At 65.8% G+C, this 57,288-nt stretch carries 54 protein-coding genes and 2 pseudogenes (1 of these 56 running past the window's edge); 22 read left to right on the forward strand and 34 right to left on the reverse strand.

Translation table 11 applies throughout. From position 1 onward, the window contains the following. Positions 1–101: 101 nt before the first annotated feature. From lnt to H0P51_RS16330, 3 genes and pseudogenes are all read right to left on the reverse strand, one after another. A pseudogene (lnt, locus tag H0P51_RS29265) lies at positions 102–1,725 on the reverse strand (apolipoprotein N-acyltransferase); the annotation flags it as partial. A 277-nt stretch (positions 1,726–2,002) separates the two neighbouring features. Then, positions 2,003–3,538 (reverse strand): amidohydrolase, encoded by a 1,536-nt coding sequence (locus H0P51_RS16325; protein ID WP_425489060.1) that lies wholly within the window; start codon positions 3,536–3,538, stop codon positions 2,003–2,005. An 81-nt stretch (positions 3,539–3,619) separates the two neighbouring features. Beyond that, positions 3,620–4,132, reverse strand: a complete 513-nt coding sequence (locus H0P51_RS16330) for an FxsA family protein (RefSeq protein ID WP_180913841.1) — start codon at positions 4,130–4,132, stop codon at positions 3,620–3,622. Positions 4,133–4,205: 73 nt separating this feature from the next. Here H0P51_RS16330 and H0P51_RS16335 point away from each other — a divergent pair, with 73 nt between their 5' ends. Beyond that, a complete protein-coding gene (locus tag H0P51_RS16335) occupies positions 4,206–4,898 on the forward strand; it encodes a dienelactone hydrolase family protein (protein WP_180913842.1) in 693 nt (230 codons plus the stop codon). Positions 4,899–4,905: 7 nt separating this feature from the next. Here the strand turns inward: H0P51_RS16335 and H0P51_RS16340 are convergent, their stop codons facing one another. Further along, on the reverse strand, positions 4,906–5,286 hold the full coding sequence (locus tag H0P51_RS16340; protein ID WP_180913843.1) for a PPOX class F420-dependent oxidoreductase: 381 nt from the start codon (positions 5,284–5,286) through the stop codon (positions 4,906–4,908). Positions 5,287–5,412: 126 nt separating this feature from the next. Here H0P51_RS16340 and H0P51_RS16345 point away from each other — a divergent pair, with 126 nt between their 5' ends. The 4 genes from H0P51_RS16345 to H0P51_RS16360 are packed head-to-tail and all read left to right on the forward strand — an operon-like array spanning position 5,413 to position 9,216. After that, entirely contained in the window at positions 5,413–6,615 is a 1,203-nt protein-coding gene (locus H0P51_RS16345) for a DUF1214 domain-containing protein (protein ID WP_180919014.1), read from the forward strand. Further along, a complete protein-coding gene (locus H0P51_RS16350; protein ID WP_180913844.1) occupies positions 6,612–7,757 on the forward strand; it encodes a sulfotransferase family protein in 1,146 nt (381 codons plus the stop codon). The genes H0P51_RS16345 and H0P51_RS16350 overlap by 4 nt, the downstream gene beginning before the upstream one ends. Next, positions 7,741–8,397 (forward strand): TetR/AcrR family transcriptional regulator, encoded by a 657-nt coding sequence (locus tag H0P51_RS16355; RefSeq protein WP_180913845.1) that lies wholly within the window; start codon positions 7,741–7,743, stop codon positions 8,395–8,397. Before H0P51_RS16350 ends, H0P51_RS16355 begins: the two co-directional genes overlap by 17 nt. A gap of 15 nt (positions 8,398–8,412) precedes the next feature. Continuing rightward, the gene (locus H0P51_RS16360) at positions 8,413–9,216 is read left to right on the forward strand and encodes an SDR family NAD(P)-dependent oxidoreductase (RefSeq protein ID WP_180913846.1); all 804 of its coding nucleotides are present in this window, start codon (positions 8,413–8,415) and stop codon (positions 9,214–9,216) included. Positions 9,217–9,224: 8 nt separating this feature from the next. Here H0P51_RS16360 and cobN read toward each other — a convergent pair whose 3' ends face one another. Then, positions 9,225–12,800: a cobaltochelatase subunit CobN gene (gene cobN / locus H0P51_RS16365; protein ID WP_180913847.1), complete on the reverse strand. Its 3,576-nt coding sequence runs from the start codon at positions 12,798–12,800 to the stop codon at positions 9,225–9,227. A gap of 40 nt (positions 12,801–12,840) precedes the next feature. On the opposite strand from cobN, the gene H0P51_RS16370 reads away from it, so the two are divergent. Both H0P51_RS16370 and H0P51_RS16375 read left to right on the forward strand, forming a co-directional pair. After that, the gene (locus tag H0P51_RS16370) at positions 12,841–13,662 is read left to right on the forward strand and encodes an SDR family oxidoreductase (protein WP_246398012.1); all 822 of its coding nucleotides are present in this window, start codon (positions 12,841–12,843) and stop codon (positions 13,660–13,662) included. Between the two features lie 53 nt (positions 13,663–13,715). Then, positions 13,716–14,546 carry an oxygenase MpaB family protein gene (locus H0P51_RS16375; RefSeq protein WP_246398833.1) on the forward strand — a complete coding sequence of 277 codons (831 nt, stop codon included), beginning with the start codon at positions 13,716–13,718 and terminating at the stop codon, positions 14,544–14,546. Between the two features lie 58 nt (positions 14,547–14,604). On the opposite strand, the gene H0P51_RS16380 is transcribed toward H0P51_RS16375, so the two are convergent. The 5 genes from H0P51_RS16380 to H0P51_RS16400 all read right to left on the reverse strand — a co-directional run bounded on the left by H0P51_RS16380 (position 14,605) and on the right by H0P51_RS16400 (position 19,079). Beyond that, the gene (locus tag H0P51_RS16380) at positions 14,605–15,699 is read right to left on the reverse strand and encodes an LLM class flavin-dependent oxidoreductase (protein WP_180913850.1); all 1,095 of its coding nucleotides are present in this window, start codon (positions 15,697–15,699) and stop codon (positions 14,605–14,607) included. A 15-nt stretch (positions 15,700–15,714) separates the two neighbouring features. Then, entirely contained in the window at positions 15,715–16,734 is a 1,020-nt protein-coding gene (locus H0P51_RS16385; RefSeq protein ID WP_180913851.1) for an ABC transporter substrate-binding protein, read from the reverse strand. Positions 16,735–16,736: 2 nt separating this feature from the next. Then, positions 16,737–17,486 carry an ABC transporter ATP-binding protein gene (locus H0P51_RS16390; protein ID WP_180913852.1) on the reverse strand — a complete coding sequence of 250 codons (750 nt, stop codon included), beginning with the start codon at positions 17,484–17,486 and terminating at the stop codon, positions 16,737–16,739. A gap of 10 nt (positions 17,487–17,496) precedes the next feature. Next, entirely contained in the window at positions 17,497–18,324 is an 828-nt protein-coding gene (locus tag H0P51_RS16395) for an ABC transporter permease (RefSeq protein WP_425488867.1), read from the reverse strand. Positions 18,325–18,392: 68 nt separating this feature from the next. After that, positions 18,393–19,079: an alpha/beta hydrolase gene (locus H0P51_RS16400; RefSeq protein WP_180919016.1), complete on the reverse strand. Its 687-nt coding sequence runs from the start codon at positions 19,077–19,079 to the stop codon at positions 18,393–18,395. Between the two features lie 57 nt (positions 19,080–19,136). On the opposite strand from H0P51_RS16400, the gene cobG reads away from it, so the two are divergent. Genes cobG through H0P51_RS16415 form a run of 3 tightly spaced genes read left to right on the forward strand, consistent with a single transcriptional unit; the run spans position 19,137 to position 22,324 of the window. Next, entirely contained in the window at positions 19,137–20,225 is a 1,089-nt protein-coding gene (cobG, locus tag H0P51_RS16405; RefSeq protein ID WP_180913853.1) for a precorrin-3B synthase, read from the forward strand. A 9-nt stretch (positions 20,226–20,234) separates the two neighbouring features. Further along, complete coding sequence (locus H0P51_RS16410) at positions 20,235–20,861, forward strand: precorrin-8X methylmutase (protein ID WP_180913854.1); 627 nt, start codon at positions 20,235–20,237, stop codon at positions 20,859–20,861. Next, complete coding sequence (locus H0P51_RS16415; protein ID WP_180913855.1) at positions 20,858–22,324, forward strand: precorrin-2 C(20)-methyltransferase; 1,467 nt, start codon at positions 20,858–20,860, stop codon at positions 22,322–22,324. The genes H0P51_RS16410 and H0P51_RS16415 overlap by 4 nt, the downstream gene beginning before the upstream one ends. Here H0P51_RS16415 and bla read toward each other — a convergent pair. Genes bla through H0P51_RS16440 form a run of 5 tightly spaced genes read right to left on the reverse strand, consistent with a single transcriptional unit; the run spans position 22,321 to position 26,588 of the window. Continuing rightward, positions 22,321–23,220: a class A beta-lactamase gene (bla, locus tag H0P51_RS16420; RefSeq protein WP_180913856.1), complete on the reverse strand. Its 900-nt coding sequence runs from the start codon at positions 23,218–23,220 to the stop codon at positions 22,321–22,323. The genes H0P51_RS16415 and bla overlap by 4 nt on opposite strands. Then, the gene (locus H0P51_RS16425) at positions 23,199–23,924 is read right to left on the reverse strand and encodes a cobalt-precorrin-6A reductase (RefSeq protein ID WP_180913857.1); all 726 of its coding nucleotides are present in this window, start codon (positions 23,922–23,924) and stop codon (positions 23,199–23,201) included. Before H0P51_RS16425 ends, bla begins: the two co-directional genes overlap by 22 nt. Beyond that, entirely contained in the window at positions 23,924–24,673 is a 750-nt protein-coding gene (gene cobM / locus H0P51_RS16430) for a precorrin-4 C(11)-methyltransferase (protein ID WP_180913858.1), read from the reverse strand. Before cobM ends, H0P51_RS16425 begins: the two co-directional genes overlap by 1 nt. Then, on the reverse strand, positions 24,670–25,842 hold the full coding sequence (gene cbiE, locus H0P51_RS16435; RefSeq protein ID WP_180913859.1) for a precorrin-6y C5,15-methyltransferase (decarboxylating) subunit CbiE: 1,173 nt from the start codon (positions 25,840–25,842) through the stop codon (positions 24,670–24,672). The genes cobM and cbiE overlap by 4 nt, the downstream gene beginning before the upstream one ends. Then, positions 25,839–26,588, reverse strand: coding sequence for an SDR family NAD(P)-dependent oxidoreductase (locus tag H0P51_RS16440; RefSeq protein WP_180913860.1), 750 nt, complete (start codon positions 26,586–26,588; stop codon positions 25,839–25,841). Before H0P51_RS16440 ends, cbiE begins: the two co-directional genes overlap by 4 nt. A 35-nt stretch (positions 26,589–26,623) precedes the next feature. Between H0P51_RS16440 and H0P51_RS16445 the strand changes: the two genes are divergently transcribed. The 4 genes from H0P51_RS16445 (at position 26,624) to H0P51_RS16460 (ending at position 31,003) form a co-directional block, all read left to right on the forward strand. After that, positions 26,624–27,034, forward strand: a complete 411-nt coding sequence (locus tag H0P51_RS16445; RefSeq protein WP_180913861.1) for a F420-dependent biliverdin reductase — start codon at positions 26,624–26,626, stop codon at positions 27,032–27,034. Between the two features lie 147 nt (positions 27,035–27,181). Beyond that, a complete protein-coding gene (locus H0P51_RS16450; protein WP_180913862.1) occupies positions 27,182–27,496 on the forward strand; it encodes a DUF2563 family protein in 315 nt (104 codons plus the stop codon). Next, positions 27,478–29,859, forward strand: coding sequence for a putative alpha/beta hydrolase (locus tag H0P51_RS16455; protein WP_180913863.1), 2,382 nt, complete (start codon positions 27,478–27,480; stop codon positions 29,857–29,859). Before H0P51_RS16450 ends, H0P51_RS16455 begins: the two co-directional genes overlap by 19 nt. A 187-nt stretch (positions 29,860–30,046) precedes the next feature. Next, positions 30,047–31,003, forward strand: coding sequence for a hypothetical protein (locus H0P51_RS16460; protein WP_246398015.1), 957 nt, complete (start codon positions 30,047–30,049; stop codon positions 31,001–31,003). Positions 31,004–32,867: 1,864 nt separating this feature from the next. Here H0P51_RS16460 and H0P51_RS16465 read toward each other — a convergent pair. Further along, positions 32,868–33,266, reverse strand: a complete 399-nt coding sequence (locus H0P51_RS16465; RefSeq protein ID WP_180913864.1) for a hypothetical protein — start codon at positions 33,264–33,266, stop codon at positions 32,868–32,870. Between H0P51_RS16465 and H0P51_RS29270 the strand changes: the two are divergent. Both H0P51_RS29270 and H0P51_RS29275 read left to right on the forward strand, forming a co-directional pair. Then, positions 33,259–33,414 (forward strand): annotated as a pseudogene (locus H0P51_RS29270) (DUF5632 domain-containing protein); the annotation flags it as partial. The gene H0P51_RS16465 and the pseudogene H0P51_RS29270 overlap by 8 nt on opposite strands. 186 nt (positions 33,415–33,600) lie before the next feature. Continuing rightward, positions 33,601–33,855, forward strand: coding sequence for a DUF5631 domain-containing protein (locus tag H0P51_RS29275; RefSeq protein WP_246398017.1), 255 nt, complete (start codon positions 33,601–33,603; stop codon positions 33,853–33,855). Between the two features lie 103 nt (positions 33,856–33,958). Here H0P51_RS29275 and H0P51_RS16475 read toward each other — a convergent pair whose 3' ends face one another. Continuing rightward, the gene (locus H0P51_RS16475) at positions 33,959–35,086 is read right to left on the reverse strand and encodes a M24 family metallopeptidase (RefSeq protein WP_180913866.1); all 1,128 of its coding nucleotides are present in this window, start codon (positions 35,084–35,086) and stop codon (positions 33,959–33,961) included. A 40-nt stretch (positions 35,087–35,126) separates the two neighbouring features. On the opposite strand from H0P51_RS16475, the gene H0P51_RS16480 reads away from it, so the two are divergent. Further along, positions 35,127–36,077 (forward strand): 5'-3' exonuclease, encoded by a 951-nt coding sequence (locus tag H0P51_RS16480; RefSeq protein WP_180913867.1) that lies wholly within the window; start codon positions 35,127–35,129, stop codon positions 36,075–36,077. Between the two features lie 2 nt (positions 36,078–36,079). Here the strand turns inward: H0P51_RS16480 and H0P51_RS16485 are convergent, their stop codons facing one another. The 11 genes from H0P51_RS16485 to dop all read right to left on the reverse strand — a co-directional run bounded on the left by H0P51_RS16485 (position 36,080) and on the right by dop (position 48,213). Then, positions 36,080–36,802, reverse strand: a complete 723-nt coding sequence (locus H0P51_RS16485) for a DUF4333 domain-containing protein (protein ID WP_180913868.1) — start codon at positions 36,800–36,802, stop codon at positions 36,080–36,082. Between the two features lie 87 nt (positions 36,803–36,889). After that, positions 36,890–39,619 (reverse strand): DEAD/DEAH box helicase, encoded by a 2,730-nt coding sequence (locus H0P51_RS16490; RefSeq protein ID WP_180913869.1) that lies wholly within the window; start codon positions 39,617–39,619, stop codon positions 36,890–36,892. 213 nt (positions 39,620–39,832) lie between these two features. Then, positions 39,833–40,693 carry a twin-arginine translocase subunit TatC gene (gene tatC, locus H0P51_RS16495; protein WP_425488869.1) on the reverse strand — a complete coding sequence of 287 codons (861 nt, stop codon included), beginning with the start codon at positions 40,691–40,693 and terminating at the stop codon, positions 39,833–39,835. A gap of 118 nt (positions 40,694–40,811) precedes the next feature. Continuing rightward, positions 40,812–41,063: a Sec-independent protein translocase subunit TatA gene (tatA, locus tag H0P51_RS16500; RefSeq protein ID WP_180913871.1), complete on the reverse strand. Its 252-nt coding sequence runs from the start codon at positions 41,061–41,063 to the stop codon at positions 40,812–40,814. A gap of 102 nt (positions 41,064–41,165) precedes the next feature. Next, on the reverse strand, positions 41,166–42,140 hold the full coding sequence (locus H0P51_RS16505) for a helix-turn-helix transcriptional regulator (RefSeq protein ID WP_180913872.1): 975 nt from the start codon (positions 42,138–42,140) through the stop codon (positions 41,166–41,168). Next, a complete protein-coding gene (locus H0P51_RS16510; RefSeq protein ID WP_180913873.1) occupies positions 42,137–43,150 on the reverse strand; it encodes a helix-turn-helix transcriptional regulator in 1,014 nt (337 codons plus the stop codon). Before H0P51_RS16510 ends, H0P51_RS16505 begins: the two co-directional genes overlap by 4 nt. Positions 43,151–43,220: 70 nt before the next feature. Beyond that, positions 43,221–44,579, reverse strand: coding sequence for a Pup--protein ligase (pafA, locus tag H0P51_RS16515; protein WP_180913874.1), 1,359 nt, complete (start codon positions 44,577–44,579; stop codon positions 43,221–43,223). A 201-nt stretch (positions 44,580–44,780) separates the two neighbouring features. After that, positions 44,781–45,548: a proteasome subunit alpha gene (gene prcA, locus H0P51_RS16520; protein ID WP_180913875.1), complete on the reverse strand. Its 768-nt coding sequence runs from the start codon at positions 45,546–45,548 to the stop codon at positions 44,781–44,783. After that, positions 45,545–46,411 (reverse strand): proteasome subunit beta, encoded by an 867-nt coding sequence (gene prcB / locus H0P51_RS16525; RefSeq protein WP_180913876.1) that lies wholly within the window; start codon positions 46,409–46,411, stop codon positions 45,545–45,547. Before prcB ends, prcA begins: the two co-directional genes overlap by 4 nt. Next, positions 46,408–46,602 (reverse strand): ubiquitin-like protein Pup, encoded by a 195-nt coding sequence (locus tag H0P51_RS16530; RefSeq protein WP_180919018.1) that lies wholly within the window; start codon positions 46,600–46,602, stop codon positions 46,408–46,410. Before H0P51_RS16530 ends, prcB begins: the two co-directional genes overlap by 4 nt. 114 nt (positions 46,603–46,716) lie before the next feature. Further along, on the reverse strand, positions 46,717–48,213 hold the full coding sequence (dop, locus tag H0P51_RS16535) for a pup deamidase/depupylase (RefSeq protein ID WP_180913877.1): 1,497 nt from the start codon (positions 48,211–48,213) through the stop codon (positions 46,717–46,719). Positions 48,214–48,486: 273 nt separating this feature from the next. Between dop and H0P51_RS16540 the strand changes: the two genes are divergently transcribed. Continuing rightward, entirely contained in the window at positions 48,487–49,128 is a 642-nt protein-coding gene (locus tag H0P51_RS16540; RefSeq protein WP_425488870.1) for a hypothetical protein, read from the forward strand. 8 nt (positions 49,129–49,136) lie between these two features. Here H0P51_RS16540 and arc read toward each other — a convergent pair whose 3' ends face one another. Further along, positions 49,137–50,966 carry a proteasome ATPase gene (gene arc / locus H0P51_RS16545; RefSeq protein WP_180913878.1) on the reverse strand — a complete coding sequence of 610 codons (1,830 nt, stop codon included), beginning with the start codon at positions 50,964–50,966 and terminating at the stop codon, positions 49,137–49,139. 263 nt (positions 50,967–51,229) lie between these two features. On the opposite strand from arc, the gene lppK reads away from it, so the two are divergent. Both lppK and H0P51_RS16555 read left to right on the forward strand, forming a co-directional pair. Beyond that, positions 51,230–51,841 (forward strand): lipoprotein LppK, encoded by a 612-nt coding sequence (lppK, locus tag H0P51_RS16550; protein ID WP_180913879.1) that lies wholly within the window; start codon positions 51,230–51,232, stop codon positions 51,839–51,841. Then, positions 51,841–52,134 (forward strand): DUF503 domain-containing protein, encoded by a 294-nt coding sequence (locus H0P51_RS16555; RefSeq protein ID WP_180913880.1) that lies wholly within the window; start codon positions 51,841–51,843, stop codon positions 52,132–52,134. Before lppK ends, H0P51_RS16555 begins: the two co-directional genes overlap by 1 nt. A 6-nt stretch (positions 52,135–52,140) precedes the next feature. On the opposite strand, the gene trmI is transcribed toward H0P51_RS16555, so the two are convergent. After that, on the reverse strand, positions 52,141–52,983 hold the full coding sequence (gene trmI, locus H0P51_RS16560) for a tRNA (adenine(58)-N(1))-methyltransferase TrmI (RefSeq protein WP_180913881.1): 843 nt from the start codon (positions 52,981–52,983) through the stop codon (positions 52,141–52,143). Positions 52,984–53,055: 72 nt separating this feature from the next. Between trmI and H0P51_RS16565 the strand changes: the two genes are divergently transcribed. Continuing rightward, entirely contained in the window at positions 53,056–53,913 is an 858-nt protein-coding gene (locus H0P51_RS16565) for a RecB family exonuclease (protein WP_180913882.1), read from the forward strand. Beyond that, a complete protein-coding gene (locus H0P51_RS16570; RefSeq protein WP_180913883.1) occupies positions 53,910–54,689 on the forward strand; it encodes a thioesterase family protein in 780 nt (259 codons plus the stop codon). The genes H0P51_RS16565 and H0P51_RS16570 overlap by 4 nt, the downstream gene beginning before the upstream one ends. Positions 54,690–54,709: 20 nt before the next feature. On the opposite strand, the gene H0P51_RS16575 is transcribed toward H0P51_RS16570, so the two are convergent. The 4 genes from H0P51_RS16575 to metH form a co-directional block, all read right to left on the reverse strand. Then, a complete protein-coding gene (locus H0P51_RS16575; protein ID WP_180913884.1) occupies positions 54,710–55,192 on the reverse strand; it encodes a glycine zipper 2TM domain-containing protein in 483 nt (160 codons plus the stop codon). Positions 55,193–55,301: 109 nt separating this feature from the next. Further along, positions 55,302–56,153, reverse strand: a complete 852-nt coding sequence (gene hisG, locus H0P51_RS16580; RefSeq protein WP_180913885.1) for an ATP phosphoribosyltransferase — start codon at positions 56,151–56,153, stop codon at positions 55,302–55,304. A gap of 2 nt (positions 56,154–56,155) precedes the next feature. Beyond that, positions 56,156–56,437, reverse strand: a complete 282-nt coding sequence (locus H0P51_RS16585; protein WP_180913886.1) for a phosphoribosyl-ATP diphosphatase — start codon at positions 56,435–56,437, stop codon at positions 56,156–56,158. A gap of 141 nt (positions 56,438–56,578) precedes the next feature. Next, positions 56,579–57,288: the end of a methionine synthase gene (gene metH, locus H0P51_RS16590; RefSeq protein ID WP_180913887.1), read on the reverse strand. It continues 3,073 nt past the right edge of the window; only the last 710 of its 3,783 coding nucleotides appear in the window; its start codon lies beyond the right edge, outside the window — the gene reads right to left on this strand; its stop codon occupies positions 56,579–56,581.

Raw genomic sequence — 57,288 nt, forward strand, 5'->3', positions numbered from 1 at the left:
GCCGCTGTCGTCGTTGGCGCACGGGGCGTCGTTCGCAGTCTCAACGTTTGCGGTAGCCGTTTGGTTCTCAGCTTCCGGGTCGACCGATTCAGCTGTCGGCGTACCGCCATCGTCATGTTCATCCGCGGGCCCGGGCCATCGACGCCGAAACGGACGACTGGGACGCGGGAACCACCCATTCTGCCGCATGGCGGCCAAAATCAGCACTCCGGCCGCCCCGACCAGGGTCCATTGCACGATTGGAGCCCAGCGAGTTGCTGGGGTCAGCGTGGTCTTGAGCCGCACCGGCATGTCCAGGTAGGCCGGCACGAAGAAGTCGGTTCGCATCAATTCGCCGCCATCGGGAGCGATCACCGCGCTAATCCCGGTGGTGCCGGCGACCAACACGTAACGGTCGTGCTCAACGGCGCGGATCTTGGCGAATGCCAGTTGTTGCTCACTCATCGTCTTGGTGAAGGTGGCATTGTTACTCGGCACGGTCAGCACCTGCGCGCCGTTGCGGACGGCTGTGCGCGACGCGCGGTCGAAAACTACCTCCCAACAAGTTGCCACCCCGACCGGGACACCGGCCAGCCGCACCACACCGGTGTTGGGGACGGGGACGAAATGGCCGGCGCGATCGGCGTACCCGGATAGGTGCCGAAACAGCCAGGGCATCGGCAGATACTCGCCGAACGGCTGCACGATCGCCTTGTCGTGGCGGTCGGCCGGCCCGGTGCCCGGATTCCAGACGATCATCGTGTTCGTGTACTCAGAGTTCTCCGGCATCCGGCCCGGGCGGTCGACGACCGTGCCGATCAGGATGGGCGCTCCGATCGCGGTAGCCGCCCGGGAGATGGCCTGCGCGGCGTCCGGGTTGGCCAGTGGGTCGATGTCGGAGGAGTCCTCCGGCCAGATCACAAACTGCGGCTGCGGTGCCGCACCGGACCGCACGTCCTCGGCCAGTCGCAGCGTCTCGGCGACGTGGTTGTCTAGCACCGCGCGGCGCTGAGCATTGAACTCGAGGCCCAGCCGCGGCACGTTGCCCTGCACGACGGCGACGGTGACCGTGGGCTCGCCGCCGGACCCGACGCCCGCTTGCCGCACCTGCGGCCACACCGCAACGGCTATCAGCAACACCAGACAGATGCTCATGCCGGGCAACAAGACCGCTGGCGGCTCGGGCTTGTCGGCCGTCGTATCGGCGCGGATCCACCGTCCGATCTCCAAAGCGATCGCCGTGACGCTGGTGCCCAGCAGCACGACCGACGTCGAGAGCAGCGCGACGCCGCCCAGCTGGACCAACGGCAACAGCGGACCTCCGGCCTGGCCGAACGCCACCGAGCCCCAGGGGAACCCACCGAACGGGAAGACCGCTTTCAGCCACTCCTGCGCACCCCACACCACGGCGAACCAGATCGGCCAGCCCGGGAGCCGTCGAACCACGACGGCGCAGGCGCCGAAAAGACCGGGGTAAAGCGCGCACACCAGCGCCAACACCAGCCAGGGCACCGCGCCTACCAGCGTGCTGATCCAAGGCAGCAACGGCACATAGAATGCCAACCCGAACAGCAACCCATAGCCAAAGCCGCCGCCCGGTGTAGTGGCGGGGCGGGTGAGCACCCAGGCCAGCAGCGCGATAGCGACGACGGCGGCCCACCACCAGTTCAGCGGCGGGAAGCTCGCGTACATCAGGCCGCCCGCCACCAGCACAACAGCCAGGCGGGCCAGGCGTGGCTTCACCACGCCCGCGACACGGCGACCGACCCCGGCGAGGCGAGCGGCTCGCCCGGGACCTTCCGTTTCCGGCGCTTGTGCGGCCGGGGCAACAGCCTCGACGGTCGGGTCCGGCGGATCATCGACCGACAAACTCTCCAGGTCTCCTTTCGGCAAATCCTCAGAGGTTTGCTCTGCTGCGGCGTCCGGGTCCGCCTCGGTCACGGCGGGCGACGGGTCCGAGGACTTTTGGACCTCAGAATCGGACGAGCCGGATTGGGCTGGTCGCCTGCTACGGCTGTGGCGGCTACCCATGGATGACCACGCCCCGGTGGACGGTCTGGCGGCTTCGCGGTAGCGCATCAGCACCGTTTAGCCTCGGTAGCGCCGGCACCCGGGAGCGAGGATCGGTAGACCAGCGCTGTACATCGGCGCGGGGCGAACTGACGTCGAGAACGTCGACACCCTCCCACACCGCGTACGACGCCGCCGCGCCCGGAACCAAGGTGCCGGTGATGCCGTCACGGACGCCGCATGCCCGCCAGCCACCTCGAGTGGCGGCTGCGAAGGCGGCTCGCGCCGAAATCCCGCTGCCCGGCGTTCGGTGCTGGACCGCCGCGCGCACACTGGCCCAGGGCTCGAAGCCGGTGACGGGCGAGTCGGAGCCGAGGGCGAGGGGCACGCCTTGGGATGCTAACAGCGCAAGCGGGTTCAACCGGCTGCCTCGGTCCGGACCAAGTCGCTGCGCGTACATGCCGTCGCTGCCGCCCCACCGGGCGTCGAAGTTTGGCTGGACGCTGGCGACGATTCCCCAGGACCCCAGCTTGGCCGCCTGCTCGGCGGTGACCATCTCCAGGTGTTCCAGCCGGTGCCCGCAGCGCGCGACCGCGGCCACCCCGAGGTCTGCGACGACTCGTTCGAGGGCATCAATGACGGCGCCGACTGCGGCATCACCGATCACGTGGAAGCCTGCCGTGATCTCGGCTTGGCTGCACGCGCGCAGATGGGCTTCGACGGCGCCCGGATCGAGGTGAGGTGTTCCAGTACAGCCCGGCGCATCGGCGTACGGCTCGCACAGCCAGGCGGTGCGCGACCCGAGCGCCCCGTCGACGAAAAGATCGCCGGCCAGTCCGCGGGCACCGGTCTCCGCGATCCGGGCGCGGGCCTGCACCGGTGAGGTGACCGGCTCACCCCAGTATCCGATCACCTCGACGCCACCGCGCAGGGCGGCCAGCTGCAACCAGTCGTCCAGCCCGCCGATCTGTGGTCCCGCACATTCGTGCGCCGCGACGACGCCCGCAGCGGCCAGTGCCCGCAGCGCCGCGGCGCGCGCTTCCGCGAGTTGATCGCCGGTGAGTAGGTCACGGGCGACCGCGCGGGCGAGGTGATGTGCGTCGGCGGCGAGCGGCCCCTCGGCGGAATACCCAGTCGCCGACGGCAGCTCGGGCACTAGTCGTCGCAGGCTGGTGGACGCCAGCGCGGAGTGCACGTCGATACGGGCCAGGTAGGCGGGCCGATCACCGAGGACGGCGTCCAGATCGGCGACGCTGGGCGGCGCGTGCTCGGGCCATGCCGACTCGTCCCAGCCGTGCCCCCATATCGGCCGGCCGGGGTGGGCGGCAGCATAGTCGGCGACCAGCCGCAGGCAGTGCGCGCGGGATTTGGCGCGGCGCAGATCCAGTCCGCTCAGCGACAGGCCCGTCGCACTCAGGTGGATATGGCTGTCGACGAAGCCCGGGGCCACGAATGCGCCGTCCAGGTCCTGCACGTTGGCGTCCGGGAACTGGGCGGAGCCGACGTCGTCGCTGCCCAACCAGGCGATGACGTCGCCGCGGACCGCCATCGCCGTGGCATCCGGGTGAGTCGGGCTGTGGATCCGGCCGTTGACCAGCAGCGTGGTCTCAATCCGTGTCACATGGCAAAACTACGGGGCGCGGTGTGACGGTTGGTAGACGAATGGGGTCGAAGGCAGTGGCGGCGGGTCGACGTCCCACCCCTCGTGGACGTCGATCACCTCGCCGTCGATGTAGTCGCGGCGCCCGTGGCCATCGGTGATGTCGGTGATCAGCGGGACCCGACGCTCGAACACGCGCCACGCGACGGCAGCCAGCCCTGGTCTGGCAACCGCCCGCACTGGTGGCATCAGCAGCAGCAAGCCCAGCACGGTACTCGCCAGACCGGGAACCATGACCAGGCCGGTGGCCAGCGTGGTCAGCGCGCCGTCAGTCAACGCATTCCGCGGCTCCTGAGTACCCGATCGCAGCTGCCTGAACTGCCGGCTGATCTGCAGGCCGCCCATCGGCGCGCCCACGATGACACCACCCAGAAAGGTGACGAGCAGTACCAAGACCGTCCAGCCGACGCCGATGGCCGCCGCCAGCCCGATAGTGACCATGAGCTCGACGACGGCATAAATGAGAAACAGCCGTCCCAACATGCCAGTCACAACGTCTGGGGGCCGCGCCGAAGTTCCTCCAGCGATCGCAACGCGGCTGCAGTTAGATGACGCTATGACGACGATTAATATCGACACTCCCGCTGGGCCGATCGATGCGCTGCTCAATGTCCCCACCGGAACCGGGCCGTGGCCGGGGGTAGTGGTGGTCCACGACGCATTCGGCTACACGCCGGACAACGAGGCCGTGTCGCGGCGCATCGCCGCGGCGGGCTACATCGCCTTGACACCGAACATGTACGCCCGCGGCGGACGGGCCCGCTGCATCACCCGGGTAATGCGCGAGTTGTTGACCCAACGGGGCCGTGCCCTTGACGACATCCTGGCCACCCGGGACCATCTGCTCGGTATGTCCGAATGCTCCGGCCGGGTCGGAATCGCCGGATTCTGCATGGGCGGGCAGTTCGCGTTGATCATGTCGCCCAAGGGTTTCGGCGCCTCGGCGCCGTTCTACGGAGTGCCGCTGCCACGCCACCTCAGCGAGACGCTGGACGGCGCCTGCCCGATCGTGGCCAGCTTCGGCAACCGCGACCCGCTGGGCTTGGGGGCGGCAAACAAGCTGCGCAAGGTGACCGCGGCCAAGAACATCACCGCCGACATCAAGTCTTACCCCGGTGTTGGGCACAGCTTTGCCAACCAACTGCCAGGCCAGCCGCTGATGCGCATCGCCGGTTTCGGCTACGACGAAGCCGCGACCGAGGACGCTTGGCAGCGGATTTTCGCGTTCTTCGGCGAACACCTGAGCTAAGCGCAGGTCAGGCGACTCTTAGTTCGAGGCCAACGTTGTTCTCCATGCCGCCGCGCAGCTTGCTGAACAGGTTGAAGACTTTGCCGACGATGCCGTAGCGCTTGCCGATCGCGTCGTAGACCGCGCCGGTGTATGACTCGTCGAGGATGGCCGCGGTGCCCTCGACGGCCTCGCTTTTGGGACGGCCGCGCATATCGCAAACAGCCAGCGTGACCCGGGGGGTATTGCGGATTCGCTTGACCTTCCACGAGTGCGCCTGGGTGATGACCAGCAGGCGGTCGCCGTCGGCCGCGGCCCACACCGGAACCGGTTTGGGCCGGCCGTCCTTGGTGAAGGTCGTCAGCAGGATGTATTGGGCTTTGGCCAGGTCGGCGAAGGTCGGCGTCACGATGCCAACCTAACGCCTGCGAGCAGCCGTTGACATTTGTCGTGACGGACTGCGATAGTCGGCACGTTAAGTGAAAATAATGTTTTCAGTTAAGGAGTGACCCCGTTGACGGAGGCGCCCAAGGCCATGGCGTGGTTGCCGTTCTCGATTGCACAGGCGGCTGACCAGCGGGATAGTGACGCCCCAGACCTGGGCCAGGCCTGGTCGCACCTGCTGGATCGTCTTAGTGACGCCCGGGCGGCGGTCGAAAGCGACCCGGCCAACCGCAATCGGACCGACCTGACGGCCGGGCTGCGGCATCTGTTGGTCCTGCTGACCGCGGGCATCGACGAGGTGTTGCGATCCGACCCGGAACCAGTGCTGCGGGTCCAACCCACCAGCACCGACGATGTGGTGACCTGGGGCATGGAATGCCCCGACTGTATCTACACCCGGGCCGTGTTACGCGGCGGCGAAAACTACCGCGTGTTCGGCAATCGCGGCACCGCACGCTACGTCGGCCTGCAGACCATGAATGGAATCGCGGCCACCGCAAACGCATTGGTCGACGAGCTCGATGCAGATGCCGACGGCAACTTCGAGGTCGTGCTGTCGGCTGACGAACGACCCGGCAACTGGATGCGCATCGAGGGCGACCACCCGACCTTCACAGTGCGGCACTTTTTCTATGACTGGGATACCGAGGTAGCGTCCGCGCTGCACATCGAGCGACTCGGCGACGCCGTTGTGGCGCAACGTGATTCGATCGACCCCGCCGATGCCCTGTCCCGGCAGATCGTTGCGCTGGGCGAATTCGTTCAGGACAACCTGCAGTTCTTCCTGCAATTCGGCGCCGCGGCACCGGCCAACGGCTTCCTGCCGGCGATCGATCGCAGCGACATGGGCGCAGCCGCGGAGAACCGGCCGGTGATCGGCCGCTGGGAGCTTGGGCCCGATCAGGCGCTGATCGTGGAAGTCGAACCGCCCGAAGGCATTTACTGGAGCTTCTCGATTGGCAATCCGTGGTGGGAGACCATCCATTACGGCCGTCATCAGTCCAGTCTGAACGCCCATCAAGCCGCGGTCGATTCCGACGGCAGGGTGCGGGTGGTGTTGTGCGCGGACGATCCGGGGGTGGCGAACTGGCTCGACACGGCCGGGCATAGCAACGGCCCGATCATTCTGCGTTGCGTGCGGACCAAAACCGCACCGACGCCGACCGTGCGGGTGGTGCCTTTCGAGGATATTGCAGCCTCGCTGCCCCCCGATACCGCGCGGGTTACGCCGCCGCAGCGCGCCGCCGTCCTGGCCGCACGCCGTAATGCCGTGCGGGAAAGGTTCGGACGATGACGTTCAGCGCCGACAAGTTGGAAGCAGGGGCGCGTGCCGCCACCGGTCTTGACGACTTCGGTTCGCCCTACTACCGGGAAGGGCTGGAGCGCATAGTCGACGCGCTCAACACCGAGGCCCACCTCAACGAGATCGGCGCAGTGATCCAACACGCCACCATCAGCAACGCGCTGATCCAACGACTCAAGGTCGAGCACACCTATGCCCAGCACCCGGAGATCGACGACGAGGTGGTCGCCGGCCCGGTGTTTGTGATCGGGTTGCCGCGCACCGGCACCACGGCGCTGAGCCAGCTGGTGGCCGCCGATCCACAGTTCAGGTCGCTGCGGATGTGGGAGTCGCAGGCTCCTACCCCACCACCGGAATCCGCAACGCAGCACAGTGATCCGCGCATCGGGCAGGCCGAGGCCGGGCTGAAGATGCTCGACGACATGTTTCCGCTGATGAAGACGCTGTACAACTCCGAGGCGCGGGCGCCAACGGAATGCCAGGATTTGATGGGCATGAGTTTCCGCACATTCCACTTCGACGGCGCGGTGCGCGCACCGGCGTACCTGGCCTGGTTGATGGACTGCGACATGCGCGAGACCTACACGTTCCACCGTCGGGTGCTCAAGCTGCTGCAGTGGCACTGCCCACCGAACCTATGGCATCTCAAGACACCCGTGCACATGTTTGCCCTCGATGCGCTCGTGCAGGCGTACCCGGATGCGAAATTCCTGTGGAGCCATCGCGATCCGGCCAAGGTGATGGGATCGGTGTGCAGCCTGATCCACTACGTCCGCAGCTGGAGTAGCGACCGCGACGATGCGCACGAATTGGGTGCCGAGCAGGTCGCGAGTTGGGCCGAAGCCGTGCGCCGGGCGATGGACTTCCGCCGTCGAGCTGGTGACGACCGGTTCGCCGACGTCTCGTTCGCCGATTTACAGGACGATCCGGTGCGCACGCTGCAAACCAGTTACGAATCTTTGGGTTTGAGCTTCACCGACGAAACCCGGCGCTCAGTCGAGTCGTGGGCGCAGGACCACCAACCTGGTAGCCGTGGGTCACACGACTACGACCTGGCCGACTATGGCCTGACCCCGGAGGGCGTCCGCGAGCGGTTCGCCGACTATCTGGCCACCTATGACGCCACCGCCTGAGTGCCCGCGCACCCGACGGCGCGAAAAGCTGGCGCCGGACCCCGACGTCCGCCGTCAGATTGTGTCGGCGGCGTCGGAAGCTCTGCGGGAGGACGGCGTTCGCGGGTTGAGCATCGCCGCGGTACTGAACCGGGCCGGATTGGGCACGCGGGCGTTCTACCGGCACTTCGCGTCCAAAGACGAACTGGTGGCTGCGGTGTTCCTGGAGGCGTCGCGGGTCGAGAAGCGCCGGTTGCGTCGCCGGATGGCAGCTGCCGCAAACGATATCGAGGCGGTCGTGGCGTGGATCGACGGTCGGCTCGATTTGGCGTTCGACGCCGATGTGGGTTCTGATCTCCGCCGGCTGTCGATGGAGGCACAGTCGCAGACGTTGGCCTCCCCCGACCTGGTTCACCCGGCATACGCGGAGATGCTCGAACCACTCACCGAGGCGCTGCGGCACGGACTGGCATCGGGGGCATTTCTGCACATCGATCCGGTGACCGACGCGCAATTCATCCACGGAGTGGTGTGGGCGGGTATCGATCAGCACTGGACGACGGGCCAGGACGACCGGCAGGAGGTGCGGCACAGCGTGCTGCGATTCTGTCTGAGTGCGTTGGGTGTGCCACCGGGCGTGGTGGCGTGTGCGGAGAACTGATCAGGAAGGCTTTCGATGGATTTGGGGTTTGCGGGTTCGACGGCGGTAGTCACCGGCGGCAGCAAGGGAATGGGTCTGGCGATCGCCGAGACGCTGGGCTCCGAAGGGGCCAGCGTGGCTGTGATGGCCAGGGGCCGGGAAGCGCTGGACGCCGCGGTGGCGTCGGTGCGCGCTGCCGGCGCGCCGGATGCCGTGGGGATCAGCGTGGACATGAGCGACCCGGACTCGATCGCCGCAGGCTTTGCCGAAGTGAGGCAGCGGTGGGGCCGGCTCAACAGCCTGGTGCACACGATCGGGCCTGGTGACGGCTACTTCGAGCAGATGGACGACTCCGATTGGGATGAGGCGTTTTCGCTCGGCACCATGTCCGCGGTACGGTCCATCCGGACCGCTCTTCCGCTGCTGCGCACGGCCGACTGGGGCCGCATCGTGACGCTGGCGGCGCATTCGATTCAGCGTCAGAACCCACGCATCGTCGCCTACACAGCCGCAAAGTCTGCCTTGGCAAGCATCACCAAGAATTTGTCTAAAAGCCTTGCTGGTGAGGGGATTATCGTCAACTGCGTCTGTCCGGGGACGATTGTGACGGCCAGCTTTACCGAAAACCTCAAAGACATCCTGGCCGCCGACGGTCTGGACGCCACCGACCCGCGTGACGTGATGACCTGGATCGACAAGTACTTTCACCAGCCGTGCGACCTCGGTCGCGCGGGGCTGCCGGAGGAGGTCGCCTCGATCACCGCGTACCTGGCATCAAAACGCAACGGGTATGTCACCGGCGCCACGGTCAACGTGGACGGCGGTTCGGACTTCATCTGATGGGCGACTTAACCTTCGAGTTCGCCTTCGGTTTCCAGCAACGTCTGACGTAGCCCGTCCAGAGTTTCCGGTTGAGGCTGCGCCCACATACCGCGGGTTGCGGCCTCCAGCAGCCGCTCGGCCATGCCGTGCAGTGCCCATGGGTTGGACTCTGTCATGAACTTGCGGTTCTCCGGGTCCAGCACATAGCGCTCGGTAAGTTGTTCGTACATCCAGTCCGCCATCACCCCGGCGGTGGCGTCATACCCGAACAGATAGTCCACGGTGGCGGCCATCTCGAAGGCGCCCTTATAGCCGTGCCGGCGCATCGCAGCCATCCAGCGCGGATTGACCACGCGGGAACGGAACACCCGGGTGGTCTCCTCGGAAAGGGTGCGGGTGCGAATCGCGTCGGGCCGGGTGTTGTCGCCGATGTAGGCGGCCGGCGCCTGGCCGGTCAGCGCGCGCACGGTGGCGACCATGCCGCCGTGGTATTGGAAGTAGTCGTCGGAGTCGGCGATGTCGTGCTCGCGGGTATCGGTGTTCTTGGCGGCGACCGCGATCCGACGATACTGGCGCTGCATGTCCTCGGCGGCTTCGCAACCATCCAGGTTTCGCCCGAAGGCGAATCCGCCCCACGCCGTGTACACCTGCGCGAGGTCGGCATCGTCGCGCCAGTTGCGACTGTCGATCAGCTGCAACAGCCCGGCACCGTAAGTGCCCGGCTTCGACCCGAATATCCGTGTGGTGGCACGTCTATGGTCGCCATGCTGAGCGAGGTCGGCCCGGGCGTGGGCCCGCACAAAGTTGTCCGCATCAGTTTCGTCGAGGTCGGCGACCAGGCGGACGGCGTCGTCGAGCATGGTCACGACATGCGGGAAGGCGTCACGGAAGAAACCCGAGATCCGGACCGTCACGTCGATGCGCGGCCGACCGAGTTCGCCCAGCGGGATCGCCGTCAGGTCTACCACCCGCCGCGACGCATCGTCCCAGACCGGTCGTACGCCGAGCAGCGCCAGGACTTCTGCGATGTCGTCGCCTGAAGTGCGCATCGCCGAGGTGCCCCACACCGACAGGCCCACCGATTGCGGCCAGCCGCCGCGGTCGGACCGGAACCGCGCTAGCAGCGAATCCGCAAGTGCCACACCAGCTTCCCAAGCAAGCCGGGATGGTATTGCCTTGGGGTCTACCGAATAAAAGTTGCGCCCGGTGGGCAGCACGTTGACTAGGCCGCGCAGCGGCGAACCGGACGGACCGGACGGGATGAAGTGCCCGTCCAGTGCCCGCAGCACCTGCTCGATTTCGGCGGCGGTGCCGGCTAGGCGAGGCACCACCTCGGTGGCCGCGAAACGCAGCACCGCGGCCACGCCGGCATTGTCGGTGACGTGCCCGACGGCGTGCGGATCCCAACCGGACTGCTGCAGTGCGGCGATCAATTCCCGGGCCGCCGCTTCGGCCACATCCACTGAGACACGTTCGTCGGTGCCGTCCTCGGACAGGCCCAGCGCTTGGCGCAACCCGGGCAGAGCCTGTTCGCCGGCGAACAGCTGGCGGGCCCGCAAGATCGCCAACACCAGGTCGAGTTCGACTTCGCCCGTTGGCTTTTGGCCGAGGATGTGGAGGCCGTCGCGGATCTGGACGTCCTTGATTTCACACAGCCAGCCGTCGACGTGCAGCAGCATGTCGTCGAAGCTGTCCTCTTCGGGCCGTTCGGTCAGACCCAGGTCGTGGTCCATCTTGGCGGCGCGGATCAACGTCCAGATCTGTTGACGGATAGCGGGTAGCTTCCCTGGGTCCAGGGCGGCGACGTTGGCATGCTCGTCGAGCAGCTGCTCTAGCCGGGCGATGTCGCCGTAGGTTTCGGCGCGGGCCATCGGCGGGATGAGATGGTCGACGAGCACCGCGTGTGCACGCCGTTTAGCTTGGGTGCCCTCGCCGGGATCGTTGACCAGGAACGGATAGATCAGCGGGAGGTTTCCCAGCGCGGCGTCGGAGCCACATGCCGCCGACATGCCGAGCGTCTTGCCGGGCAACCACTCCAGGTTTCCGTGCTTGCCCAGGTGCACGATCGCATGCGCACCAAATCCGGCATCCAGCCAGCGGTAGGCGGCCAAGTAGTGGTGACTCGGCGGCAGGTCTGGGTCGTGGTAGATCGCGACTGGGTTCTCGCCGAAGCCGCGGGGCGGCTGGACCATCAGCACCACATTATCGGATTGAATTGCGGCGATGACGATTTCGCCGTCAGGGTTGCGGCTGCGGTCGACGAACAGCTCGCCCGGCGGTGGGCCCCAGTGGCGGGTGACCGCCTCGGTCAGTTCGTCCGGCAGGGTGGCGAACCAGTTGCGGTAGTCCTGCGCGGAAACCCGGATCGGGTTGTGTTCCAACTGAAGCTGGGTCAACCAATCGGGGTCCTGTCCCCCGCGTTCGATCAGCGCATGGATTAGCGCGTCACCATCACCAGCTGCCACACCCGGCAGATCGCCGATGCGGTAACCGCAGTCACCCATCGCGCGCAGCAAGGCCACCGCGCTGGCCGGGGTATCCAGACCGACCGCGTTGCCGATCCGGGCGTGCTTGGTGGGGTAGGCGGAGAACACCAGGGCCACCCGTTTGTCGGTGGGGGCGACGCGGCGCAGTTGAGCATGCCGGAGCGCCAGGCCCGCAACCCGGGCGCAGCGCTCCGAGTCGGCCACATACGAGATGAGACCGTCGTCGTCAATTTCCTTAAACGAGAACGGAACCGTAATGATGCGGCCGTCGAACTCGGGGACGGCGACCTGGGTAGCGACGTCCAGCGGAGACAATCCGTCGTCGTTGGCGGACCACTGCACACGGGGGCTGGTCAGGCACAACCCTTGCAATATCGGGATATCGAGTGCCGCAAGATGTTCCACGTTCCAGCCGTCGTCGTCGCCGCCGGCCGACGCGAGGGCCGGCTTGACTCCCCCAGCGGCCAGCACGCTGACCACCATGGCGTCGGCGGCGCCCAGGGTGTCCAACAGTTCGGCTTCCGCGGTACGCAGCGATGCGCAATACACGGGCAGCGCCCGCCCACCCGCTTCCTCGATGGCCCGGCATAGCGCCTGGACGTAGCCGGTGTTGCCGGCTAGCTGTTGGGCGCGGTAGTAAAGCACCGCGATAGTGGGACCCTCGGGGTCGCCAGCGTCCGGTCGCTCGAGGACCCCCCAGGTTGGCGTCGCCACCGGCGCGGTAAAGCCGAACCCCGTCATCAGCACGGTGTCTGACAGGAACGCGTACAGCTGAGCCAGGTTGTCTACGCCGCCGTGCGCCAGATAGACGTGTGTCTGCACCGCGATACCGGCGGTCACCGTCGAGCGACCGGTCAAGTCGGCGTCGGCGGCCTGCTCACCGCTGACCAGGACCGTTGGGACACCGCTAGCCAGCACCGTGTCGATGCCGTCTTCCCAGGCGCGGTAGCCGCCGAGGATGCGGACCACCACGATCGAGGCCTCGGCGAGCAGGTCGGACAGCTCGGAGCCCGCGAGGCGCGACGGGTTGGCCCACCGGTAATTCTTACCGGTCGAACGGGCGCTGATCAGGTCCGTATCGGACGTCGAGAGCAGCAGGATGGTCGGCTCGGGCATTTTCCATTCGTACCTTATGCGGCGGCATAGGCTACGAGGCATGTCAGTGGCAGGCAAAGTAGTCGCAATCACCGGCGGAGCCCGCGGGATCGGTCTGGCCATCGCCGAGGAACTGCAGCGTTCCGGCGCCAAGGTCGCCATCGGCGACATCGACGAAGTCGCCGCCCGCGCGTCGGGCGAGCGGTTAGGGCTGGCGTTGACCCGACGATTGGACGTCACGGATCGCGCCTCGTTCACCGAGTTCCTGGATGCCGTCGAGCAGGAGGTCGGACCGGTCGACGTGGTGGTGAACAACGCCGGCCTCATCGCGGTAGGCAGCGCGGTCGACGAACCCGACGAGGCCACCAAGCGTCTACTCGACGTCAATGTCTTCGGCGTGATCCTGGGCACCAAGCTGGCCACGCACCGCATGCTGCCGCGTCGCCGCGGTCACGTCGTGAACATCGCCTCGCTGGGTGGAGTGCTGCCCACCGAGGGCATCGCAACCTACTGCGCGACAAAGCATGCGGTCTTGGGCTACACCGACACTGTCCGTCTGGAAAACCGCGGCAGCGGTGTGCATTTCACTTCCATCATGCCGACGTTGACCAACACCGACATGGTTGCCGGAGTAGGCCATGCCAAGGGCTTCAAGAACGTCGAGCCGAAAGACGTCGCGCGGGCCGTCGTCGCAGTCATCGGCAAACCGCAGCCGCGAGTAGCTGTTCCGCGGTCGATGGGCCTCACATTGTCGGTGCAACGGCTGTTGCCTCGACAGGTGGCTGAAGCGCTCGGCCGTGTTCTGGGTACCGGACGCGTCTTCACCAGCGACCTCAATCGCGATCAGCATGACGTGTATTCGCGTCGGACCGGGATCTCGTGAGCGCACGCGTCGCGCTGGGGCCACAGTCCCTGTTGTGGCGCTGGGCCGGCGACATGCGGATCGCCTTCGAGGGCGGGACGGCAGGCCTGATGCAGACCATGCACCCGGCCATCGGCCAGGGGCTCATCGATCACTCGAACTTCTTCGACGATCCCGTAGACCGGGTGTTCCGTTCACTGCCCGGGATTCTCGGCACCATCTACGACGGCCCCGACGCCGAAGAAACCGGCCTGAAGGTGCGCGACTTCCACCAGCACATCAAGGGCACGCTGTCCGACGGCTCGCGCTACCACGCACTCAAGCCGGAAACGTACTGGTGGGCCCACGCCACCTTTCAGGTAATGGTGCACCGATTGGCCGAATACTGGGACGTCCACCGGCTCACCAACCGCGAGCGTGAACAGCTTTACCTAGAGGGCTGCGAATGGTATCGGCGCTACGGCATGTCTGACTCGGTGCTGCCGCCGACCCTGGCCGCGTTCAACCAGGAGTATCAGCGCTATTGCACCGAAGTCCTGCAACCCAACGCGGCTTCGGACTTCCTGATCGAATTCATCCAGCGCTCGGCGATCCCCGACATGAGCACATCGCCGGATTATCCGACCACCCCCATGTTGAAGCCGATCATGGACGCGCTGCTGCCCACCATGCCGGTGCGCACCGCACTGGCGCCGCCGATGCGCCTGGTCATCTTCGGCGGATTGCCGCCAATTGTGCGGGAACGCTTCCGAATTGGGTGGTCTGGAGTCGATGAGGCGGCGTACCGCGCGGCGCGCACCGCCATCAAACAAGCGTGGCGTGCGGTACCGGCCACCCTGCGATGGCACGACGCTGCCCGCAAAGGCTGGCTGCGCGAGTTGGGTAGGGCTCCGCGCCGGCTCTGATCGCGGCCAACTGCGCCTGCTTTCGGAGCCGTCGGTATCCGCGCGCGTACGGACAGAGTCAGGTTGCGACGCCCTGCCGACGCAGAATCGGCAACACACCTTCGGCGAACCAGTATGCCTCTTCCAGATGCGGATAGCCGGACAGAATGAACTCCTCGAAGCCCAGCGCATGGAATTCCAAGATTAGCTTCGCCACCTCTTCATGGCTTCCGACGAGTGCGGTGCCCGCCCCGCCGCGAACCAGACCCACGCCCGCCCAGAGATTCGGATAGATCTCCAGGTGGTCTAAACGACCTCCGTGCAAGGCCGTCATCCGGCGCTGTCCCTCGGACTGCGAACGCGAGTGCAGCGCGGTGGCATTCGCGATCTGCTCCGGGGTGAGCTCGTTGACCAGTTCGTCGGCCACCGACCAGGCAGCCTCGGACGTAGCCCGGCTAATGGTGTGCAGCCGGATCCCAAACCGGACGTTGCGGCCCCGGGATTCGGCGAGTCCCCGCACCTTGGCGATCTTGTCCGCGGCCACCTGCGGTGGTTCGCCCCACGTCAGATAGACGTCGACGAATTCGGCAGCGATATCCAAGGCCGGCGGCGAGGAACCGCCAAAGTAGATCTGCGGCAAAGGATCCGGCGGAGCGGACACACGCGCATCCTCGACTTTGTAGTAGTTGCCGGTGAAGTCGACGGATTCTTGCCGCCAGATCGCGTTGACGATGTGCAGGAATTCGCCCGTGCGAGCGTAGCGCTCGTCGTGGTTAAGCCAGTCGCCGAAACGGCGTTGCTCGCTGTCGTCGCCGCCGCTGACGACATTGAGCAGGACCCGGCCCTCGGAGAACCGCTGCAGCGTTGCGGTCTGTTGCGCGGCAAGCGTCGGAGGCACCAGGCCGGGCCGAAACGCCACTAGGAACTTCAGCCGCTCGGTCTCGGAGAGCAGTGCCGCAGTTGTCAACCAGGCGTCTTCACACCATGTCCCGGTGGGGGTGAGCACCCCCTCGAAGCCGAGCCTGTCTGCAGCTCGGGCGATTTCGGCCAAGTAGCGGCGGGTTGGCTTGCGATGACCCGCCGTGATGCTGTGGTGCGACGACGTGTGCGATCCCCCGACAATGGACCGACTGTCACCCGTGGTCGGTAGGAACCAGAAGAATTTCGCCGGCATTAAGCCCCCTCGTTTTCAGCTGACCAGATTCGGTCGCAGCACCTCGTTGTATCGATGATCCACCCAGTTCGAGAACTTCGGTGACGCTTGGATCTGCTGCGACGCCGCGAACAAGTCGGCCAGTTTCTGCTCCGAGTTGACGACGTCGTCGCTGAGCTCGGTCGGCAGTCGCAGGCTTCGGTTCGCCGCCACCGCCGCAACCTGCGGGTCCAACCCCACTGCGGTGGCGTAATACTGTGCCCATTCTTGTGGGTGCGCTTTGGCCCACTGGGCCGCTCGCTCGAACCGGACCAACAGATCCCCGAGCGCGGTGTTGCGTTTGGCGTCGGCCAGCGCCCGGTCCGAGGCGACGCCAACCCAATCGCCGTTGGTAACACCGGTGGCTTCGGCGATGCTGCGGACTGGGATCTGCTGCTCGGCCTGCGCGGTGAAGGGATCCCAGATTGCCCAGGCATCCGCCTGATGTTGGTTGAAGGCCGATAGCGCATCAGCGGGTTGCAGGAACACCAGTTTGATGTCGGACGGCTTCAATCCAACCTTGTCCAGTTGCGCGAGCAGATTGGCGTGTGCCGAACTTCCCTTGCCGACCGCAACGGACTTGCCGCGCAGATCGGTCACTGTGATGATCGGCGAATCCGCGTGCACCAGAATGCGATTCCCCGGTCCGCCCCCACCGTACGCCGACACCACCTTGATCTTCGCATTGCTCGCGGCGCCGAATATCGGTGGCGTGTTGCCCATGATCGCGAAATCGATGCTGCCCGCGGCGGCCGCCTCGACCTGCGGCGGCCCGGAGGTGAACGTGGAGAAGGCGACCCGGTACGGCAGGCCGTCGAGTTGGCCGGCGGCGCGGAGCAATGCCTCCGTCCCGCCCTTTTGGTCCCCGACCTGCAGGGTGAGATCGGCTAGGGTGGACAACGGCACGGCGTCTGGCGCGGCGTGAGGTCCCGAATTATTCTTGTGTGCAACACATCCGGTGGCTGTCATTACTACGAGTGCGATTAGCGCAAGCACCTTTCGCCCGTGGGCCCGCATGTTCAACGCCGTACCCCGAGTCGATCGAGAAGTTCGGTGCGGTACCGGTCGAAGCTGCGATCGAGCGCCGAGGGACGGGGCTCATCGATCGTGAGTGTGTGAGCGATGCGTCCGTCGTCGCAGACGAGCACCTGATCGGCCAGCGCTATCGCTTCGTCGACATCGTGAGTCACCAGCAGCACGCCAAAGTGGTGTTGGCGCCACAGGTCCAGCAGGAGCTTGCGCATCGTCAACCGGGTCAGCGCGTCCAGAGCCCCGAAAGGTTCGTCGAGCAGCAGCAATTCCGGCCGCGCGACCAGCGCCCGGGCCAATGAAACGCGTTGCGCCTGGCCGCCGGACAACGCCAATGGCCAAGCGTCGGCGCGGTCGGCCAGACCAACGTCGGCCAGCGCCCGCTCGGCCCGTTCTCGGACCTGTGCCCTGGGTAGCCGGACTCGGGTCAGTCCGTAGCCGACATTGGTTCGCACGTCGCGCCAGGGAAACAGTCGCGGATCCTGGAAAGCCAATGCGGGAGCCCCCGCCACAAATCGTTCCCCGGTGTGGTCGTGCGACAGCCCGGCCAGCACGCGCAGCACCGTCGACTTGCCGGACCCGCTGCGCCCCACGAGGGCGACGATCTCGCGCGTGCGCACTTGCAGCGAAACGTCTTTCAACACCTGACGAGGCCCGTACCACTTGTGAACGTGCCGCAGCTCGCCGGCGATCTGCGTCGGGGCGGGCCTGCCGGTTCGGGGCTCCAAAGTGACTGTCAAGATTGGCCTTTCAATGTCGATGGCGCAGTGCGCGGTGCTCGATGAGCCGAACGATTGCGTCAGTCACGATGCCCAGCAGCGCGTAGACGGTCAGCCCGAAGATGATCACATCGATGCGCAGGAAGTCGCGGGCATTGTTGATTAGGAAGCCGATTCCCTTGTCCGCATTGATCTGCTCGGCCACGATCAGCGTGAGCCAGGCAATGGCCAGTGACTGCCGGACGCCGACCAGCACTTGCGGCGCGGCGCTGGGAACGATAATCCGGCCCAATCGCTGCCAGAAGGAGAAGCCCAGCACCTGAGCGGTTTCGATGAGTTTGGGGTCGACTTGGCGGATTGCCGAGAAGCAGTTGAGGTACAGCGGGAAAAGCACACCTAACGCCACGAGCAACACCTTGGGCAACTCTCCGATACCGAACCAGACGATGAACAGCGGGATCAGTCCCAGGTGCGGGAGCGCGCGAATCATCTGCATAGGCGGGTCGACTGTCGCTTCGAGCCAGCGGGACAAGCCGACGGCCGCTCCGAGTGCGAGTCCGATGACTGACCCCAACGCCAGTCCTTCGATAACCCGGATACCAGACACCTGCAGCGCATCGACGAGTTGGCCGTTGCGCACCAACTCCAAGCCGGCATCGGCGATCAAGGACGGAGCGGGCAACACATCGTCGGGAACCACGTTGACTGCACTGCCGAGCTGCCACAACGCCACCAGCAGCAGCGGCGAAACCCAGCGCAGCATGGCCCACTTCCGGCTCAGCCAACGCCCTCTCGGCCCGGATGCCTGGCCGGCGCCCGAGCCGATCGGGGCGCCAGCCATCGCGGTGGCAATGCTCACCGTGCCGACGCTAAACGGCAATCGCTGGTTGCGGTAAGGGTTTTCATCTGCCTGACGGCAACCGCCGATCAGGCGGTGCCTCCTGCATCGAACGTCGTCGCGATGCGCGCGGCGACCCCTGCGGCTACACGTTGCGTCCGAGCAGACCGGCCGGGCACGTAACGGTCGGCAACATCGTCATACTCCGCACCGGCGATGCTCCCGTGATCGGCCGCTAGCTCGGCAATTTCCACGGGCCACCCGACACGTTCAAGCGCAGCGGCGAACTCTCGGCTGGCACTCACCGGCACCACGTTGTCGGCCAGACCGTGCAACAGCGTGAACGGCGAACTGCCCGGACCGGAGGAAAGGCGTTCGGTGACGGCCCGCCCGGTGATCGGGTCGGGAGCCATAAACGCACCGGCCAGGCACACCGTGTGCGCGATCTGCACGTCGTGGTGGCGTGCATCGACCGTCAGGCCGGCCGCGGCCACACCCCCTAGAGACCAACCCACCAGCACAATCGCCGCGCACTGCCCGGCCTGCGCGCGGGTGAACTCCAGGGAGCGCAACAGATCCGCTCTTCCGCCATCGACGGAGTGGGAATTCCAGTCCGGCGCCACCACTGTGGCGCCATGGCCGGCCAACAGATTGGCCAAGGGCCGCAACGCAGCGCGCGCGTCGGTCTGCATGCCGTGCCACAACAGGACAGTCGGCTGTTCTGGCTCGCCGAACATATCGGCCCACCGTCCCGGGGCATACTCCGCCGTGCGCACAGCCTGCGGTGTGCCCGAGAATCCGGTATCCAAACCATTGGGTCGTACCGTGGAGAGATGGCCCGGACCCGCGATTACGACGCCTGCCCGGGTGCGCTGCAGGTGCACCAGGCCGCCGACGGGGCGTTGGCGCGGATTCGGCTGCCCGGCGGGATGATCACTGCCGCTCAGCTGACGACGCTGGCGCGTCTGTCGACGGAGTTCGGCTCGGGAACGCTGGAGTTGACCGCGCGCGGCAACGTGCAGTTGCGCGCAGTCACCGACGTCGACGCCGTCGCCGGGGCTGTCGCTGAAGCGGGGTTATTGCCGTCGGAAACCCATGAGCGGGTGCGCAATATCGTCGCCTCCCCGTTGTCCGGGCGGGTCGGCGGCCAGGCGGACGTGCGGCCCTGGGTCGGCGAGCTGGATGCGGCGATCTGCGCCGAACCGCGACTGGCCGGCCTCGGTGGGCGGTTCTGGTTCGGATTCGACGACGGGCGCGGCGACGTATCCGGATTGCGTGCCGACGTCGGTGTGCATGTTTTCGACAACGGCCCGCGACTGCTGGTGGCCGGGTGCGACACCGGGGTGCCGGCCGAAATCCCGGCGACGCTGATCGATGTCGCGGTGCGGTTCCTCGAGATCCGCGGAAAAGCCTGGCGGGTAACCGAACTCGAAGACCTTCGGGCGCTCTTGCCCAGTGCGAAGCTGGGCGCGGAGTTCCCACCCGTCACCAAACCGCCGGTCGGCTGGCTCGCCCAGGACGACGGTCGGGTCACACTCGGCGCCGGGATACCGCTGGGCGTGCTGCCCGCCCGCGTAGCGGAGTTCCTGGCGGCGATCGAGGCGCCCATGGTGATCACACCGTGGCGTTCGATGCTGGTGTGCGACCTCGGCGCGGACACCGCGGACGTGGCTCTGCGCGTGCTCGCCCCACTGGGCCTGGTGTTCGACGAGCACTCCCCCTGGCTCAACGTAAGCGCATGCACCGGCAGCCCTGGCTGCGCCAAGTCCGCGGCCGACGTACGCGCCGACGCCGCGGCATCCCTGGACGTCGACTGCCACGGACATCGGCACTTCGTCGGGTGCGAGCGGGCGTGCGGCAGCCCGCCCGAGGGCGAGGTGCTGGTTGCGACCGAAACCGGCTACCGGGTGCTGAGGTCTTAAGGTGGGCGAGTGCTCGACTACATCCGCGACGCCGCCGAGATCTATCGGCAGTCATTCGCGGTCATTCGCGCCGAAGCCGACCTGAGTCGCTTTCCGGCTGACGTCGAGCGGGTGGTGGTCCGGCTGATCCATACCTGCGGGCAGGTCGACGTAGCCGAGCACGTTGCTTTCACTGATGACGTTGTCGCCCTCGCCGGTGCTGCCCTGCGTAGCGGCGCACCGGTGCTGTGCGATTCGTCGATGGTGGCCGCCGGGATCACCGGCGCGCGGCTGCCCGCCGGCAACGAAGTGGTGTCGCTGGTCGCCGACCCGCGTGCGGCCGACCTGGCCGCCCTACAGGAGACCACCCGCTCGGCGGCGGCAATGGAGTTGTGGGCCGACCGGCTGCCCGGTGCGATCGTCGCAATCGGCAACGCCCCGACGGCCCTGTTCCGGCTGCTCGAGCTCCTCGACGACGGCGTCCCGCCACCTGCCGCCGTGCTGGGCGGCCCGGTCGGCTTCGTCGGATCCGCCCAGTCCAAGCAGGAGCTGATCGACCGCCCGCGCGGCATGTCCTATCTAGTGGTGCGCGGCCGTCGCGGCGGCAGCGCCATGGCAGCCGCGGCCGTCAACGCGATCGCGACCGAACACGAATGACCGGCACCTTGTGGGGCGTCGGGCTGGGCCCCGGCGATCCAGAACTGGTGACCGTCAAGGCGGCCCGGGTGATCGGCGAGGCCGATGTGGTGGCCTACCACAGCGCCCGGCACGGCCGCAGCATCGCGCGCGGCATTGCCGAACCGTACCTGCGGGCAGACCAGCTTGAGGAACACCTGGTGTATCCGGTGACCACCGAGACGACCGATCACCCGGGCGGCTACGCCGGAGCAATGGAGGACTTCTACGCCCAAGCCACCGAACGCATCGGCGCACACCTGGCCGCCGGCCGCAACGTGGCGCTGCTCGCCGAGGGTGACCCGCTGTTTTACAGCTCTTATATGCATCTGCACACCCGGCTCACCGACCGGTTCAACGCGGTCATCGTGCCAGGTGTGACATCGGTGAGCGCCGCCTCGGCCGCCGTCGCCACCCCGCTGGTCGCCGGGGACGAAATACTGTCGATACTGCCGGGCACCCTGCCGGTGGGCGAGCTGACTCGCCGGCTCGCCGACGCCGACGCGGCCGTGATCCTGAAACTGGGCCGGTCGTATCGCAATGTGCGCGAGGCGCTTTCGGCGTCAGGTCAGCTCGAGGGCACCTTCTACGTAGAGCGGGCCAGTACCGCTGCGCAACGGGTACTGCCGGCCGCCGACGTCGATGAGACGAGCGTGCCGTACTTCTCGCTGGCGATGCTGCCGGGCGGGCGCAAGCGTGCCTCGGCTAACGGCACCGTCGCGGTGGTGGGCCTGGGCCCTGGTTGCACCGACTGGATGACACCGCAGAGTCGCTGTGAGCTGGCCAACGCCACCGACCTGGTTGGCTACGGCCGGTACCTGGAGCGTGTCCCTACCCGCCAGGGGCAGCGCCGCCATGCCAGTGACAACACCGACGAACCCGCTCGCGCCAGGTTAGCCTGCTCGCTGGCCGAGCAAGGTCGGGCGGTGGCGGTGGTGTCCTCAGGTGATCCCGGCGTGTTCGCGATGGCAACCGCGGTGCTCGAAGAGGCCGAGCGCTGGCCGGGCGTCCAGATTCGGGTCATCCCGGCGATGACGGCCGCGCAGGCAGTGGCCAGCCGAGTCGGCGCTCCGCTGGGTCACGATTACGCGGTAATCTCGCTGTCCGACCGGCTCAAACCGTGGGACGTGATCGCCGCAAGACTGCGGGCAGCTGCCGCAGCCGATTTGGTGCTGGCCATCTACAACCCGGCGTCCAAGTCCCGCACCTGGCAAGTCGGCGCGATGCGGGACCTCCTGCTTGAACATCGCGATCCCGGCACGCCGGTTGTGATCGGCCGTAACGTATCCGGGCCAGACGAGCAGGTACGCGTGGTGCGGTTGGCGCAGCTGAACCCCGCTGAGGTCGACATGCGCTGCCTGCTGATCATTGGTTCTTCCCAAACCCGTTGGCAGTTTAACGAATTCGGCGATCGGGTATTTACCCTGCGTCGTTACCCGGGTTAGCTGATCAATGCCCCATAGGTGGCCCGCGCGGCGTCGGCGATTAGCGCTTCCCGATATTCTGCGTCATAACCGCCGCCGGTACGGTCGGTGAGGATTGCGACGACATGAGCCGCGCCGCGCGGTGACCACACGACGGCGACGTCGTTGGCGCGTCCGTAGTCACCGGATCCGGTCTTGTCGGCCACCTTCCAATCCGCCGGGAATCCGGCGCGGATCCGTTCGGCGCCAGTGGTGTTTCGGGTCATCCAGTCGGTGAGCATCGCGCGTTTGTCGGAGGGCAGTGCGTCGCCGAGCAACAGCTGCTGAAAGACAAGTGCGACCGCGCGGGGGGTGGTGGTGTCGCGTTCGTCGCCCGGGGCGTCGCGGTTGAGTTGCGGTTCGGGTTGATCGAGGCGGCTCACCGTGTCCCCGAGGGTGCGCAGGTATGTGGTGAAGCCGGCGGGCCCGTCGACGCGGTCCAGCAGCAAGTTGGCGGCGGTGCCATCGCTGTAACGGATGGCGGCGTCGCACAACTGCCCGACGGTCATGCCAGTGTCGACGTGTTGTTCGGTCACCGGGGAGATCGAGTTGATGTCGGCCTCGGTGTAGGTGACGCGCTGGTCCAGATACGACGTCGGATACCGGTGTAGCACAGCCGCCACCAGCGGCGCCTTGAACGTCGAGCAGAAGGCGAACCGCTCGTCAGCACGGTAGGCGATGGCGGCCGTCGTAGCGGTCTGCGGCACGTACACACCCAGCCGACCGTCGTAGCGCCGCTCGAGTTCCTCGAAACTGGGCCGCGGATCGGTCGTCGTACCCGGATCACCGTTGGCCCGGCGAGCGCAGCCCGCCAGCGGCAGTAGTGCTGCTGCGGCGAGGCACTCGCGGCGACTAATCAACACAGCCCCTCGACCCATTGCGCGGCCTCTGCGACGGTACCGACGGCCGTCACCCCGCGCGGCAGCTCGGGACGAGCCACCATCACCACCGCAATGCCGAGTGCGGCGGCGGCGTCGAGCTTGGCACGGGTCATATCACCTCCGCTGTTCTTGGTCACTAGCACGTCGATCCGATGCTCGATCATGAGCTTTGCTTCGTCGTCGTAGCGGAAAGGCCCGCGCGACAACACCAGATGATGGTGACGCGGCAGCGTGTCGCCAGCGGGTGCGGTCACCGCGCGGATCAGAAACCACGCGTCACAGCCGACGAAAGCCCTGATGCCGGACCGGCCGGTGGTGAGGAAGACACGCGAAAACCCTTCGTGTACAACATGTTCAGCCGCATCGGTATTCGAGGCTACCACGCTCGCCGGGCCAGGGTCCCACGGCGGGCGGGCCAGCACCAAATAGGGCACTGCGAGTTCGGCGCACACCAGCGCGGCATGAGCGGTCATGGTGGACGCGAATGGGTGCGTGGCGTCGACGACAGCGTCGATGCGCTCGTCTTGGAGCCAATTCCGTAACCCGTCGACACCGCCGAAACCCCCGACCCTCACCGGCCCGACTGGCAAGGCCGGGTCGGGCACCCGGCCCGCCAACGAGCTGACGATGTCGACCTGCGGATGTAGGGCTTTGGCGAGCTCGCGGCCTTCGGCGGTGCCACCGAGCAGCAGCACCCGCATCAGTGCGTCTCCCGGCGGGCCGCCGAATAGAGGTAGCTGTCGGTAAATCCTTCGGCAGCCAGCGCGTCACCGACGACGATGACGGCGGTCTTGGTGATGCCGGCCTGGTGCATCTGGGCCGCAATGTCTGCCAGCGTGCCGCGCAGCGCAGTTTCCTGCGGCCAGCTCGCGAAAGCCACTACTGCCGCCGGTGTTTCGGGTCGATAGCCGCCGGCCAACAGCTGCGGGACGATGGCGTCGATCTGCGCGGCGGCCAGATGCAGGATCAGGGTCGCCCGCGAACGGCTCAGAGTGGCCAGGTCTTCACCGGACGGCATGGCCGTGGACAGGGTGGACACGCGGGTCAGCACCACCGTTTGCGCAACCCCAGGCACGGTCAGCTCACGTTTGAGGACGGCGGCTGCCGCGGCGAAAGCCGGTACCCCGGGCACGATTTCGTATTTAATACTCGATGCGTCGAGGCGGCGGCATTGTTCGGCCAGCGCGCTGTAGAGCGACGGATCACCGGAGTGCAGTCGCGCCACATCGTGACCGGCAGCGTCGGCGTCGGTGATCTGCGCGATGATCTGGTCAAGCGTCAGCGGCCCCGTATCGATGATCTGCGCTTGCGGCGGACAGTGCGCCAGCAGCTCTTTGGACATGATCGATCCGGCGTACAGGCAGACTGGACAGGTCTCGAGAAGCCGCTGACCACGCACGGTAATCAAGTCGGCCGCACCCGGGCCCGCGCCGATGAAGTACACAGTCATCGCTTGCTCACCACCCATTGGGTGACCGGGTACTGCGGACGCCAGCCGGTGAAGCCACCCAGCGGTGCACCGTGGGAGTGCTCGAAGCGGTGCAATTCGCCGCCATAGCGCGAATATGCTTGCGTCAGTATGGTTTCAGATTCTACGGTGACAGCGTTTGCGACCAGGCGCCCGGTTGTCGGCAGGCGGGCAAGGCAGGCGTCCAGCAGGCCGGGCCGCGTCAGGCCGCCGCCGAGGAAAACCGCCGCCGGGCCGGGGGCATCGTCGAAACTGTCGGGCGCCTGGCCGCGCACCTCGATACTTGCGCCGCTGGCGGCCGCGTTGAAACCTATGTTGCGGCGCCGGTTCTCGTCGAGTTCGAAGGCCACTGCGGTGCAACCCCGGCCGCTGCGGCACCACTCGACGGCGATACTGCCCGAGCCGGCGCCGACGTCCCACAACCGTTGACCCGGCCGCGGAGCCAGCGCCGCCAGCGTGACCGCCCGGATGCCGTATTTGGTGATCTGTCCGTCGTTGGCGAAGGCGTCGTCGGGCAGCAGCATGACGCGCTCGTCGGGCAGGTAGCGCACCGCGATCAGGTTGAGGTTCGCCACGTCGGCAGGCGGGTCCGCGGCCCAGCCGCGGGCGGTGCCATCGCGGCGGCGTTCGCGTGGACCGCCGAGTTCCTCGAGCACGGTGAGCTCTGAGTCACCTCGCCCATGCGTGTCGAGCATGTTGGCGAACACTGTGGGCGTGGTCCGGTTGCGCGACAGCACAATCGCTTGTCCGCCGCGGCGTACCGCCGTGGCTGGCTCGGACGTCACCAGACTGATCACCTCGGTGTCGTGGACGTTCCAGCCCATCCGCGCGCACGCCAGGGTCACGGACGACACGTGGGGCAGCACTCGCACCTTGTCGGTGCCAAACATCCGTATCAGAGTGCCGCCGATGCCGTGCATCAGCGGGTCGCCGCTGGCTACGATATGGACATCCAGCCCGTCGGCGGGCAGCGTCTCCAAAGTGGGTAACACTGGGGATGGCCACCGGCGGCGCTCGGCTAGAACGGTGTCATCGAGCAGGTCAAGCTGTCGGGATGATCCGTAAATTATTGTGGCCCTGAGTAGTTCGTCTCTGGACGTGTTGGATAATCCTGGCATGCCGTCGGCACCGATGCCGACCACGATGATCATCGCGGCATCCTGCGCCACACGAGCTGGGGCAACAGCTTCAGCACGAAGAACATCGGCCGCAGCGCCCAGGGGATCCAGACATTGCGTCGGCCCTTGGCCAGCGCGCGTGCAGTTGCGGCGGCGACTTGCTCGGGGGACCTGGACAGCGGCGCAGGCGACATCCCTTCGGTCATGCGCCCGATCACAAAGCCCGGCCGCGCTAGCAGCAACCCGACCCCGGTTCCGTAAAGGGCATCGGACAATCCATTGGCAAAGCCGTCCAGGCCGGCCTTGGCCGATCCGTAGACGTAGTTGGCGCGGCGAACTCGAACCCCGGCGACCGAGGAGAACACCACCAGCCATCCGCGTCCCGCCGCGCGCATTGCGGTGGCCAGGTGAGTGAGCAGGCTGATCTGAGCCACGTAGTCGGTGTGCACGATGGCAACCGCGTGTGCGGCGTCGGTTTCGGCGCGGGCCTGATCACCGAGGATCCCGAAGGCCAGGACCGCTGTGGCGATGGGGCCGTAATCGGCGACGATCGCGTCAACCAGTGGGCCGTGTGAAGCGAGGTCGTCGGCGTCGAACTCCCGGGTGTGTACCGCCTTCGCACCCGCGTCAAACAGGGCTTTCACCTCGGCGGTGAGCTGTTGATGGTTTCGCGCGGCCAGCACCACTGTGGCGCCGGGAGCCAGTCGGCGCGCGAGTGCGATGCCGATCTCGCTGCGGCCGCCGAAAATTACCACCGGAGCAACGCCCGTGTCATCCACGGCTGTGATTATGGCCTGCGCTAGCGTGGAGGGCGATGGCCAAGACCACTACCCGTCTCACCGACGACGCCTTGGCGTTTCTCACCGAACGCCATCTGGCCATGCTGACCACCCTGCGAACCGACAATTCACCGCACGTGGTCGCGGTAGGGTTCACCTTCGACCCCAAGACTCACATCGCGCGAGTCATCACCACCGGCGGATCGCAGAAGGCGCTCAACGCCGAACGCGGCGGGGTGGCGGTGCTCAGCCAGGTCGACGGCGCCCGCTGGTTATCGCTCGAAGGTCGCTCGATCGTCAATAAAGACATCGACGCCATCCGCGACGCCGAGTTGCGCTACGCCCAGCGCTATCGCACCCCCAGGGCCAACCCGCGACGGGTGGTCATTGAGGTTCAGGTGGAACGGGTGCTCGGTTCGTCGGAACTGCTGGACCGCGGCGAATAGCTTTTCCATTCCGTGTTGTTGAGCACAGCGCTCGGCGCCCCAGTGGTGAATTGCGGGCGCTGTGGCCGACCGTTAGCCTCGCCAGCATCGTGATCTGGGTTGGGGGCGTTGCGATGTCGACGCTTCGACGGGTTGAAAGGGGCAATTGTGTTCGTCGACAGCGGACTCTTGCACTCAGGTGGTGGCGAGATTCGTTCTGCTGGTGAGCATGCGCACCAAGCGGCGACTCATCTTTCGGGTGGCATACTTACGACCCACATGTTCGGAGACTTCGCCGCTGCGGCAGCATTCCATAACGCGGCGGGATCGGCGCGGGATCACCACGTCCGAATCTTGTTGGACCACCGAGAGACTCTTGATGCTGTCGGCAACAACACGCAACTGGCAGCTGCGACGTTCACCGACATGGAGGAGCACAACGCCAAACGCGTTCAGGCGGTGCGGTGCACCTTCGCTACCTGAGAGTCCTGGGACTGGTCGCAAAGGCAGGGGGAAACCCGTGGTCGGTCAATAAGACCCTGCAGCGCGGTCGTCCGGCACAGATTTCCGCTCTGGCTCAAGCTTTTCACGACGCTGGCCACAGCACCGGTGAGGCGGAGGCCAGCTTCGCCGAAGCGCGTCGGCGTTTTGAGGCCGCCTGGAATCGCGAGACGGGCGACCACCCGATCAATGATGCCGCCGAAGTGCAGCGCGCTACAAAAACTCTCGGCGTGCAGGCAACTCAACTGCCTCAGATTGCGGCGGACCTGGAAAGCGTGGCTGCTGTCTTAGCCGAGGCCCAGCGTGCGTCAGCCAAGCGGATCGCGGTGTTAGAAGCTCAGTTGGAGGGGACCGATCACCGAATTGGGGAGCTGCGCCATCTACTGGACGAGGGTCGTCTCTCGGCGACATCCGAGCGGGGGACGGTTGACGCGATCCACAACCTTGAGCGGCAGGCGACCAGCGATACAGCTGAGGCCCTGCACGACGTCGACAACGTCAGAGAAATCTATTCGAAGGTTCTGCAGCGCCTAATGACGAAACTCCGCGTCGAGGACGGATACGACGCGGCCGTTGTCGACACGGTGGACGGGCGCGATTCGCTGACACGCGAGCAGGCGGAAAGAGACGTCCACGCAGCGCTTGCCGGTGACCAAGACGCAGCGAAACGCGTCAACGCCGTACTGAATTCAATTACTGCAGAACAGCTTTCCGGCCAAGTACCGCTGACGCCGGAGCAAGCGTCGGTCCTCAGTCAGCTGCAAGCACAACAGCACGGTATGGCCGTGTACCAGCTTTACAACGCAGCGCAGCTCCTCGGAGACCAAAAGGGCATGCTTGCCAACTCCTGGCAACTAATGAGCAATCCGGCGATTCTGTTTCCCAAGACCGACCTCGAACCCGGCAGCGTGCCAGGCGATGAGATGGTGCGAGGTGATGCCGCGCAATTGCCGGAGGAAATTCAAAGCACACTTGCCTCGCCACTAGCGGACTTTGCACTGCACCCGGCGACTATTGCAGAAATAATGAGGAGCGGAAATCCGGCTCTACAAAAGAACACTGAGCTGGACAGGGCGATGTTACGCAAGGCGTCGGCGATGATGAACAGCCCGTCCTGGACGAAAGACCCTGCGAGCAAAGGCGACTCCAACACCCGCGACATCTTCTTCACTCCTCTGGTCGCGAGTGTCTTGACGGCCGTGTCACCCGATCACCAGGCAGTGCATGAGGCTCTGATTGGTAGCGGCGGCGACGAGATGCTCGACAGAATCACCCACCACTTGTGGCCCGATAACGGCAAAGGTGCTGCGACCCTTTTCAATTGGATCGAAGGCGCGGCCCGAGGTCCGGAGGTTCAGCTCGCCGCGGAGACAGCTCGTGCCTACGGCCAGTACATCGGAACACACGATCTACTACACCTGCCCGGCCACCACACCCTCGGCAGTGTGAATCCGGACCTGGTTCGGGCAATGGCGCGTGGACTCGCACCGTACGTGAACAACATCGCCGGCGTCGAAGGTGGTCTCACCGAGTTCGGCCGGCCACTTGACAAACTCGATTCCGGTGAGACAGGAACGATGCGAATCGCAAAAGGAATCTTCGCGGTGCTCAGCACCGACACGGAGGCGTCGAAGATATTCAGCGGTCGCGCACAGAGCCAGGCTCTGTTGTTCGAGAATGCCTACGCCCAGGACTTGCTGAGCCATGCCCCGCACCTAGACAGCTACAACGCCAATCTGGGGTCCGCGATGACGCTGCGCGGACTGGTTGATTTGGGAATTCACAACGCGGTCGAAGCCGATGTCGAGAATCAGCAGCTTGCAGCGGATGCCGCTAGGCGAGCCGAATACGACCAGCGCAAAGCCGTGTACGACACGTCGCTGAAGATCGTCAGTACGGGCGTGGGCTTCATCCCTGAAGGCGGCGCCTTGGGCAGTGCGGTGATCAGCGTGTTAGGCGGGGCTATCGAAAACGACGTGCTTGGACCGGCCCCGCTCGCGTCAACTCTTCACGAACACACCATGCCGCTCATGTCCACTGGCAGAGTTGACCGCGAAATATTGGACGCTCTCATCGCATCCGGTCAGCACGTCCCCCTCCCCGAGGGCTACCTGACCACTGGTCAAATCGGAGACCCGGACCTGGTAGCGACCTTCGTGCCGAACCTGACCGCCGATCAATACGACCACACGCTGAACCAGGCATTGAGAGACTTTTACGCGCAGAACTTCGGAGTCGGTCGCGACCGGCCCATCATCCCTGACCAGGACATGATGAACCGGTACAACCTTATTGTCGCCAACTCCAACCCCACCCAACAGCCTGATCCGAAGCCGGAGAAGTAGTGACGTGATCCGGTATCTACCGCGTGTCCGGTGTATGTCGGTACTGAATATCCGAAGTGGGCGATCGGCGCTAGCATCAGCGAATGCCCGACGAGTCGCAGGTAGGTGTCTTCTGCGCGGCTGGGCTGGTGGGCGTGATTCTTAAGCTCGCCGCATCGACTACGGCAGCACCGCTTGGAAGTGCTCCATGAGTGGCGACGGCGACCAACTGAGGATCATCCTCGACCAGCTTTCGCAGCTGCTCGGGATCCCACCGCCACCCATGATCACGCCCGACCAACTGGCGACGGGGACCTCCAAGATCAGCGCACTGCTTCGAGCGTTGGGCGCGGCCGCAAACGCAGGCGACGCCACCGACAATGGCGAGGCTCAGGCTGGGCACGCCGAGCGCGAGGCGAAGACCAACGAGGCGCTGGCCAAGTTCCCGGCCAACGAAGATCAAGCCGCGGCTCGGTTAGCCGGCGTCGGCGGCCAAGGTGAGATGTCGCAGATGCTGCAACAGATGCCGCAGATGGCCTCCGGCATCGCCGGAGGTATTGCCGGAGCACTCGGAGGGTTGCTACAACCCTTCAGCCAGATTCCCCAGCAACTGGCGCAGGCCGGGCAGCAGGCCATGCAAGCGGGCATGGGCATGATGCACGGCGCTGGAGGTGGCGAGATTACCCCCGGCGAGCTTCTCGCAGACGAAGGTGAATTCGGCGGCGGGAGTGGCTTTTCCGGTGGCGGCGGGGCAGCTTCCGGCGGGGGCGGCGGCGGTGTCGAGGGAACCACCCCGACGGCGATCCTCGGGCCGCCTCCGACTCCCTCGGCCGGTACCGTGCCCGCCTCGTCGCAAGCCGTCTCACCGGTCACTCCCGCACCGCATGACGCGCCCTCCGCCCAGCGCGGCGCGATGGGTGCGATGCCGATGATGCCTCCAGGTGCCCTAAACGGGGGCGCCAGTTCCGGTGGTGAGGCCAAGCCCGACACCAAACGCATTGTGGGACCGACGGTGAAGAACGGAGCGCCGGTGCAAGGGCGCATCACCACACCGCCTCCGAAGCCGGCGGTGGTCAAGCACATCGAAGGGAAGCCGGTGGCGACCCGGCGGATCTTGACGCCGGATAAGTTGCGCGAAGGCATCGCGGAAGATACCGACCGTTGACGCGCTTGCAGCACGGCGGGGCAAACCCGGTGCTGGCCATCTGTATCCCGCTCAGCTGCTAGTTGAGTGGTGACCAGCAAAGGGTGACTGGCTAATCTGAGGAGGAACGATACGATGCCACGCGTGTCGACTCTGCCTCTACCGCAGTCTCCGCAGCCGCCCTGGCCGCCGGTTGGGCCTCCGCGCCGCCAACCGTCGCGGTGGTTGACGGTTGCGTCGCTAGGCGTTGCCCTTATAGCGATAGGGGTCGCCATAGGTGCTTGGCTCCGCCCGATACCGCAGTACCACCCACCTGCTCCGCCGACATATTCGACGCAGCAGATTGCGGACGCGAAAGCGAAGGTATGCGCTGCGTTCAACAATGCGCATCAAGCAGTACGCAACAATTTCGCGCGAGACCAAGGCACCGATCCGAATCAACAGCTCTTGGTTTCAGTTGCGAGTCAGCAAGCGCTTATTGGAGGCAGTACGTATATGCAAACCATTCTTTCGGAGCAACCAGCGACTCCGCGAGATCTGACAACTGCCGTAAAAAAGCTTATCGAAGTATTTCAGAGTCTTTCGATCGATTATTTAAATGGACACGGCAGCCCAGAAGTAGACTCATCGTTGCGCGCAGGTGACGACGCAACGATAACAATACAGAACTTGTGTAAATGAACGATATACCACCAGGAAAATGGTCGGCGTTGCTAGTTGGCGATCAGTGGCCAAGCGCAGATGACCTTACTATCCTACAACACGCGGCCGCCAACCGCGGTCGCATCAAGGCCGCATACAGCACTTTCGCTTCATCCCTGCATTCTGCTCAAACGGGCCCGCTAGTCGAACAACAGGGTCTTACAATCGATGATATTAGTTCTTCGTTCCGTCGCGGTGAAGAGCATGCCCAGACCGTCGCCACCAAGAGTAGTACCAAAGAGAGAGCATACATATCGGCTCAAGATAGCGTAAGTAGCCTACGGAGCTCTCTTACCGACTTGGCGGACGAGGGTAATAAAGCCATTCAAGATTGTGAAAATTCAAAAGAACCGGAAGGATCAAAAACCTCGCATATTCTGACTATTCTGCAGCACTATCGCACCCTTGCAAGCCATATCGCAGCAAAATACTCAGAAAATATACTTGATGCTATTCAGACCATCTTGGATTCGGAAGGAACTGGGCAGTCTGCACGCCAATTCGTCCATACTCAAAAGGTCGATGTGGGGCAGTTGTTCCACCATTGCAGTGATGACCAGAGCGTCGAGGATCAAGTAAGAGAGTTACTATCTATGCCTGGTTCGGCAATGGGAATTTCTCCGGGGACAACGGGACCCGAGCTCCCAGTTCCGTTTCCCACCGAACAAGCCACTGGTTCACCCGGTTCGTCCATGGGAATTCCCCACAGCCACAAAGCACCCGCGCCAGCGCAACACGTAGCAGACATGCCGGGCCCGGGTGCCGCTACAGGCATACCAGTTGGTTACCAGCCAAGAGCGCTTGCTCCCCCCGCCCCTTCACGATCTAGTCAAGCGCAGTTGGGGCCGCACCCTTCCGCCTCTATCCCGCCTCGACCAGCCATTCCTATACCGCCAGCTTCCAATCCGTCGCTACCCAGCTCAATGTCCCCGGCCACCGGCTCAACTGGTGAATTTCTCACGCAAGCCGCCATACCCCCATCCGTGAGCCCATCCGAACTAGCCCAAAACTTCAACAAAGGGCTCGAGTCCGGCGCGCCCTTCTCCGCAGCCGCCACCGCCCTTCCGCACGCTGCGACCACATCCACCGAGCCCCAGATCACACACCCCGCGCCAACGGCCCCGGCGGACGTATCCACTCCGCACGTGCATGTGCCGGTGACCGATTCGCCAACACCCGTTCATCATGCACCCGCCACCGAAGCACCCCCGCCCACTCCCCAAATATTCGCCGCGGCACCACCTGTAGCTCCCGCGGTCGCTTCCCAGTCCGTTGGTGCGCTCCCGTCGTACGGCGCGGATCTGCGGCCCTCGGTTTCGACAGCCATCACACCTCCGGCACCGCCAAGCCCGCCACCGCCAGTATCGGGCACCCCAGCTTCGGCGCCCGTCACTCCCGCGTCCGGACAATCCGGTACCGGCCAGCCCGCCGTAGTGCGCCAGCAACCGACCTCGCCCCACACGCCATCGCCGTCCGGAACGCCCGTCGCCGCGCACGCTGTAGCGGCAACTGCCGCCGGCGCCGCAGCCGGCGAGGCGTCGGCCACTGCAACCGCCAGGGCGCGATTGCAACGCTTGGTCAACGCCGTTGCTCGGCAGCAACCTCGTCTCGCCTGGGCCGCTGGAGACGGCGCTAGCGAGATCACCTTGCTGACAACGGATTTGGCCAGCGGGTGGATTCCCCCGCGTATTGATCTGCCGGCTGCGGTGTCACTGCTGAAACCCGCCCGTCGTCGCGGCTCCCTAGAATCTCTGCTCGGCGACGTTACCGTCACCGCCAGCTACACGCCGATCCACCAACTACCGCAGGAGGACGACCCACCTGCAACGTCACCGCGGCCTCGATTCACTTCAGAAATAGGCGAATTCGGCTGGCAGCTCAGTCAAGCCACTCGGTGGCGCGATGGTCTACCGAGGTTGGCCCACACACTGGCTAAAGCGACCTCCGCAGGCACCGGCGTGCTGGATTCCGAGATCGGTCTCCTCCGAGATCACTTGGACGCAATCAGCACCAAGGTGCTCGACGACTACCCCGACCACGTCGACCGCCACGATGTCGGTAACTGGCAGCTGCTGGCTGCACTCGACGCTCTCATAACGGGCGAGAAGTCCACCGCGAATTACCACCTCGCGTGGTTTCTGGCCTGCGAAGCCGAAGCCACATCGTCGTGATACCGTCCGCGATCTAGCTTTCGGAACAGGAATGAAGGCCAACTGCCGGTCCACATCTCCTCGCCGGGCGAATATTTCGCGGACGGCCAACCGCCGACCGTCCTCAATCCACCGGTACCACGATCAGTTCGTGTGGCCGATTGTTGACCGAGATCGCACCGTCGTCGGTCACCACCACGATGTCCTCGACGCGGGCACCCCACTGGCCCGGGAAGTAGATGCCCGGCTCGATGGAAAACGCCATACCCGCTTCCAAAGGCAGAGAATTGCCGGCCACGATATACGGCTCTTCGTGCACGCTTAGCCCGATGCCGTGACCGGTACGGTGCACGAAATAGTCGGCAAGTCCCGCTTCAGCCAACACCTCGCGGGCAGCGGCATCGACTTGCTCGGCGGTCACCCCGGGACGGACACAGTCAAAAGCCGCTTGCTGAGCCCGCTGAAGGATCGAATACTGTCTCACCACTTCCGCATTCGGCTCGCCGATGCTGTAGGTGCGGGTCGAGTCGGAGTGATACCCCGGCTCATAAGTGCCGCCGATATCGACCACGACGATGTCACCCACCGCCAGCTCGCGGTCGGAATATCCGTGATGCGGGTCGGCGCCATGCGGGCCCGAACCGACGATGACGAATGCGACCTCCGAATGGCCTTCGGTGACAATGGCTTTGGAGATGTCAGCGGCCACGTCGGCCTCGGTTCGGCCTGGCACCAGGAACTCGGGGACCCGGGCATGTACCCGGTCGATAGCGGCTCCGGCCTTGCGTAGCGCGTCGATCTCGGCTTCCTCCTTCAGCATTCGCAGCTTGCGCAACACGTCGGTGGCGAGCACCGGCATCACACCCAATGCGGACGCCAGCGGTAGCAGATGCAACGCCGGCATCGAATCGGCTACGGCCGCCGCGGCCGGGGCACCACCCAACGCGGCCGCCACCAGGTCATACGGGTTGTCACTGTCGACCCAGTCCCGCATACTCAGGCCCAATTCGACTGCAGGCGAATCCTTCAGCGATGCGAGTTCCAAGCGCGGGAGCACCACCGTCGGGTCGCCGACCGCAGGGAGTACCAGGGCCGTGAGTCGCTCAAATGTGTCTGCGCGCGAGCCCAGCAGATACCGCAGGTCATATCCCGGGGTGATCACCAGACCGGCCAGACCAGCCTGGGCGGCCAGCCGGGCGGCAGCGGCCAGCCGTTGTGCGTAGACGGCGGCATCGAATCGATGGGAGTTCATGGCAGCCAGGCTATCCGGACGGCCTGGCAGTATGGTCCGCATGCCCGCTCCCCTAGTGCTGCTGGACGGCGCCAGTATGTGGTTTCGCTCCTTCTTCGGGGTGCCGTCGTCGATCAAAGCCCCGGACGGCCGGCCCGTCAACGCCGTTCGCGGCTTCATCGACTCAATGTCAGTGGTGATCGGCCAGCAGAAACCGAGCCGGCTGGCGGTGTGCTTGGACCTGGACTGGCGACCACAGTTCCGCGTCGAGCTCATCCCGTCGTATAAGGCGCACCGGGTTGCTGTGGAAGAACCACCAGGCGAACCCGACGTGGAGGAAGTGCCCGACGAACTGTCCCCGCAGGTCGACATGATCATGGAGCTACTGGGCGCGTTCGGAATCCCGATGGCGGGCGCACCCGGTTTCGAGGCCGACGACGTACTGGGCACGCTGGCCGCCGCGGAGAAAGAAGATCCGGTGGTGGTGGTCAGCGGCGACCGCGACCTGCTGCAGGTGGTGGCCGACGATCCCGTTCCGGTCCGCGTGCTCTACCTGGGCCGCGGGCTGGCAAAGGCGTCGCTGTTCGGGCCGAAGGAGGTGGCCGAACAGTACGGGGTGCCGGTGGATCGGGCCGGACCCGCCTACGCCGAACTTGCGCTGCTCCGCGGCGACCCCTCCGACGGCCTGCCCGGCGTGCCGGGTGTCGGCGAGAAGACGGCGGCCGCCCTGCTGGGTCAGCACGGCTCGCTGCAGCAGATCCTTTCCGCCGCCGACGACCCCAAATCCAAGATGGCAAAAGGATTGCGGGCCAAACTGCGCGCCGCCACCGACTACATCGACGCCGCCGGCAGCGTGGTGCGGGTCGCCACCGACGCGCCCGTCACGCTGTCGACACCGACCGATGCATTGCCACTGCACGCCGCCGACCCGAAGCGCACGGCCGAACTGGCCAGCCGTTACGGCGTGGGGTCATCGATCTCGCGACTGCAGAAAGCGCTCGACGCGCTCTAGCCCTACTGCGGTCGACCGACCTCGTAGGTGCCTTTGTCGTCCTGAAATGTCACGGTGACGTGCTTGGATGCGCCGTCGATGCTGACGGTGCAATCGAAGGTGCCGCCCTTCTTCACCTTCGGGTTGGAACCGTTGTTGCACTTGACGTCTTTGACGTTCTTCGCACCGTAGCCGTTGGTTTCGTCGGTCAGAATCTGCTGAACACCGGAGTTGGCCTTGCTGACGTCCAGCTCGGTGGTGACGAAGAACCCGGGCACGACGAAACCGAGTATCCCGATTACGACGAGGAACAGCGCCGCGATCCCACCAACCACACCGAAGATGAACCCTTTGGAACGCTTGCGGTCGGTCGCGGGTTGGGCATACGGAGTCGCCTGTCCCGGGTATTGGCCCGGCTGCCCGTATTGGCCGGGCTGACCCGGCTGCCCGTACTGCGGCGTCTGACCGTACTGCTGGGCCGGCTGGCCATACTGTGGCGTCTGTCCGAACTGCGGAGCCGCCCCGTACTGGGTGGCCTGGGAGTTGGGGTCGTAGCCGGGCTGCGCGTACTGCGGATACGCGGTTTCAGCCTGCTGCTGGTAACCCGGGTATTCCGCGGCGGGATATGACTGCGCGTGCCAGGTCGCGTCCTGGCCACCCGGCTGCTGCTGCCAGGGCGACCCGGCCATCGTCGGGTCCGAGGAACCCTGGCCTGGCTGCTGCCACCTGGGGTCCGGTCCACTCATCGCTGCTCCTCAGTCCGATTGTCTTGGCCACGCATTAGCCATCGGGTGCGCATCACACTCCGGATATAACCGTAGCTCGGGCCTAGCCTACCCGGCATCAACTGCGACGACGCCGCGCCGAACATCATTGATAGCGCGCTTGGCTGCGGCTCGCACGTCAGGGTCGGGTGCGGCGTTGCGCACCTGGTCCAGCAGGTCGAGCACTTGGCGGCACCAGCGGACGAAATCGCCCGCCGACAACGGCGTCCCGCTGCCCACTGCCTCGGCGGCGTCCAGAGCCGCCGCCAGGTTTGCGGTGCGCGCCCACCGGTAGATCACCGGCACGAAGCCGTCGTCGGGCTCGCGGCTCTGGGCAATCCGATGGGTTTGTTCGTCCGCCCGCAACGCCGTCGACAACCGGGCCGTCTGCATGAGCGCCTGGCGCAGCGCTGGCGTGGGAACATCGCTGCCCAACGGCGCGCTCGGACCATCAGCGCCACGTGCCTCGTAGAGTACCGACGACACCACCGCCGCCAGCTCGGCGGGCTTCAGGCCCGACCACGCACCGGTGCGCAGGCACTCGGCCACCAACAGGTCGCTCTCGCTGTAGATGCGGGCCAACAGTCGGCCGTCGTCGGTGACGCGCGGATCTTCGGCGGGGCCGCTGATGAACTCGCGCTCGGTCAGCAACCCGACAATGCGGTCGAAGGTGCGCGCCAGCGAGTTAGTGGCCGCGGCTACCTTGCGTTCCAGCTGCGCGTTGTCACGTTCGATGCGCAGGTAGCGCTCGCCTTGGCGAACCTGCTCCTCCACGCCGGGCGAGTTGTGCAACGGGTGACGCCGCAATTGTTCACGCGCAGAAGCTAAATCGGGATCGTAGTGCGCGTTCTCCTTATCGCGCCGGGCTTTCGGGATGGTCAGACCCTCGGCCGCCGACAGTAACGCCGACGCCAGATCGCGCCGCACCCTGGGCTGGCGGTGTTCGACGCGCTTGGGCAGCGTCATCGTCCCAACCAGCGGCGTAGTGCCCGAATAGTCCGCCGAGGAAATCCGCCCGGCCCAGCGGTGCTCGGTCAGCACCAGTGGCCGCGGGTCGTCACGGTCGCGGGCGGATTCCAGAACCACAGCCAGACCACCCCGCCGGCCGTGGGTGATGGTGATGATGTCGCCGCGGCGCAGCGCGGCCAGCGCGTCGGAGGCCGCCTGGCGTCGGTGCAGTCGGGAGGCACGGGCCTGCGAGCGCTCGAGTTCGGTGATCTGCGCGCGTATCCGCGTGTATTCCAGTGCCGGAGCGTCGTGTCCGCCGATCTCGGCGGCGATCTCGTCGAGCATGGATTTGCCGCGTTCGATGCCGCGCACCAGTCCGACGACGGAACGATCCGCCTGATACTGAGCAAACGACTGCTCCAGCAGCCGATGCGCCTGCTCCGGTCCCAGCTGACGGACCAGGTTGATCGTCATGTTGTACGACGGCGCGAAAGAACTGCGCAGCGGGAAAGTACGGGTGGAGGCCAGACCGGCCACTTCGGACGGTTCGACGTCTGGCGTCCACAGCACCACCGCGTGGCCCTCGATGTCGATGCCACGTCGCCCCGCCCGGCCGGTCAACTGCGTGTACTCCCCCGGCGTCAACGGCACGTGCTGCTCGCCGTTGAACTTCACCAACTTCTCCAGCACGACAGTGCGGGCCGGCATATTGATGCCCAACGCCAGAGTTTCGGTGGCGAACACAGCCTTGACCAGCCCGGCAGTGAAGAGTTCCTCGACGGTGTGACGGAACGCCGGCAGCATCCCGGCGTGGTGAGCGGCCAGTCCGCGCAGCAGCCCTTCGCGCCATTCGTAGTAGCCCAGTACCGCCAGGTCAGCATCAGCCAGGTCGCCGCAGCGATGCTCGATGACCTCGGCGATCTGGGCGCGTTCGGCTTCGGTGGTCAGCTTCAGCGGCGAGCGCAGGCATTGCTGGACCGCGGCGTCGCAGCCGACCCGGGAGAACACGAACGTGATCGCCGGCAGAAGTCCCGCCGAGTCCAGAGACGCGATCACGTCCGGCCGCGAGGGTGGCCGGTAGAAGCGCGGGCGCTCGGGCCGGCCCTGGTGTCGCCGACGCGGTTGCCAGTCCGATATCCGATCGGCCTCGCGCCGATGCGCAAGGTGGCGCGTCAGGTCGGGGTTGACATGCGGCTTTTCTTTGGAGTTCTCGCGTCGGTAGTCGAAAAGGTCGAACAGTCGCTTGCCGACCAGGACGTGCTGCCACAGCGGCACCGGCCGGTGCTCGTCGACCACCACCGTGGTGTCGCCGCGTACGGTCTGGATCCAGCCGCCGAACTCCTCAGCGTTGCTGACCGTCGCCGACAGGCTGACCAGCCGCACCTCTTCTGGCAGATGCAGGATGACCTCCTCCCACACCGGGCCCCGCATCCGGTCGGCCAGGAAATGCACCTCATCCATCACAACATACGAAAGACCTTGCAGCGCAGCAGAATCGGCGTAGAGCATATTGCGCAGCACCTCGGTGGTCATCACCACCACCGGCGCATCGGCGTTGACCGATAGGTCGCCCGTCAGCAGGCCGATCTTGTCTTTGCCGTAGCGGGCGGTGAAGTCGGTGTGCTTTTGATTGCTGAGCGCTTTCAGGGGCGTGGTGTAGAAGCACTTGCCGCCGGCGGCCAGCGCCAAGTGCACAGCGAATTCGCCGACGATCGTCTTGCCCGCGCCGGTCGGTGCGCAGACCAGCACGCCGTGGCCCTGCTCAAGCGCGGCGCAGGCACGCCGTTGAAAGTCGTCGAGCTTGAAGGACAGCTCGGCGGCGAAGCGGCTGAGTTCGGGCAAATCGGTCACGCTGCGACCCGTCCTGGTCTGCGCGAGCGTCCCCGAAATGCCGGTCGAAAGGGCGTTTGACGGTACATAAGAGGTCGCTCGAGGAGAAAAGTGGACCGCGCGCGGAGAAAAATGGGGCGCGCACGGAGAAAAGTGGACCGCGCGCGGGGAAAGAGTTGCCCGCTCGCGGGGGACGAGATGGCCGCGCGGGCGAAGCGGGCGAAAAGAACCAACCTAGGTGACGTCGTCATGCGTTCCGCCGATCACCGACGGCGCCGGTATCGGCGAGGGCGGGTCGATGACCGAGGCTTCGTCGTCGGGAATCGCGGCGGCCTCACGCTTGGCCTTGCGCTTGTCGTGCAGCCGCGAAACCTGGATGGCGAACTCGAGCAGAACTGTCAGCGCCAAGCCGAGAGCGGTCATCGAGAACGGGTCGGAACCGGGTGTGAACACCGCCGCGAACAGGAACATCGTGAAGATCAGGCCGCGCCGCCAAGCCTTGAGCCGCTCGTAAGTCAGCACGCCGGCGAAGTTCAGCATCACTATCAGCAACGGGAATTCGAAGCTGACGCCGAACACCACCAGCAGGTTGATCAGGAAGCCGAAGTAGCGGTCGCCGGAAAGTGCGGTGACCTGCACGTCGCTGCCGACCGTCAGCAAGAAGCTCAGCGCCTTGGACAGCACCAGGTAAGCCAGCGCGGCACCGGCGACGAACAGCATCGCGGCCGGAATCACGAAGGCGACCGCGAATCGGCGCTCCTTCTTGTATAGGCCGGGCGTGACGAAAGCCCATAGCTCGTAGAACCACACCGGGCATGCCAACACCACCCCGGCCGTCATACCCACCTTGAGCCGCAGCATGAACTGGTCGAACGGAGCGGTGGCCAACAGGCGGCACTGACCGTCGGCGCTGATGCTCGCACGCGCCGACTGTGGCAGCGCACAGTATGGGTGCCGCAGCCACTCACCCAGGCTCTCTAGCCCGAAAATCGGGTGCGAATACCAAATGAAGCCGAAGGTCGTCGTCACCAGGATCGCGCCGATAGAGATCAACAAGCGAGCACGCAGCTCGGTGAGGTGATCGACCAGCGACATCGTCCCATCGGGATTGACCCGGCTGCGACGATTACGCGGGTCCAGCCGTCTAAGAGGACCCAAAGCGCGCGCTGAGGCCCTGGAACCTTTCACCAGATTCGGTCAGAGTGGCGCCGGACTAGGCCGGCCGCGCCTCGGTGTGGCCCTGCTCGGCGGCCGTCGGGGGCTCGACGCGCTGCGACTGCACCGGCGTGGGGGACTCGATCGATGCCTCGCTCTTGTTCTCGCTCTGCATCTCGCGCACCTCGGACTTGAAGATCCGCAATGACTTACCCAACGAACGAGCCGCATCGGGGAGCCGCTTGGCACCGAACAGCACGATCACCACAACGGCCAGAATCAGCCAGTGCCACGGTTGAAGACTGCCCACTTTGATTACCTCCAGACGTTGGCCCCGATATTACCGCAGTACGGGCCTGACCCCGGGACAAGCGAACGGCGCGTACGTCGCGCGCCCTCACCGGAAACGACATCAGTCGAGTTCAGCGGCCTGGTACGCGGCGATGGCCGCCTCGGCCGCCCCCCGGACGCGCTGCGCCAGTGATTCGGGTGCCAGCACCGTGACCTCGGCCCCGAAGCCCAGCAACAGCCGCGTCATCCAGTCCTCGGAGGCATAGGTCATCGTCGCCTCGCAGGAGCCGTCGGGCAGCTCGCGGGCGTCGCGCATCGGGTAGTACTCAAACATCCATGACGCCGACGGCGCCACCCGCAGCGTGGCGGCCGGTAGCGATGGGTCGCCGTCGAACAGCGACGTGTCCGGCGGTGACTTTAGTACCGGCGCCGGCGGCGTGGCGGGCTCTCGCAGGTCGGTGGCCTCGACGATACGGTCGAACCGGAACAGCCGAACCCCGTCGGCCTCGCGGGACCAGGCTTCGAGGTAGCTGTGACCGCCAATCAGCAACACCCGGATCGGGTCGACGGTGCGGGTGGTGAGCGAGTCGTGGGAGGCCGCGTAGTAATCGATGGACAGCGCGTGCTTGTCGCGGACCGCTGCACGCACGGTGGCGGCCGCACTGCTCTCCAGCGGCGCCGGATCGTCGACCGCGGTCACGGTGTGCTCGTGCGTCACGGCGCCGGCACCGGCCGAGGCCGCGATCTTGGCGATAGCGCTGCGAGCAGCCTGCGGGTCGACCACACCGGGAATATCTGCCAGGGCGCGCAGCGCCACCAGCAGGCCGGTCGCCTCGGGCGAAGTCAGCTTGAGCGGCCGGTCGATACCCGCGGAGAACGTCACCTGGACTGTGTCGCCGGAGAACTCGAAGTCAATGAGGTCGCCGGGCAGATAGCCGGGTAGGCCGCACATCCACAGCTGGTTGAGGTCGGCTTCGAGTTGCTTGTCGGACACGCCGAGCTTGGCCGCCGCCTCGGATTTGGTGATCCGGGGATTGGCGGTCAGATACGGCACCATGTTGAGCAGCCGCACCAACCGGTTCGATAGTTCGGTCATGCGGGCGCCTCCGCGATGCCAGCGGCCGCGCGCAGCCGGGCCAGCACGTCGTGGCGCAGCGACTGCGGCTCCAGGACTATCGCATCGGCGCCGTATCCGGTGATGTCGCGCGCCAAACGGTCGCTGGACCCGATGTCGATCTCGATCACGTCGCCGTCGCGTCCGGTCAGCCGCCGCGCTCCGAGGGACCGGCCGGCGCGGCGCAGGGCCATGGCGCGCTCCTCGGCAACCCAAACCGTGGCCCGGGCGCCTGACGGCGCTTCGGCTTCGGCCACAGCTGCGGCGACGATTGCAGAAAGGTCGACTCCGGCGGGCACCTTGACCGCTCCGGGCTCACCGACGGGCTTTACACCGGCGCCGATGCGTGACAGCCGGAAGGTGCGAGTGGCGCTGCGGTCGCGGTCATGTCCGACGAGATACCAGCGGCCCTTTTCGGTGATCACTCCCCACGGCTCGACAGTCCGGGTGGTATACGGCTCGGCGCGTGACGGCCGGTGCGGAAACTGGACCGCCTGTCGAGATTCGATGGCGCCCAACAGAATTCCGAGAATGTCCTCCGAGCCCCGCAGGCCGGGTACGCCCGGCGGGGATGCGATGGCTACCGGTGCACCGTTTTCGAAGGGGTCGACGTCCACACCGGCGGCACGCAACTTGAGCAGGGCGCCCTGGGTCGCGGTGATGAGTTCGGGCGATTCCCAGAGCTGGGTAGCGACGGCCACCGCGGCCGCCTCCTCCGGAGTCAGTTCGACCGGCGGCAGCGCATAGGCCTCGCGATTGATCCGGTAGCCCTCGGTGGGGTCTAGTTTCGATACCCTGCCGACCTCCAACGGGATACCGAGGTCACGCAGCTCATTCTTGTCGCGTTCGAACATCCTCGAGAACGCCTCGGCGGTGGGGCTGTCGGAGTAGCCGGCCACGCTGGACCTGATTTTGTCGGCGGTGATGTAGCCGCGCGTCGACAGCAGCGCGATGACGAGATTCACCAACCGTTCGATCTTCGACGTCGCCACGGGTTCACACCTTAAAGAATTGGCGCCGAGCGCGGGTCCTACTGATGGGGAAGCTGGGACAGATTCGAGGTCACATGCTCGCGATCAGCCGTTTGACCCGCTCGTCGACGGCCCGGAATGGGTCCTTGCACAACACCGTGCGCTGCGCCTGGTCGTTGAGCTTAAGGTGCACCCAGTCGACGGTGAAGTCACGACCGGCGGCCTGAGCCGCGCTGATGAACTCGCCGCGCAACCTGGCGCGGGTGGTCTGCGGGGGCGTGTCGACCGCCTCGGCGATCTCCTCGTCGGTGGTCACCCGAGCCGCCAAACCCTTGCGCTGCAACAGATCGAAGACCCCGCGACCACGCTTGATGTCGTGGTAGGCCAAGTCGAGCTGCGCGATCTTCGGGTCGGACAGCTCCATGCTGTAACGGTCCTGGTAGCGCTGGAACAGCTTGCGCTTGATCACCCAGTCGATCTCGGTGTCGACCTTCGCGAAGTCCTGGCTTTCGACGGCGTCCAGTTGGCGGCCCCATAGGTCGACGACCTGCTCGATCTGCGCGTTGGGCTCGCGAGTCTGCAGGTGCTCCACGGCGCGGCTGTAGTACTCGCGCTGGATGTCCAGCGCGCTGGCCTGACGGCCGCCCGCCAACCTAACCGGGCGCCGGCCGGTGGCGTCGTGGCTGACCTCGCGGATGGCGCGGATCGGGTTGTCCAGCGAGAAGTCCCGGAACGCCACGCCGGCTTCAATCATCTCCAGCACCAGGGCGGCCGTGCCGACCTTGAGCATGGTGGTGGTCTCGGACATGTTGGAGTCGCCGACGATGACGTGCAGGCGGCGGTACTTCTCGGCGTCGGCGTGCGGCTCGTCACGAGTGTTAATGATGGGCCGGCTGCGGGTGGTCGCGCTTGAGACGCCTTCCCAAATGTGTTCGGCGCGTTGGGAAAGACAGAAGGTGGCCGCCTTGGGGGTCTGCAGCACCTTGCCTGCACCGCAGATCAGCTGGCGGGTGACCAGGAAGGGCAGCAGCACGTCGGAGATTCGGGAGAATTCGCCGGCGCGGACAATCAGGTAGTTCTCGTGGCAGCCGTAGGAGTTGCCCGCCGAGTCGGTGTTGTTCTTGAACAGGTAGATGTCGCCGCCGATACCCTCGTCGGCCAGGCGCTGCTCGGCGTCGATCAGCAGGTCCTCGAGGACCCACTCACCGGCGCGGTCGTGGGTGACCAGTTGCACCAGGCTGTCGCATTCGGCGGTGGCGTACTCCGGGTGGCTGCCCACGTCGAGGTACAACCTGGCGCCGTTGCGGAGGAAAACGTTGGAGCTGCGACCCCACGACACGACTCGGCGGAAAAGGTAGCGGGCCACCTCGTCCGGACTGAGTCGACGATGCCCGTGAAAGGTGCAGGTAACACCGAACTCGGTTTCGATGCCCATGATTCGTCGCTGCACCTAATCGAGGGTACTTGCTGGCTTCCCGAGTCCGTGCGCAGCCGCGCCAGTGTCATCTTGCGGCCTCTCCGCAGCGAGAGTATCGACGCCGGGAATCGCAAAGTTTGTCAGCCGTAAATAGCCCTCCCGGCCACCCGACTAGGCGGTGTAAATCAGTTCGGGATCACTGGGGCCGGCACCCGAGGACTGCTGATTCCACAGCTAATCGGCGGATTCGGGAGTTTCGGGAGCCTGCGGCTCGTCGGTTCCACCCTCTTCCGGCTCTTGCAACAACGATTCCAGTGCCGACCGGTTGAGCCGCTTGAACGCCCGCCGTGGCCGACTGGCATCGAGGATCGCGACCTCCAAGCTGGCGATACCGACGCTGGGCTGGCCGTTACCGCTCGCCTCGGCGCTTCCTGCCCGCAGCGCGTCGACCGCGATCTTCAGCGCGTCGGCCAGGTCGGCGGCCTCGGTGTAAGACTCCTTGAGCGCGTTGCTGATCGGCTCGGTGGTGCCGCCCATCACCACAAAATGCGGCTCGTCGGCGATCGACCCGTCATAGGTGATCCGGTAGAGCTCGGGCGCTTTCGTCTCGCCGTAGTGGGCAACCTCGGCCACACACAACTCGACCTCGTAGGGCTTTGCCTGCTCGGTGAAGATGGTGCCCAACGCCTCCGCGTACACATTGGCCAGCTGGCGGGCGGTGACGTCGCGGCGGTCATAGGCGTAGCCGCGCGTGTCGGCGACCTGGATCCCCCCGCGGCGCAACCGGTCGAACTCGTTGAACTTACCGGCTGCGGCAAACCCGATGCGGTCGTAGATTTCACTGATCTTCTGCAGGGTGCGCGACGGGTTCTCCGCGACGAACAACACGCCGCCCGCATACGCCAGCGCAACCACGCTGCGGCCGCGGGCAATGCCCTTGCGGGCAAGCTCGCTGCGCTCGCGCATCGCCTGTTCGGGTGAGATGAAATATGGAAAACTCACTTCTCACCACCGTCAGGGCCGAAAGTGTCAGCGCGCGAACGACTTTCGATGACGTCGCGGGCCAGTTCAGCGATCCGTCGTTCCGGGATGTCCATCGCACCGTCGGCGTCGATGGTGACCGCGGTCGGGTAGATACCGCGGACCAGGTCCGGGCCGCCGGTCGCGGAGTCGTCGTCGGCGGCGTCGTAGAGCGCCTCCACCGCCACCCGCAACGCCGAATCACCGTCGGTGACCTGGGAGTAGAGCTTCTTGATCGACGACTTAGCGAAGATCGAGCCCGAACCCACCGACTGGTAGCCCTCTTCCTCGATGTTCCAGCCCCCGGCGGCGTCGAACGAGACGATGCGCCCTGCCGACTCCTGGTCGGCAGCGTGAACGTCGTAGCCGACCAGCAGTGGAAGGGCCACCAACCCCTGCATCGCCGCCGGCAGGTTGCCCCGCACCATGATGGCCAGTCGGTTGACCTTGCCGGCAAACGTCAGCGGCACGCCCTCAAGCTTCTCGTAATGTTCCAGCTCGACCGCGTAGAGGCGGGCAAACTCGACGGCGATCGCCGCGGTGCCCGCAATGCCGGTGGCGGTGTAGTCATCGGTGATGTACACCTTGCGCACATCGCGCCCGGCGATCATGTTGCCTTGAGTCGAGCGGCGGTCGCCGGCGATCAGGACGCCGCCGGGATACTTCAGCGCAACGATGGTGGTGCCGTGCGGCAACTGGTCACCGACCGGTCCGCCGCTGATGCTCGCGGGCAGCAACTCGGGTGCCTGCCGGCGCAAATAGTCAGCGAAGGACGACAGGTCTACGCCTGAGGATCCGGGAAATGCTGCGTTGATGGGTAGGCGATCAGGCGACTGCCAGGTCACTGGCCGCCCTTTTGGACATATGCCCGCACGAAGTCCTCGGCGTTTTCCTCCAGGACGTCGTCGATCTCGTCGAGCAGATCGTCGGTCTCCTCGGTGAGCTTTTCGCGACGCTCCTGGCCGGCGGCCGCCGCGCCGGTGACGTCGTCGTCGTCGCCACCGCCACCGCCGCGTTTGGTCTGCTCCTGCGCCATCGCCGCCTCCTGCTCGTCATACACCTTCGGGCGGGTGTCCATTCGCCCGCTGGCTTTTCTCTACCCTACCGGTCGGCCCCGACATTTCGTCGGTCTAACCACGCCTTCAGCCGGTCAGCGCGTCAGCTGTTCCACGAGCTCCACCGCGCTGTCCACCGAATCCAGCAACGCCCCGACATGCGCTTTGGTGCCGCGCAGCGGCTCCAACGTCGGGATTCGGACCAGCGAGTCGCCGCCCAGGTCGAAGATCACCGAGTCCCAGCTGGCCGCGGCGATGTCGGCGCCGAACCTGCGCAGGCATTCGCCGCGGAAGTACGCGCGCGTGTCGGTCGGCGGGTTGTCCACCGCATCCAGCACTTGATGCTCGGTGACTAGCCGCTTCATCGATCCGCGCGCCACCAGGCGGTTGTACAGCCCCTTGTCCAGCCGCACATCGGAATATTGCAGGTCGACCAGGTGCAGCCGGGGCGCCGACCAGCTCAGGTTCTCGCGCTGCCGGAAACCTTCCAGCAGCCGCAACTTGGCCGGCCAATCGAGCAGCTCGGCGCACTCCGTCGGGTCACGCTCCAGCAGGTCGAGCACGTGCGCCCAGGTCTCCACGACGTGCGATGCGCGCGGGTCGGGGTCGCGGCTGTCGACCAGTTTCGCCACTCGGTCCAGATAAATCCGTTGCAGCGCAAGGCCGGTCAGTTCGCGGCCGTCAGCCAGCGCCACCGTCTGACGCAGCGACGGGTCTCGGCTAATCGCATGGACCGCGTGCACGGGGCGCGCCAGCGCCAGATCGCTAAGATCGACCCCCTCCTCGATCAGATCGAGCGCCAGCGCCGTGGTACCCACCTTCAGGTACGTCGACGTCTCGGCGAGGTTCGCGTCGCCGATGATGACGTGCAGTCGACGGTAGCGATCGGCGTCGGCGTGCGGTTCGTCGCGGGTGTTGATGATGCCGCGCTTGAGCGTGGTCTCCAGCCCGACCTCGACCTCGATGTAATCCGAACGCTGCGACAGCTGGAAGCCAGCCTCGTCACCGGAGGCCCCGATGCCGACACGACCGGAACCAGTGACCACCTGCCGCGAGACCAAAAACGGGGTCAGACCGGCGATGATCGCCGAGAACGGCGTTTGACGCGACATCAGGTAGTTCTCATGCGACCCGTAGGACGCGCCCTTGCCGTCGACATTGTTCTTGTACAGCTGCAGCTTCGCGGCACCGGGCACGCTGGCTACGTGCCGCGCAGCAGCCTCCATCACACGCTCACCGGCCTTGTCCCAGATCACCGCATCCATCGGGTCGGTGCATTCGGGCGCGGAGTACTCAGGGTGCGCGTGGTCGACGTAGAGCCGGGCACCGTTCGTCAGAATCATGTTGGCCGCGCCCACCTCGTCGGCGTCGACCACCGGGGGCGGGCCGGCCGAGCGGCTCAGATCGAAGCCGCGGGCGTCGCGCAGCGGCGACTCCACCTCGTAGTCCCAGCGAGTCCGCTTCGCACGCTGGATGCCGGCGGCCGCGGCATACGCCAGGACGGCCTGTGTGGAAGTGAGGATCGGGTTGGCGGTCGGGTCCGACGGCGAGGAGATGCCGTACTCGACCTCCGTCCCGATAATCCGTTGCATTCCTTAGAGACTAGGCGGGGCGAGATCGCGGTTCCCGAACGGCCCTCACGCTGCACACGCTGAATGCGCGTCCAGGGCGGAGAAGTGCGAGGCCACCGCGCCTATGCGCTGAGTCGACAAACGCGGCGTACACCGCTGGGTGACTCGGCGTGCGCCCACAGATGATCTGCGCGCGCCACTTTGACCGCACGTGCCCGCTACCACAGCAACGTCGGCGAACACGCCGCCTGACCAGTGTTGACGCCGCTGAACCGGGTGATTAGGTTCTCCCTGGTGTCAGCCCCTCAACCGCATTCCGCGCCGCGCCATGCGGCGGTCGACCTGTCCGGGAAACGTTACGGCGAAGTTCTTCTCGTCACCCCCGGCGAAGCGGGTCCGCAAGCCACCGTCTACAACAGCTTTCCGCTCAACGACTGTCCGGCCGAACTCTGGTCGGCACTCGACGCCCACGCCATCGCGACCGAAAACGGCGCTGCCACGGCACTTCTCAATGGCCCGCGGTATTGGCTGATGAACAACATCGAAAAAACTCCGCAAGGACCCCAGATCGTCAAGACGTTCGGCGGCATCGACATGCTGCTACAGGCCACCGTGTTGTTGTCGTCGATGAACCCGATGCCCTACACCGTCAACCAGGTGAGCCGGAACACGGTGTTCGTGTTCTACGCCGGCGAAGAGATCTATGAACTGCAGGACCCGCACGGCCGGCAGTGGGTGATGCAAACGTGGAGCCAGGTGGTCGATCCGAACCTGTCGCGGGCCGATTTACCCACGCTCGGTGACCGGCTCAAGCTGCCGACGGGCTGGTCCTATCGCTCGCGTGTGCTCACCGAAGAACTGCGCATCGACACCACCACGCAGGCCGCCAACGTGCTGCAGGACGATCTGTCCAACAGCTATTCGCTGGTGAGCTAGTCCCCGGCTTACAGGTACTGGCCCAGGTTCGACTCGGTGTCGATCGCGCGAGACGCACTCGACGACTTGCCGGTGACCAGTGTGCGGATGTAGACGATCCGCTCGCCCTTCTTGCCCGAGATCCGCGCCCAGTCGTCGGGGTTGGTGGTGTTGGGCAGGTCCTCGTTCTCGGCGAACTCGTCGACGATCGAGTCGAGCAGGTGCTGGATACGCAGACCCGGCTGCCCAGTCTCCAGTACCGATTTGATCGCGTTCTTCTTAGCCCGGTCGACTACGTTCTGGATCATTGCTCCGGAGTTGAAGTCCTTGAAGTACATGACTTCCTTGTCACCATTGGCGTAGGTGACCTCCAGGAACCGGTTGTCGTCGATCTCGGCGTACATCCGCTCGACGACCTTCTCGATCATCGCCCGGATGCAGGCGCCTCGGTCGCCGTCGAACTCGGCGAGGTCGTCGGCGTGCACCGGCAACGTGTCGACCAGGTACTTGGAGAAGATGTCCTGTGCCGCTTCGGCATCGGGACGCTCGATCTTGATCTTCACGTCCAACCGGCCGGGCCGCAGGATGGCCGGGTCGATCATGTCCTCGCGGTTGGAGGCGCCGATCACAATGACGTTCTCGAGCCCTTCCACACCGTCGATCTCGGACAGCAACTGCGGCACCACGGTGGTCTCGACGTCAGAGGAGACGCCGGTGCCGCGGGTGCGGAAGATCGAGTCCATCTCGTCGAAGAACACGATCACCGGGGTGCCTTCAGAGGCCTTCTCCCGGGCGCGCTGGAAGATCAGCCGGATATGCCGCTCGGTCTCCCCCACGAACTTGTTGAGCAGCTCAGGGCCCTTGATGTTAAGGAAGTACGACTTGGCCTCGCGGGCGTCGTCGCCGCGCAGGTCGGCCATCTTCTTGGCCAGCGAGTTGGCCACCGCCTTGGCGATCAGCGTCTTCCCGCAGCCGGGCGGGCCATAGAGCAGAACACCCTTGGGCGGACGCAACGCGTACTCGCGGTAGAGATCCTTGTGCAGGAAAGGCAGCTCGACAGCGTCGCGGATCTGCTCGATCTGACGCGTCAGACCGCCGATGTCGGAGTAGCTCACGTCGGGCACCTCTTCAAGGACCAGGTCCTCGACCTCGGCCTTGGGAATGCGCTCGAAGGCGTAGCCGGCCTTGGTGTCAACCAGCAGCGAATCACCGGGCCGCAACCTGCGGGGCCTGCTGTCGTCGTTGAGCGCGTCGGGGTGTCCTTCGGGCAGGTCCTCGGCGACCAGTGGTTCGGCGAGCCAGACGATGCGCTCCTCGTCGGCATGGCCGACAACCAACGCCCGGTGGCCGTCGTTGAGTACCTCACGCAGCGTGGAGATCTCGCCGACCGATTCGTAGGTCCCGGCCTCGACGACGGTCAGTGCCTCGTTGAGTCGGACCGTCTGGCCCTTGCGCAGCGACGCGGTGTCGATGTTGGGCGAGCACGTCAGTCGCATCTTGCGGCCCGAGGTGAACACGTCGACGGTCTCGTCCTCGTGCGCACCGAGCAGCACGCCGTAGCCGCTGGGCGGCTGACCGAGTCGATCGACTTCTTCGCGCAACGCCAACAGTTGTTGACGGGCCTCTTTAAGAGTTTCCATTAATTTGGAATTGCGGGCCGCGAGCGAGTCGATTCGGGCTTCAAGTTGATGTACATCACGCGCAGAGCGCGCGGAGCCTTGCTGTGCGACCGCGTTGTCGAGTTGTTCGCGCAGCACGGCGGCCTCACGCCGCAGCTGTTCCAGTTCTGCAGCATCGTCGCTGGACAAGGGAATGTCGCGGGGGTTCTTGAATGCTTCAGAACGCTCTGAGTCACCCATCTTGCACTCCTTTCCCGCACCAAGAATGGCGTGGCGGATACCTCCAAGCTACCGGCCGACGCCGCTTCATGTGCGCAGTCAAATGCCCTTGAAAAGTTACAAGTTGGGTCACGCTGGTAATCTCGGGTTCTACTCGGGCCGCGTGAAAGGACTTCTGTGACCGCGAAATCCCTAGCCACGGCCATTCAGACCGTCGCCTGCAACGACGCCGCGGCCGCGAGTGTGACATCTATTGCATTCCACCGTTCTGAGCGTGCCGCTGCATGTCGCGAAACTTCTGCGTAACTCTGGGTGCCACCGTCGTGGTGGCAGTACTGGCGCTTGCGGGATGCGCGCGCGACACAGCTAAGAAGGTCGACTCCACGGAGACCGCGGTGCCGCCCGCGCCGTCGACCACGGTGGCTGAGGCGCCCACCGCTCCCCTGCCCGCACCCGAGATTCTCACCGATGTGCTGTCACGTCTTGCCGACGCGGCGGTACCGGGCAACGACAAGCTGAACTTGGTGCAAGGCTCCGGACCCGAGACCGCGGGGGCGTTGGACAGGTTCACCACCGCCGCGCGGGACGGCGGGTATCTGCCAATGACGTTCGTGGCGAGCAACATCGCGTGGTCGAGCCAGAACCCGTCGAATGCTACGGCCACGGTGGTCGTCCATACCGCCAACCCAGATCACCGCGAGTTCACCTTCCCGATGGAGTTCACTTCCACGCAGGGAGGCTGGCAGCTGTCGCAGAGAACCGCTGAGGTGCTGCTGGCTATGCAGAATGCCGGGACGCTGCCGCCAACGTCACCGCCTGCTGCGCCCGCACCTAGTCCGGCACCGCCGCCCGGCCCGGAAGCCGGTCCGCCGGCAAGTCCGTCGCCGACGCCCTGATGTGGATCGGCTGGCTGGAATTCGACGTGCTGCTGGGCGATGTGCGCTCGCTCAAGCAGAAGCGCTCGGTGATCCGGCCGGTGGTGGCTGAGCTGCAGCGCAAGTTCAGCGTGTCCGCGGCCGAGATCGGGTCCCACGACTTGCACCGGCGCGGCGGCATCGGCGTCGCGGTGGTGTCGGCCGACCGAGCTCACGCCGTCGACGTCCTCGATAGGGCCGAGCGCTTGGTGGCGGCGCATCCGGAGTTCGAGTTGCTCTCAGCTCGGCGAGGTCTGCACCGCAGCGACGATTGAGCGAGCTCAGCCATCGCGTCCGGGACGCTTGCGGCCCAATGGCATCGGCGCCACCGCGCCGGGAGCGAGCCGGCGGGTGGCGACCAGAAACGCGGTGTGGCCACGCATCGAATGCTGCGGCCGCACCGCCAGACCCACGACGTTCCAGCCGCGCTGGATCGTCTCCCACGACCGCGGTTCGGTCCAGCACTGTTGGGCACGTACCGCCTCAACCACCTTCGACAGCTGGGTGACGGTTGCGACGTAGATGATCAGCACGCCACCGGCAACCACCAACCGCGACACCGCATCCAGCACCTCCCACGGCGCCAGCATGTCGAGCACCGCCCGGTCGAAGGAGCCGTCAGCCAACTCGGAATCGGTCAGGTCGCCGATGATGAGCTCCCAGTTCTGCGGCACCTGACCGTGGAAAGTACTGACGTTGCGGCGGGCGTGTTCGGCGTGGTCGGCACGCACCTCGTAGGAGGTGACCCGACCCTGCGGGCCGACCGCACGCAGCAGAGACAACGTCAGCGCGCCGGATCCGGCACCGGCCTCAAGCACCCGGGCGCCGGGAAAGATGTCGCCCTCGTGCACGATCTGGGCGGCGTCCTTGGGGTAGATCACCTGCGGGCCGCGCGGCATGGACATCACATAATCGACCAGCAGCGGACGCAGTACCAGGAACATCGCACCATTGCTGGACTTGACCACGCTGCCCTCGTCGAGGTCGATCAGCGCGTCATGGGCGATGCGGCCGCGGTGGGTGTGGAATTCGCTGCCGGCGGTCAGAGTGATTGTGTAGTGGCGGCCCTTGGCGTCGGTGAGCTGCACACGCTCCCCGACAGTGAACGGACCAGTTGCTGACACGGCGTACAGCGTGCCAGCCGACGCGCCGCAACCCTCCTTTGGGTTGTCGGTACGCAGTCATAGGCTGCGGATATGACCGACCAGCTGGCGCCGCCTCCACCGGCTACTGCCAGCGCGCGACCGGCCCTGTCGCCGTCGCGGGCCGCTGACTTCAAGCAGTGTCCGCTGCTATACCGGTTTCGGGCGATCGACCGGCTACCGGAGGCACCGTCGACGGCACAACTGCGGGGGTCGCTGGTGCACGCGGCGTTGGAGCGGCTGTACGGGCTGCCGGCGGTGCAGCGTGTTCTCGACACCGCCTGCTCGCTGGTCGAGACCGCGTGGGAGCAGGTGGTCGCCGCTGAGACCGACCTCGCGGAGTTGGATACCGAGCAGCGGCTTCAGCTGCTCGAGGAGGCTCGCGCGCTGCTCTCGGGTTACTACCGGCTCGAGGACCCGACGCGCTTCGACCCGCAATGCTGCGAGCAGCGGGTGGAGGTCGAGCTCGCCGACGGCACGTTGCTGCGCGGCTATATCGACCGGATCGACGTCGCCGCTACCGGTGAAGTGCGGGTCGTCGACTACAAGACCGGCAAGGCCCCACCGGAAACACGCGCCGCCGCCGAGTTCAAGGCCATGTTCCAAATGAAGTTCTACGCGGTTGCGCTGCTGCGGTCCCGCGGTGTGCTGCCCGCCCGGCTACGGCTGATCTACCTCGCCGACCGCCAGGTGCTGGATTACACCCCGGACCACGACGAGTTGCTGCGCTTCGAGAAGACCCTGACCGCAATCTGGCGCGCAATCCAGACCGCGGGCCAGACCGGCGATTTCCGCCCTAACCCGTCGCGACTGTGCGACTGGTGCCCACACCAAGCCCTTTGCCCGGCATTTGGGGGCACACCACCGCCCTACCCCGGTTGGCCGACGTGTCATAGCGAACCGGCGGCATGACCGGCAGCTTCTACCGCCGCCTGACCGACCCCGGCGACGGCTGGCAGGCGTTCGAATCCACCGACTACACCCGCAGCAATTGGGGACCGGAGCTGCAGCACGGTTCGCCGCCGATGGCGTTGCTGACCAAGCTCATCGAGGAACTGGCCGCCGGGTCGAATCTGCGGATCGGCCGGTTGAGCCTAGACATCCTCGGCGCGGTCCCAGTGGCGCCGGTGCGAGCCCGGGCCTGGGTGGAGCGGCCGGGTTCACGGGTGGCGATGATGAGCGCCGAGATGCGCGCCGAACGCGTAGTGGCGCGGGTGACCGCATGGCTGATCGCCGGCTCCGATACCGCTGACGCGGCATCCGACCGCTATCCGCCGCTGCGGGAGGGCGCTTCCCAACCCATACCGGATCTGTTCGCCGACGCCGGGGGCTATTTCAACGCGATCCACTGGCGCTCACAGCGCGTCGACGACGGCGCCGAGGCAGTGTCGTGGTTCAGCGCGGCGGCGCACATCGTCGACGATGAGGCGACGACGGCGCTGCAGCGGCTCGCCGCCGTCGTGGACTGCGCAAACGGCGTCGGCAAAGTCCTGGATCCCGAGGAGTTCGCCTTCATGAATACCGACACGGTCGTGCATCTGCACCGGCTGCCGGTCGGCAACGATTTCGGGTTGCGGGCCCGCGCGTCGATCGGGCCGGATGGAACCGGGGTGACTACGGCGGAGGTGTTCGACACCACCGGATTCATCGGAACCTCGGCTCAGACGCTGCTGATTCAACGCCGCTGAGGTCGGTCAATAAGGTCGCATCACAACGCGGCTGCGGCGACGAGGATCGCAAAGCCGCCCAATACCGCGACGGCGTCCTCGAGCAGGGCGATCGGCAGGTCGTGCCCGCCGTTCTTGGCGACCAGCGCCCGCCGTGCCTGGAAACCGCCCACGGTTCCCAGCACGGCACCGATGATGCCGGCCCCCAATGCCGCCCACTTGTGTCCCCAGGCGGTGCCGATCACCGCGCCGGCGAAGCCACCCATGATGAGCCGGACCAGGAACACCGGGGTCGCGGTACGTGGCGGGGTCTTGGGCAGCTTGTCGTTGACCAATTCGGCGACCGCCAACAGGCTCAGAATCACCACGGTCACGATGTTGCCCACCCAGGACGCCCACGTTCCGGTCATGTTGAGCCAGCTGAGGAAGACCGCCCACGAGACCGCGGCGGGTGCCGTTAGGGACCGTAACCCCGCCACAACCCCAATCAGCAATGCCAGCAACAGAACAAGAACTTGCGTCACAGCGATCCCTCCTGGGACAGACGTACAGCCTGGCGACGATGGCGGGGATGCCCGCGGGCTACCGCGGTTCCCAGCGGGACGCTAACACAGCTAAGCCCGCGGCAATCGGTCAGAATCTGCAGAACCTGATGTCGGAGGCCAGGATGGCCTTGGCCCCGATGGCGGCCAGCTGGTCCATGATGCCGTTGACGTCGCGGCGTGGCACCAGTGCGCGCACCGCGACCCAGTCTGGATCGGCCAGCGGGGCGATGGTCGGCGACTCCAATCCCGGCGTGATGGCGGTGGCCTCGTCCAGTGCCGAGCGCGGGCAGTCGTAGTCGAGCATCAGGTACTGCTGGCCGAAAACCACGCCCTGCACGCGGGCGACGAGTTGATCGCGGGCCGCGGCGGACTGGCCCCCTGGCTCGGCCCGCTCGATGAGGACAGCTTCGGAGTCGCACAGCGGCTCGCCGAATGCCACCAGGTTGTGCAGGCTCAGCGTGCGTCCCGAACCCACCACGTCGGCGATGGCGTCGGCGACGCCGAGCTGCACCGAAATCTCCACTGCGCCATCGAGTCTGATCACCGTCGCTGCGACGCCCTTTGCGGCCAGGTCTTTTCGCACCAGATTGGGATAAGCAGTGGCTATCCGCTTTCCAGCCAGATCCTCAACCGTCCAGTCCCGTCCAGCGGGCGCGGCGTAACGGAAACGGGACGAGCCGAAACCGAGCGCGAGGCGTTCGCACACTGGCGCGTCGGAATCCAGTGCCAAGTCGCGACCGGTGATGCCGAAGTCGAGTTCGCCCGAGCCGACGTAGATGGCGATGTCCTTGGGCCGCAGAAAAAAGAACTCGACGTTGTTCGCCGGGTCGATGACGGTGAGGTCTTTGGGGTCGCTGCGGCGCCGGTAGCCGGCCTCGGACAGGATCTCGGTGGCCGGTTCGCTCAACGCACCTTTGTTGGGAACCGCGACGCGCAACATGTTCACAGCTTCCGGTAGACGTCGTCGAGGGACAGGCCGCGCGCGATCATCATTACCTGCGTCCAGTAGAGCAATTGACTGATCTCCTCGGCCAACGCCTCGTCGGGTTCGTGTTCGGCGGCCAGCCACACCTCGCCGGCTTCCTCCAGGATCTTCTTGCCCAGGGCATGCACCCCGGCATCGAGCGCAGCAACTGTGGCGCTACCGACCGGGCGGGTGCGCGCTCGTTCGCCGAGTTCGGCGAAAAGATCGTCGAAGGTCTTCACGGCCAGCGATTGTTTCATGCGCTCATCGGCTCAGTCACCTTGGTTTCGGCCGAGCCTGCGCCGCGAGCGTCCCCGGGTGTACACGTTTTGCGGCGTGTCGTTGTACCGAGGAGGGCGCTCACGGCGGAGGACGGAGTACCGAGAGACGGAGAACTTGGGTCAGTCCTCCGGGTTGTAGCCGAGGTTGGGCGCGAGCCAGCGCTCGGCCTCGGCCAGGGTCCAGCCCTTGCGCTTCGCGTAGTCGGCAACTTGGTCCTGAGCCATCCGGCCGACGACGAAATACTGCGACTGCGGGTGCGAGAAGTACCAGCCGCTGACAGCGGCACCGGGCCACATCGCCATCGACTCGGTCAACTCGATGCCGGTCCGCTCCTTGACGTCCATCAACTTCCACAGCGTCACCTTCTCGGTGTGCTCGGGACACGCCGGGTAGCCGGGGGCAGGCCGGATCCCCACGTACTTCTCACCGATGAGCGCATCGTTGTCCAGGTGCTCGTCCGGCTGGAATCCCCAGAACTCCTTGCGGACCCGTTGGTGCATCCGTTCGGCGAAAGCCTCGGCCAGCCGGTCGGCGAGCGACTCGAGCAGGATTGCGCTGTAGTCGTCGAGGGCTGCCTTGAACTCCGCGATCTTGTCTCCGCTGCCCAGCCCCGCGGTGACCGCGAAGGCGCCAACATAGTCGTTGACCCCAGTTTCTTTGGGCGCGATGTAGTCGCCCAGCGACCGGTTGGGGATGCCATCGCGGTGCTCGCCCTGCTGACGCAGGTTGTACAACGTGGTCAGCACCTCGGTACGGCTGTCGTCGGTGTAGACCTCGATATCGTCTCCGACCGCGTTCGCCGGGAAGAATCCGATCACCCCGTTGGCGG

The sequence above is a fragment of the Mycobacterium vicinigordonae genome, from assembly GCF_013466425.1.
In the GTDB taxonomy this organism is placed as follows: Bacteria; Actinomycetota; Actinomycetes; order Mycobacteriales; family Mycobacteriaceae; genus Mycobacterium; species Mycobacterium vicinigordonae.

Bases quoted from the DNA above. Each gene is read 5' to 3' on its own strand.
- H0P51_RS16385 (WP_180913851.1), bottom strand. From the start codon at position 16,734: ATGCGGGCCCACGGGCGAAAGGTGCTTGCGCTAATCGCACTCGTAGTA.
- H0P51_RS16375 (WP_246398833.1), top strand. From the start codon at position 13,716: ATGCGGATCGCCTTCGAGGGCGGGACGGCAGGCCTGATGCAGACCATG.
- cobG (WP_180913853.1), top strand. From the start codon at position 19,137: ATGGCCCGGACCCGCGATTACGACGCCTGCCCGGGTGCGCTGCAGGTG.
- H0P51_RS16585 (WP_180913886.1), bottom strand. From the start codon at position 56,437: ATGAAACAATCGCTGGCCGTGAAGACCTTCGACGATCTTTTCGCCGAA.
- lppK (WP_180913879.1), top strand. From the start codon at position 51,230: ATGTCGCGAAACTTCTGCGTAACTCTGGGTGCCACCGTCGTGGTGGCA.
- H0P51_RS16480 (WP_180913867.1), top strand. From the start codon at position 35,127: ATGCCCGCTCCCCTAGTGCTGCTGGACGGCGCCAGTATGTGGTTTCGC.
- tatC (WP_425488869.1), bottom strand. From the start codon at position 40,693: ATGTCGCTGGTCGATCACCTCACCGAGCTGCGTGCTCGCTTGTTGATC.
- H0P51_RS16445 (WP_180913861.1), top strand. From the start codon at position 26,624: ATGGCCAAGACCACTACCCGTCTCACCGACGACGCCTTGGCGTTTCTC.
- arc (WP_180913878.1), bottom strand. From the start codon at position 50,966: ATGGGTGACTCAGAGCGTTCTGAAGCATTCAAGAACCCCCGCGACATT.
- H0P51_RS16570 (WP_180913883.1), top strand. From the start codon at position 53,910: ATGACCGGCAGCTTCTACCGCCGCCTGACCGACCCCGGCGACGGCTGG.
- dop (WP_180913877.1), bottom strand. From the start codon at position 48,213: ATGCAACGGATTATCGGGACGGAGGTCGAGTACGGCATCTCCTCGCCG.
- H0P51_RS16565 (WP_180913882.1), top strand. From the start codon at position 53,056: ATGACCGACCAGCTGGCGCCGCCTCCACCGGCTACTGCCAGCGCGCGA.
- H0P51_RS16555 (WP_180913880.1), top strand. From the start codon at position 51,841: ATGTGGATCGGCTGGCTGGAATTCGACGTGCTGCTGGGCGATGTGCGC.
- H0P51_RS16355 (WP_180913845.1), top strand. From the start codon at position 7,741: ATGACGCCACCGCCTGAGTGCCCGCGCACCCGACGGCGCGAAAAGCTG.
- H0P51_RS16530 (WP_180919018.1), bottom strand. From the start codon at position 46,602: ATGGCGCAGGAGCAGACCAAACGCGGCGGTGGCGGTGGCGACGACGAC.
- H0P51_RS16330 (WP_180913841.1), bottom strand. From the start codon at position 4,132: ATGTTGGGACGGCTGTTTCTCATTTATGCCGTCGTCGAGCTCATGGTC.
- hisG (WP_180913885.1), bottom strand. From the start codon at position 56,153: ATGTTGCGCGTCGCGGTTCCCAACAAAGGTGCGTTGAGCGAACCGGCC.
- H0P51_RS16485 (WP_180913868.1), bottom strand. From the start codon at position 36,802: ATGAGTGGACCGGACCCCAGGTGGCAGCAGCCAGGCCAGGGTTCCTCG.
- H0P51_RS16475 (WP_180913866.1), bottom strand. From the start codon at position 35,086: ATGAACTCCCATCGATTCGATGCCGCCGTCTACGCACAACGGCTGGCC.
- H0P51_RS16370 (WP_246398012.1), top strand. From the start codon at position 12,841: ATGTCAGTGGCAGGCAAAGTAGTCGCAATCACCGGCGGAGCCCGCGGG.
- cobM (WP_180913858.1), bottom strand. From the start codon at position 24,673: ATGACTGTGTACTTCATCGGCGCGGGCCCGGGTGCGGCCGACTTGATT.
- H0P51_RS16460 (WP_246398015.1), top strand. From the start codon at position 30,047: ATGAGTGGCGACGGCGACCAACTGAGGATCATCCTCGACCAGCTTTCG.
- H0P51_RS16350 (WP_180913844.1), top strand. From the start codon at position 6,612: ATGACGTTCAGCGCCGACAAGTTGGAAGCAGGGGCGCGTGCCGCCACC.
- H0P51_RS16425 (WP_180913857.1), bottom strand. From the start codon at position 23,924: ATGCGGGTGCTGCTGCTCGGTGGCACCGCCGAAGGCCGCGAGCTCGCC.
- H0P51_RS16345 (WP_180919014.1), top strand. From the start codon at position 5,413: ATGGCGTGGTTGCCGTTCTCGATTGCACAGGCGGCTGACCAGCGGGAT.
- bla (WP_180913856.1), bottom strand. From the start codon at position 23,220: ATGGGTCGAGGGGCTGTGTTGATTAGTCGCCGCGAGTGCCTCGCCGCA.
- H0P51_RS16380 (WP_180913850.1), bottom strand. From the start codon at position 15,699: ATGCCGGCGAAATTCTTCTGGTTCCTACCGACCACGGGTGACAGTCGG.
- H0P51_RS16325 (WP_425489060.1), bottom strand. From the start codon at position 3,538: ATGGCGGTCCGCGGCGACGTCATCGCCTGGTTGGGCAGCGACGACGTC.
- H0P51_RS16505 (WP_180913872.1), bottom strand. From the start codon at position 42,140: ATGACCGAACTATCGAACCGGTTGGTGCGGCTGCTCAACATGGTGCCG.
- H0P51_RS16335 (WP_180913842.1), top strand. From the start codon at position 4,206: ATGACGACGATTAATATCGACACTCCCGCTGGGCCGATCGATGCGCTG.
- cbiE (WP_180913859.1), bottom strand. From the start codon at position 25,842: ATGATCATCGTGGTCGGCATCGGTGCCGACGGCATGCCAGGATTATCC.
- cobN (WP_180913847.1), bottom strand. From the start codon at position 12,800: ATGCCCGAGCCGACCATCCTGCTGCTCTCGACGTCCGATACGGACCTG.
- H0P51_RS16360 (WP_180913846.1), top strand. From the start codon at position 8,413: ATGGATTTGGGGTTTGCGGGTTCGACGGCGGTAGTCACCGGCGGCAGC.
- H0P51_RS16415 (WP_180913855.1), top strand. From the start codon at position 20,858: ATGACCGGCACCTTGTGGGGCGTCGGGCTGGGCCCCGGCGATCCAGAA.